Here is a 57,671-nt window from a genome sequence, read left to right on the forward strand (position 1 = left end):
TCTGTCAGTCACCTTCAATATTGACTGATCTGCCGCCATCGCGAGCAGGCTCGCTCCCACAGGGGTTTGTGGTGTTTGCTAAGTTTCTGCGCGGCTCCAACATCACCCTTATCAATCATCCTATCCAGCCTCTATTCCCCATCTTAGACTCGGCCCATCCCAATAAAAGGTAGGCCGCCATGTCCGAGACGTTGCTCAGTTCCCGCAATCTGGCTTTCGAGCTGTATGAAGTCCTCGATGCCGAGGGCCTGACCCAGCGTGAGCGTTTCGCCGAGCACAATCGCGAGACCTTCGATGCCGCCCTCGGCACCGCCCGCAGCATCGCCGAGAAGTTCTTCGCCCCGCACAATCGCAAGGGCGACGAGAACGAGCCGCGCTATGAGGACGGCCAGGCGATTCTGATTCCGGAAGTGAAGCCGGCGGTGGACGCCTTCCTTGAAGCCGGTTTCCTCAACGCCGCGCGCAGTTTCGACGCCGGTGGCATGCAACTGCCTACGCTGTTGTCCCAGGCTTGCTTCGCGCACTTCCAGTCGGCCAACGCGGCATCGACCTCGTACCCGTTTTTGACCATGGGCGCGGCCAACCTGATCGAAAGCTTCGGCACCGATGAGCAGAAGCAACGCTTCCTGCAACCGATGATCGACGGGCGTTTCTTCGGCACCATGGCCCTGACCGAACCCCACGCCGGTTCGTCGCTGTCGGATATTCGTACGCGCGCCGAGCCTGCGTCTGACGGCACCTATCGACTCAAGGGCAACAAGATCTTCATCTCCGGTGGCGATCACCCGCTGTCGGAAAACATCGTGCACATGGTGCTGGCCAAATTGCCGGACGCGCCGGCCGGGGTGAAGGGTATTTCGCTGTTCATCGTGCCCAAGTTTCTGGTCAATGATGATGGCAGTCTCGGCCAGCGCAACGACGTGCTGCTGGCCGGTCTGTTCCACAAGATGGGTTGGCGCGGCACCACGTCCACTGCGCTGAATTTCGGCGATAACGGTGAGTGCGTCGGCTACCTGGTTGGCAAGCCGCATCACGGTTTGAGCTATATGTTCCAGATGATGAACGAGGCGCGCATCGGCGTCGGCATGGGCGCGGTGATGCTCGGTTACGCCGGTTACCTGTATTCCCTGGAGTACGCCCGCGAACGTCCGCAGGGCCGCGTGCCAGACAGCAAAGACCCGAACACCGCACCCGTGGCGATCATTCAGCACGCCGACGTCAAACGCATGCTGCTGACCCAGAAGGCCTACGTCGAAGGCTCGTTCGACCTCGGGCTGTACGCCGCGCGGTTGTTCGATGACACCACCACGCTGGGAACCGAGGCCGAACGCAAGCAGGCCCATGAGTTGCTGGATTTGTTGACGCCCATCGTCAAATCCTGGCCGTCGGAGTTTTGCCTGAAGGCCAACGAACTGGCGATCCAGATTCTCGGCGGCCACGGCTACACCCGCGAGTATCCGGTGGAACAGTATTACCGTGACAACCGTCTGAACCCGATTCACGAAGGCACCCACGGCATTCAGTCGCTGGATTTGCTGGGGCGCAAACTGGCGCAGAACGGCGGCGCGGGATTGAAGCAGTTGATCCGCCTGATCGCCAACACCGCCGAGCGCGCCCATGCCTACGAGTCGTTGACCGCATTGCGTGAACCGCTGGAGAAACTGGTCGCGCGCTTGCAAACGGTGACCCTTGGTTTGCTGACCGATCTGGGGCAGGGCAAGGTCAATAGCAGCCTGGCCAACTCGGCGCTGTACCTGAAGGTGTTCGGGCACACGGTGATTGGCTGGCGCTGGCTGGAGCAGGCGATTCGGGCCGAAGAAGGGTTGGCCAAAGGCAATGCGGCGGATGTGAGCTTCTATAAAGGCAAGCTGCAGGCGGCGCGGTATTTCCTGACGTGGGAAGTACCGGGTTGCCACCATGAGCTGGCGATTCTTGAGGCTCGGGATGATGTGTGTTTGAACATGCAGGATGAGTGGTTCTGATCTCAGCCTTCCAGCGCGGCTGAAATCCAATCGCGAGCAGGCTCGCTCCCACATTTGATCTGGAGTGCACATAGTTTGTGGGCACAAGAAATCAAATTAGGGGGCCAGCCTAAGTCTTGTGGTGCTGCTGACATCCAATCGCGAGCAAGCTCGCTCCTACAGGGGGCCGCGTTTAACCAGACAACGCGCTCAAATGTGGGAACGAGCCTGCTCGCGATGGCGTCCGAACAGGCGCCCCATCAGCTCAGCTTGAAACCGCCCATCTGCCGCGCCAGGTCATCCGCCAACCGCTGCAACGTCTGACAGTCTTCGCGACAAGCCCTGACCTCTCCCGCCGTCGCCCGCGCGAGGTCGGAAATGCCCTGCACGTTGCGGTTGATCTCTTCCGTCACCGCCGATTGTTCTTCCGTCGCGGTCGCCACTTGGTGGTTCATGTCGCTGATGCGCTCGACCTGCCCGGTAATTGCCGTCAATGACGCGCCCGTGCGCTGGCTCGATTCAACGCCGGTACCCGTCGCCGCCTGCCCCGAATGCATGGATGACACCGCGTTCTCGGCGCCCTGTTTGAGGCTGCCGATGATCTGCTGAATTTCGTCGGTGGACGACTGGGTCCGCCGCGCCAGCGTCCGCACTTCATCGGCGACGACGGCAAACCCGCGCCCCATGTCGCCGGCGCGCGCCGCTTCGATGGCGGCGTTGAGCGCCAGCAAGTTGGTCTGCTCGGAGATCCCGCGAATCACCGCCAATACTTGATCGATGGACGCGACCTGATCGGCCAACTCACCCACCGCGCCGGCTGCCACGCCGATTTCGTCGGACATCCGCTCGATATGCCGGATCGACCCGCCGACCACTTCCCGCGCTTGCAGCGCTTCGTCGCGAGCGGTTTGCGAAGCAAGTGCTGCATTGCCGGCGTTACGCGCGATTTCCTGCACGGTCAGGCCCATTTCATGGACGGCGGTGGCGACCATGTCAGTCATTTCCTGCTGCTGCCCGGAGCGCCCGGCGGTGTTATCCACCACCTGCGCTACCTGGCTGACTGCCGTGCGCAAACGCTCACTGGTGGTCAGCACTTCGCCGATCATGTCGCGTTGGCTGTCGAGGAACCGATTGAACCCGCGAGCGAGGTCGCCCAACTCGTCGGCGCGGCTGGAATCTAACCTGTGAGTCAAATCTCCGCCGCCACTACCAATGGCGACCAGCGCCGCCGTTACCTGGCGAATCGGCCGCACCAGCCCACGGGCCAGCAATACCACCAGCAACAGGCACACCAGCGCCACCGCCAGGCCGATGCCAGTACTCATCCACATGGCACGACGGGCCTCGGCGAAAATCTGCGACTGGGGCACTTCGGCCACCAACGTCCAGCCCAAGTCCCTTAGCGGCAAGCTCAACGCGAGAAAATCCTCGCCATCGCGCACGAAACTGCTATTTGTGGCAGTTTTTTGACCCATGACGGCCTGCGCTGCCGAGGCACCAATCTGCTCGGACAAGGTACGTTTACCGCTGAACTGTGCCTCCGGGTGAACCTGGATCAAACCGTCGGAACGCACGAGATAGACCTTGCCACGCTCTCCAAAACTGAAGTTGTGGATCAGCTCCGACAGCTCTTTCATGCTCAGGCCAAGCCCGGCAACGCCCACCACTTTACCGGCACCGGCCTGTTCGACTTTGAAGTCGATGAAAAGCGCCAATTCTCCGGTGGACTTGTCGTTATCGATATTGAGGGTACGCGCCTGGTTGCCGTCGAGGAACGAGTAAAACCAGGCGTCATTTGGATTGGAACGGCTGAGGGTCCGGTCCAGGCCTTTTTCAGTGAAATAGTGGCTGGATGCGGTCCCGATGATCAGCGCAGTGAAGGCTTTATGTTCTGCGCGAATGCCTTCCAGATACTGCACGAACCCTGGAGCCTGGGCAGGCTCTTCGCCCCCGGCCAGCCAGTCGCGGACCATGCTGTTACTGGCGATGTCCTTGGCGGCCGTAAGCGGTTGAACGAGGATGCGCTCTATGTCGTTTCGCATCGCCTCAATGCTCGACGGCAGCGCTTGTTCGACCAGATAGCTCTGAGCGAGGCGGTTGACCACAAGGGTATAAATGCCAACCACGATGAGCACGCTGACCAGCAGGGCAGTGCCCATGCTCAAGATCAACTGCCATTGAATACTGCGACGCCAGAACTGCATGGAGCACCCCCAAAGAATAAGAGGCTGAAACACTGCAACAGCCGTGCCGATCGTATACAGCTACGCCGACAATTTATTCTTTGGTTGTGCGCAAAGCCGATCAGGCCTGATTGATCGTCTTGGAGATCACTTCAACCGTGGCGCTGACTTGCTCTTGGTAACGGTCGAGTTCGAGCTTGTGCTGCTTTTTCATTTCGATCTGCTGGGAACACAGATTCATCGCGGCCAGGACCAACAAGCGGTCACCGATCAGCGCCGGGTACTTCCTTTTGGTCTCGGCCAAAGCGGCTTTCAACATTAATGCGGCGTCCAGCAGGGTTTGTTCTTCCCCGGCCGGCGCCTTGATCGAATAGTCCTCCCCCAGGATCGAGACGACTTTTACCCCTGCGGCGCCGACGCTCATGCGCTGACCGGACCGGCGCTGACGCGTTCAACCAGGGCCTGGATGCGTGCCGCTGTGGCGCCCTGTTTTTCTTCCTGTTCCATCAGGCTCAGTTGCAGGCTTTCGTTTTCATCCTTGGCCTGGGCCAGTTCTGCACTCAGGGTCTGGTTGGTGCCGAGCAGGGTCTGGTTCTGTTGCACCAGGTCGCTGACCAGTTGTTCCAATTGGCTTAGGGATGCTTCCAACATTTTGATTTTCCGAGCATTTTCAAGGGGCGCGTACGATAAAGAAAAGTCACCATGGATGCCAGGGTTATTGGGGCGCAAAGCCTTGATTTTCCTGGCGGACGACCTTCCTCGCGAACTTTAAAGACTGTGATTGGCGGATCTGGTTCCTGCACTTCGTCGCCACGGGTCAAAACCAATGCCCTCGCACAACCCTTATCAGCAAAGCGTGACACTTTGTGGCGAGGGAGCTTGCTCCCGCTGGACTGCGCAGCAGTCCCATTTTTGGGGCCGCTACGCGACCCAGCGGGAGCAAGCTCCCTCGCCACAGGGTATGAGTCGCTGTGACAAATTCGCGCAGGCGCTCAAGACTTTAGTCGCATGACCGATAAGTCATCCATACGTCAGTCTCAGCGCCGTACCGGTGCATCTTTTCGGTAAACACCATGTCCCTTCGTAATATGAATATCGCACCGCGGGCGTTCCTCGGTTTTGCGCTGATTGGCGGTTTGATGCTGGTGTTGGGGGTGTTTGCCTTGAACCAGATGAGCAAGATTCGCGGCGCCGCCGAGGAGATCACCACTAACAGTGTGCCGAGCATCAAGGCGCTGGATGAATTCACCCAGCTGTCCCTGCGCCTGCGGGTGCTGTCCTATCGTCTATTGGTGAATCGCGAGCCAGATATCCAGCAAAAAACCATGGAGCTGCTTGAGAGTCGCAACCAGCAAATTCATGCGGCCCAGGCCGCTTACGAAAAACTGATCGCCGGCCCGCAGGAGCGCTCGGCCTACGATCAATATGTGCAACTGTTGTCGCAGTACCGCCAGATCGAAGACCGGATGAAAAGCCTGTCACGCAACAATCAGATCGACGAACTGCGCAACTTGCTCAACACCGAACTGCTGAACAATTCCGATGCGATGAACACCGCTCTCAACCGCTTGCTTGAGATCAATACCCAACAGACTCACGACACCAATCAGCAAGCCGCCGATCAATATTCCTCGGCCTTCAACCTGGTGATTACGCTGCTGGTACTGGCCACCGGCCTGACGCTGTTGTTCGCCTGGCTGTTGACCAACAGCATCACCAAGCCGATCGCCAACGCCCTGAACGCTGCCGAAGCCATCGCCGAGGGCAACCTCACGCGCCCGATCACCGTTGACGGTGAAGACGAAGCCGGCCGCTTGCTGCTGGCGATGTCGAAAATGCAGGACAAGCTGCGCGACACGCTGCAACGGATCTCCGGTTCCGCGACGCAACTGGCGTCGGCGGCTGAAGAACTCAACAGCGTTACCGATGAAAGCGCCCGTGGCCTGACTCAGCAGAACAACGAAATCGAACAGGCCGCCACCGCGGTCAACGAAATGACCAGCGCCGTGGAAGAAGTCGCGCGCAATGCGGTCAGCACGTCCGAAGCCTCGATGAATGCCACCACGTCGGCGGGCGATGGCCGTGATCTGGTGCAGGAAACCGTCACCGCCATCGAGCGAATGAGTGCTGATGTGCAGAGCACCGCGACCCTGATTGGCGACCTGGCCAACGAGTCCCGTGACATCGGCAAGGTGCTGGATGTGATCCGCGGCCTGGCGGACCAGACCAACCTGCTGGCCTTGAACGCGGCCATCGAGGCTGCCCGTGCCGGTGAAGCCGGTCGCGGCTTTGCGGTGGTGGCGGACGAAGTTCGGGCGCTGGCGCATCGCACCCAGCAATCGACCAGCGAGATCGAGCGGATGATCGGCAGCATCCAGAGCGGCACCGAGCACGCGGTGGATTCGATGCGCAACAGCACCGAACGCGCCGAATCGACGCTGAACATTGCACGCGGTGCGGGCCTGTCACTGGATACGATCAACAGCGCGATTGTCGAAATCAACGAGCGCAACCTGGTGATCGCCAGCGCGGCAGAAGAGCAGGCGCAGGTGGCGCGGGAAGTGGACCGCAACCTGGTGAACATCCGTGATTTGTCGGTGCAATCGGCGACCGGGGCCAGCCAGACGAGTGCGGCGAGTAACGAGCTGTCGCGCCTGGCGGTGGACCTGAACACGATGGTTGGGCGGTTTAGCCTGTAACGAACACCCGGCCCCCCTGTGGCGAGGGAGCTTGCTCCCGCTCGGCTGCGCAGCAGCCGCAAACCCTGCGCACGGGTTGCTTCTGGAACACCGTGGGACTTTTGGGGGCCGCTGCGCGACCCAGCGGGAGCAAGCTCCCTCGCCACAGGGCCGCGCCCTCCAGAAAGGACGCGATCAACCATCGTCAAAACCTTTTTGACAGCATCACATTTCAACAGGTTAGAATCGCTGGCACGCAGACTGCATGGTCAGTTTGTGCCCGCCTCTCAGTTTTCCTGGAGTACTGCCTTTGAATGCGACGACCATCAACAGCCTGTTCTTGATCGGCGCGTTGCTGGTAGGTGCGAGCATTCTGGTGAGCTCACTGTCGTCCCGCCTCGGCATCCCGATCCTGGTCATCATCCTGGCCGTGGGCATGGCGGCGGGTGTCGACGGCGGCGGCATTATCTTCGATAACTACCCGACGGCTTATCTGGTCGGCAACCTCGCACTCGCCGTCATCCTGCTCGACGGCGGTTTGCGGACCCGGGTCGCGAGTTTCCGAGTGGCATTATGGCCGGCACTGTCGCTGGCCACCGTCGGCGTGTTGATCACCACCGCACTGACCGGCATGGTCGCTGCGTGGCTGTTCAACCTGAACATCATCCAAGGCCTGCTGATCGGCGCCATCGTCGGCTCCACGGACGCCGCGGCCGTTTTCTCGCTGCTGGGCGGCAAAGGCCTGAACGAACGGGTGACGGCCAGCCTCGAAATCGAATCCGGCAGCAACGACCCGATGGCGGTGTTCCTCACCGTCACCCTGATCGACATGCTCGCCAGCGGCCAGACCGGCTTGCACTGGAGCCTGCTCGGGCACTTCGTGCGTGAGTTCGGGATCGGCGCCGTCGTCGGTCTCGGCGGCGGCTGGCTGATGTTGCAACTGGTCAACCGCATCAACCTGGCGAACGGCCTCTACCCGATCCTGGTGATCGCCGGCGGCCTGGCGGTGTTTGCCCTGACCAACGCCTTGCACGGCAGCGGTTTCCTCGCGGTCTATTTGTGCGGCCTGGTGATCGGCAACCGCCCGGTGCGCAGCCGCCACGGCATTTTGCACATGCTCGACGGCATGGCCTGGCTGGCGCAAATCGGCATGTTCCTTGTGCTGGGCCTGCTCGTCACGCCCCACGATTTGTTACCGATTGCTCTGCCTGCGCTGGGTCTGGCGCTGTGGATGATCCTGTTTGCGCGGCCGCTGTCGGTGCTGGTCGGCCTGCTGCCGTTCAAGGCGTTCCATGGCCGTGAAAAGGCGTTCATTTCCTGGGTCGGCCTGCGCGGCGCGGTCCCGATCATTCTTGCGGTGTTCCCGCTGATGGCCGGCCTGCCTAACGCTCAGCTGTATTTCAACCTCGCGTTCTTCATCGTGCTGGTGTCACTGCTGGTGCAGGGTACAAGCCTGCCGTGGGTGGCCAAACTCTTGAAAGTGACGGTACCGCCGGAGCCTGCGCCGATTTCCCGCTCAGCACTGGAAGTCCACGTCACCAGCGAGTGGGAGCTGTTTGTGTATCGCCTGGGCGCCGAAAAATGGTGCATCGGCTCGCCCCTTCGCGAGCTGAAAATGCCCGAAGGTACCCGGATCGCGGCGCTGTTTCGCGGCCAGCAACTGCTCCATCCGTCGGGTAGTACGGTGCTCGAAGTCGACGATTTGCTCTGTGTGATCGGCCATGAACACAACCTGGCGGCCCTCGGAAAACTCTTCAGCCAGGCGCCGCAACGGGGCCTCGATTTGCGCTTCTTCGGCGACTTCGTGCTCGAAGGAGACGCCCAGCTGGCCGCGGTTGCTGCCTTGTACGGACTGCAAGCCGAAGGCATCGATCCGGACATGTCCCTTGGCCGCTTCATCGCTCATAAAGTGGGCGGTGCGCCAGTGGTCGGTGACCAGGTGGAGTGGAACAACACCATCTGGACTGTTGCGGTCATGGAAGGGAACAAGATCGGCAAAGTGGGCGTCAGATTCCCCGAAGGAACTCGCCCCGGCCCGGGCTTGTTCCTCTAAACTCCTTACTTCGTCTCGCTTCAGATCGGTACCTATGTCAACCCTGCGCACCTTTTTCATGATGGCCCTGCTGGGCTTGAGTCTTACTGTCGGTACATTGCAAGCGGCCGAGCCGCCGTCCAGCGAAGCCGTGCAGGCAAGCCTGGACAAGATCGCCGACCGCAAGCTGCCGGAGGCCGATCAGAAAGCCCTGCAAACCCTCCTGCAAAACACGCTCACGCAACTCAACAACGAGCGTGATTACCAGCAGAAGCTGACCGATCTCAAGCAGCAGTTGGCCACAGCGCCCAAGCAGAACGTCGAGAACCAGCGCGAGCTGGCACGGCTCAAAGCCACGAAAACGGTGCCCTTGGCCCAGCGTTACGGCAACCTGTCGATCCAGCAACTGGAGCAAATGCTCACCGAGCGCTCCACCCAGCAAAGCGACCTGCAAAAGGCGCTGGGCGACGCCAACAGTCTGGTGATCACCGCCCAGACCCGTCCGGAGCGCGCCCAGGCCGAAATTTCCAGCAGCCAGACGCGCATCCAGCAGATCAACAACCTGCTCAAGGCCGGCAGAGATAACGGCAAGACTTTGAGCAGCGAGCAACGCGACCTGCTCAATGCCGAGCTCGCGGCGCTCAACGCGTTGATCCCGCTACGCCGCCAGGAGCTGGCCGGCAACAGCCAGTTGCAGGACCTGGGCAACAGCCAGCATGACCTGCTCTCGGAAAAATCCGATCGCCTGGACCAGGAAATCCAGGAGCTGCAAAACCTGATCAACCAGAAGCGCCTGGCGCAGTCCCAGGAAACCGTGACGCAGCAGTCCATCGAAGCACAGAAGGCCGGCGGCAGCAGTTTGCTGGCGACTGAAAGCGCGGCGAACCTGAAGTTGTCCGACTACCTGCTCAAAAGCACCGACCGCCTCAACATCGTTACCCAGCAAAACCTGCAGACCAAGCAGCAACTGGACAGCGTGACCCAGAGCGATTCGGCCCTGGACGAGCAGATCAACGTGCTCAAGGGCAGCCTGCTGCTGTCGAAGATTCTCTACAAACAGAAACAGGCTTTGCCGCGCCTCAGACTGGACCGCGACCTCGCCGACCAGATCGCCGACATTCGCCTCTATCAGTTTGAAGTCAGCCAGCAACGGGAATTGCTCAGCAACCCGACCACCTACGTCGACAACTTGCTGTCCACCCAGCCTCCGGAGCAAGTCACCCCGCAGCTGCGCAAAAGCCTGCTGGAGCTGGCCAACACCCGTGCCGATCTGCTGGAGCGACTGAACCGCGAACTGAGCGCGGTGCTCAACGAATCCATCACGCTGCAACTCAATCAGAAGCAATTGCTCAGCACCGCGCAAAGCCTGCGGGCGACGCTTGATGAGCAAATGTTCTGGATCCCCAGCAACAAGCCACTGGACCTGGAATGGATCCGTGCCGTCCCGGAACGTTTGCAGCGCCAGGTCACGACCCTGCCGTGGGCGTCCAGCCTCAGCGAATTGAGCGATGGCCTGATTCAGCGGCCCTTGCTGTTCCTGCCCTTGGTGCTGTTGATCGGCGCCCTGCTGTGGCGGCGTAAAAGCCTGTATGCCCGACTGAACAAGGTTCACCAGGACATCGGCCACTTCAAGCGTGACAGCCAGTGGCACACGCCGCAGGCGATCCTGATCAATATCCTGCTGGCGATGCCGGTCTCGCTGGGCCTGGCGTTATGTGGCCTGGCCCTGCAGATCGACGCCCGCGGACAGAACGCCAACATGGGTGCGGCACTCCTGCAAATGGCCCAGGCCTGGCTGGTGTTCTACACCGCGTACCGAATCCTCGCGCCGGGTGGCGTGGCCGAGTTGCACTTCCGTTGGGAAAAACCGCAGGTCGAGTTCCTGCAGGGCTGGGTCCGCCGGCTCGGACTGGTGGTCATGGCGCTGGTGGCCGTGGTGGCGGTGGCCGAGTTGCAGCCGGCAACGCTGGCCGACGATGTGCTGGGCATGCCGGTCGTATTGATCTGCTACGCCCTGATGGCGTGGTTGCTCAGCCGTTTGCTGATCAGCAGCCCGGCGCACGAGAACGCGTCCCTGTTCCGCAAGGTCGTGGGGATTCTGTTCACCGCCCTGCCCATCGCGTTGTTCGTGGCCGTGTGCTTCGGCTATTACTACACCGCGCTGAAACTCAGTGACCGGTTGATCAACACCCTGTACCTGCTGATGTTCTGGCTGGTGATAGAAGCCACCTTCGTGCGCGGCCTCAGCGTCGCGGCCCGGCGCCTGGCGTACCAGCGCGCACTGGCCAAGCGTCAGGCCGCGAAAGAGGCCGGCGATGGCGAAGCGGTGATTGAAGAGCCGACGCTGGACATTGAAAAGGTCAACGAACAGTCCCTGCGACTGATTCGCCTGGCCCTGCTCGGCGGCTTCATGGCCGCGCTGTACTGGGCCTGGTCCGACCTGATCTCGGTGTTCTCGTACCTGGACAACGTCACCCTCTACGAATACACCAGCGGCACCGGCGCCACCATGAGCATGGTGCCGATCAGCATCGGCGACATGCTCGGCGCGCTGATCATCATCGGCATCACCTTCGCCCTCGCGCGCAACTTGCCGGGCTTATTGGAAGTGTTGGTGTTGTCCAAGCTGAACCTGGCGCAAGGCAGTGCCTATGCGACGACCACGTTGCTGTCCTACGCGATTGCCGGCATCGGTTTTGTCTCGACCCTGTCGACCCTCGGCGTGAGCTGGGACAAGTTGCAATGGCTGGTGGCAGCGCTGTCGGTCGGTCTCGGTTTCGGGATGCAGGAGATCTTCGCCAACTTCATCTCCGGCATCATGATCCTGTTCGAACGCCCGGTACGGATCGGCGACACGATCACCATCGGCAACCTGTCGGGCACGGTGAGCAAGATCCGCATCCGCGCCACCACCATCACCGACTTCGACCGCAAGGACATCATTGTCCCGAACAAGACGTTCATCACCGGGCAATTGATCAACTGGTCCCTGACGGACACCATCACCCGGGTGACCCTCAAGCTCGGCGTCGATTACGGTTCGGACCTGGACCTGGTCAAAGAGCTGCTGCTCAAAGCCGCGCGTGATAACCCGCGAGTGCTGAAGGATCCGGAGCCGCACGTGTACTTCCTGAACTTCGGCGAAAGCACCCTCGATCACGAGCTGCGCATGCATGTGCGCGATCTCGGTGACCGTAACCCGGTCATCGATGAGGTCAACCGCTTCATCAACCGCGAGTTCAAGAAGCAGCACATCAACATCTCGTTCCGGCAGATGGAGGTTTACCTCAAGAACCTGCACGGCGAGGAGTACAAGATCGTGCCGATCGAGTCAGAGGCAAAAACCATCGTGCCGCTGGTCGATGGCAAACCCGCGCAAGAGCCGCCACCCGCCAAACTCGACTAACCGCCCTATCCCTAGCAGAATGCTCGGACATTCTGCTGGAGATGGCCGGTGAAAGCCCTCGACGAACTGACCTTCGATAATCGCTTCGATCGCTTGGGCGATACGTTTTCCGCCCACGTGCTGCCCGAGCCCATCGACAACCCGCGCCTCGTGGTCGCGAGCCCCGCCGCCATGGCGCTGCTCGACCTCGACCCGGCCGTGGCCGACACCACCGAATTCGCCGAGTTGTTCAGCGGCCACAAGCTCTGGGCCGACGCGGTGCCTCGGGCGATGGTCTATTCCGGTCATCAGTTCGGCTCTTACAACCCCCAACTGGGCGATGGTCGCGGCCTGCTGCTGGGTGAGGTCTATAACGAGGCCGGCGAGCATTGGGACCTGCACCTCAAGGGCGCCGGTCAGACGCCCTTTTCGCGCATGGGCGATGGCCGCGCGGTGCTGCGTTCGTCGATCCGCGAGTTCCTCGCCTCCGAAGCGCTGCATGCCTTGAACATCCCGACCACCCGCGCGCTGTGCGTGATCGGCTCCGACACACCGGTCTGGCGCGAAAAGCAGGAGCGTGCGGCCATGGTCCTGCGCCTGGCGCCCAGCCATGTGCGCTTCGGGCATTTCGAATATTTCTATTACACCAAGCGCCCCGAGAAGCAGAAAGAACTCGGCGAGCACGTGCTGGCCATGCATTTCCCGGAATGCCTCGAGCAGCCTGAACCGTACCTGGCGATGTTCCGCGAGATCGTCGAGCGCAATGCCGGGCTGATCGCCAAATGGCAGGCCTACGGTTTTTGCCATGGGGTGATGAACACCGACAACATGTCGATCCTGGGCATCACCTTCGACTTCGGCCCATTTGCCTTCCTCGACGACTTCGATGCCAACTTCATCTGCAACCACTCCGACGACCAGGGCCGCTACTCGTTCAGCAATCAGGTGCCGATTGGCCAGTGGAACCTCAGCGCCCTGGCCCAGGCCCTGACGCCGTTCATCAGCGTCGAAGCCCTGCGCGAGACCCTCGGTCTGTACCTGCCGCTGTACCAGGCGCATTACCTCGACCTGATGCGCCGCCGCCTCGGCCTCACGACCGCCGAGGACGACGACCAGACACTGCTGGAACAGCTGCTGCAATTGATGCAGAACAGCGGCGTCGATTACAGCCTGTTCTTCCGCCGCCTTGGGGAAGAATCACCCGAGCAGGCCGTCGCCCGCTTGCGCGACGACTTCGTCGACATCAAGGGCTTCGATGCCTGGGCCGAGCGGTACATCGCCCGGGTCACCCGCGAAGGTGAACTTGATCAGACCCAGCGCCGCCAACGGATGCATGCGGTCAACCCGCTGTACATCCTGCGTAACTACCTGGCGCAAAAAGCCATCGATGCGGCAGAAAGCGGCGACTATTCAGAGGTTCGTCGGTTGCATGCGGTGCTCAGCAAGCCATTTGAGGAACAGCCTGGAATGGAGCGTTACGCCGAGCGCCCGCCGGAGTGGGGCAAGCATTTGGAGATAAGTTGTTCGTCGTGATACCAGTCAGATAAAGGTCTCTACTGAGGTACCGAAGCGCTCGGCCAACCAACGGATCTGCCGCAGGTTGAGCTGACGCTTGCCGCTCAGGATCTCGGATACCACGGACTGGGTGCCGACGCCGGGCAGGTCACTCTGGGTCAGTCCATGTTCGCGCATCAGGTAGCTGAGGACGTCGACGCCGCTGGCTTCGGCCATGGGGTGATGTGTGTGATCCCATTCCTCAATCCAGTCGCCGATGATGTCGACAAGGCTCATCAGTGGGTGCGACTCGTCATCGCCGGTCATTTCAAGCAGCTCATCGAGCGCCAGCACCAGCCTGTCATAGTCGTCTTCGTTTTTCGGCTTGCGCAGCAATGGCGATACAAACTCCCAGTGCTCAACTGCCTGTTTGATCAGCACACTCATTCTCTTCCCTCCTTCCATTTTCCTCGGTCATATTCGCGATGATCCAGCACATGCTTGATGTAAAGCTTCTGATGCTGATACCTGACATAGGCAATCAAGCGCAGCTTGTTTCCACCGATATCGAAGACGTGTAACTCCCCAACCTTATCGGTCGCAGCAAACAGCGATTTCATTGCCGAAAAATCGCAAGGGCTGTTTCGCTTTACCAGTCGATACCAGTGATCAAGCGCCGTCGCCGCATGGGGCCATTTCTCTTTCGAATCCCGAATTCGTTTTTCTGAAAAAACGCGCATGCAATGTCCTTATCGCATTTTGCTATGGATGAGTTAACCATAGGGAGCCGATATCGCAAGTTGCGATATCACCAGGCCGACAAATGGCGCGTCGGCACTCTCCCAGCGTAGATTCGCTGCGCTTGATCGAACGATTGAAAATATGAGCAAACGTCTCCAAATAGAGGTGATTGGCTTCTCAACAGGACCGCATCCATGACCGACCCACTCCTCATCCCCTGCCCCCACTGCAATGGCCTGAACCGCATCCCCGCCGAGCGCCTTGCCGACCATCCGAAATGCGGTCGTTGCAAGGCTGAGGTCTTGCTGAGCAAGCCGTTCGAATTGAAACAAGGCGATTACGCCAGCCAGATCAAGGGCGATCTGCCACTGCTGGTGGACGTATGGGCGGACTGGTGCGGGCCGTGCAAGTCGTTTGCGCCGGTGTTTGAGCAGGCAGCCGGCCAGCTGGCGGGGAAATGCAGGCTGGCCAAGCTGGACAGCGAGGCGAACCAGCAGTTGTCGGCGCAGCTGGGGATTCGCTCGATTCCGAGCTTGATTCTGTTCAAGAACGGCCGGGAAGTGGCGCGCCAGAGCGGGGCTTTCCCGTTGCCGCAGTTGATGAGCTGGTTGCGTAGCCAGGGTATTTGAGCCACCACAAAAGCAATGTAGGAGCGAGCCTGCTCGCGATAGCGGTGTGTCAGTCACATCTACATTGACTGTCCCACTGCTATCGCGAGCAGGCTCGCTCCTACAATTGATTCGCGGTGACTCTGCTAGGCGTTTTCCAGCAGGTTATGCAGGTCGACGAATTGTTGGGTCAGTTTGTGCCGTGGATCGAGGTGGATCAGCGGCGTATTGGCCTGATGGGATTCGCGCATGCGCACCGAGCTGCCCAGGTACACCGGCAGGACCGGAAGCCCTTCTGCGATCAGTTCGTCGAGCATTTGCTGGGGCAGGCTGGCGCGGGCCTGGAACTGGTTGACCACAATGCCTTCGACTTCCAGCCCTTCGTTGTGGTCTTCCTTCAATTCTTCGATTTCTGCCAGCAGGCCATAGAGCGCCTGGCGGGAGAAGCTGTCGCAATCGAAGGGAATCAACACACGATCAGCGGCAATCAACGCCGATACCGCATAGAAGTTCAATGCTGGCGGCGTATCCAGATAGATCCGGTCGTAATCTTCCGCCAGTTCATCGAGCAATTTGCGCAGTTTGTTGATCTTGTGTTTCGCCTCGAGCTTGGGCTGCAGGTCGGCCAGCTCGGCGGTGGCGGTGATGACATGGAGGTTGTCGAACGGCGTTTCGTAGATATCGACCTGGTTTTTCTTGGAGAACGGCCCGGAAGACAGGGTCTGCTTGAAAAAATCGGCGATCCCCATCGGGATGTCGTCACCGGTGAGCCCCGTCAGGTATTGCGTGGAGTTGGCTTGAGCGTCCAGGTCCACCAATAAGGTGCGATAACCCTCGCTGGCGCTGACCGCTGCCAAATTGCAGGCAATACTGGACTTGCCTACACCACCTTTCTGATTGAAGACCACGCGCCGCATGTCAAACACTCCATGTATCAAAGAATGACCGAGTGTAGTGGTCTACCGCTCGGCTTCGCTAGCACTACCCTCACGTTTTCGATGCTGGCCATGCGACAGCTTCTCGCGAACCAGCCGGTACATTTATAGTGAGCAAAATGTAACCAGTATTTGCTACACGCCCAATGCAACGGGATAATGCGCGCCACTCGGCGTTAACCGCCACGTAAGGTCTGTCGCCGTTTACGACTCTTCGCGTCAAGGAAGCCCGCAGGGGCGGGATGAATGTCTGTGATCAACTTCAACATCGCCCAATGGCGCGCTTGGGCCCCTGGGCTCGAAAGCGTGGACGATTGGCAGGCCTGGAGCCGACAACCGGTCGTGCTTGCCAGCAGCGATGCCGCCCCCGACGTGTCGTTCCTGCCGGCCATGCAGCGCCGGCGCCTCAGCCGTCTGGCGCGAATGGCGTTCAGCGTTGGCTGGCCCTTGGCCGATGGTCGACAGGACCTACCGCTGGTCTTTATTTCGCGCCACGGGGAAACCCCGCGCACGTTCGACATTCTCAGCGATCTGGCCACCGATCAGCCGTTGTCGCCAACCCAGTTCAGCCTGTCGGTGCATAACGCGATTATCGGCCTGTGGTCGATCATGCGCGGTGAAACCAGCGAAATGACGGCCCTCGCCGCCGCCGGCGATGGCCTTGAACACGGCATGCTAGAGGCCGCGGCGCTGCTTGAGGAAGGCGCGCCCGCCGTGCTGCTGGTGGTCACCGAAGAGCACCCCCCCGAGGCCTACTCGACCTGGATTGACGATGTGCCGTTCCCCTACGCAGTTGGCCTGTTGCTGACCCCCGGCAACGACTGGCAGTTGTCCCTGAACAGTGCGTCGGATGAGTTGTCCAACAGCCACTGGCCCCACGCCCTGAACCTGGTGCGTGCTTTGCTCGGCCAGCAGACTACCTGCCAACATGCCTGGAAAAATCGTGTATGGACCTGGCAACGCAACCCGTAACTGCTAAACACCGCGACGCCTATTACTGGCGTCTGCTGGCGACTGCCGCAAGTTTCACCCTCTTCGGGCTGGGAGGGCTGTGCCTGCGATTGCTGGTGTTCCCGCTGCTCAGTTGCCTGCCGGGCGATGCCCAGACACATCGGCAGCGGGCACGGCATACGGTCGCTCGGCTGTTCTGGTTTTTTGTCCGGTTCATGGCCCGCACCGGGGTGCTGACCTACGACATTCAGGGCGCGGAGAAACTCGGTCGCCCGGGTCAGATGATCATCGCCAATCACCCGTCGCTGATTGATGTGGTGTTCCTGATCGGGCTGGTGCGCCACGCCAATTGCGTGGTCAAGCAAAGCCTTTGGCAAAACCCTTTTACCCGTGGCCCGCTGCGCCGCACCGACTACATCAGCAACGACGGCAGCATGGACATGCTCGACGCCGCAGCCGATGCGCTGAAAAGCGGCCAGACCCTGATCATTTTTCCCGAAGGCACGCGCACCCAGCCCGGCCAGCCGCCGGCCTTTCATCGGGGGGCTGCAGCGATTGCGCTGCGGGGTGCGAAAATCCTCACCCCGGTGATCATCAAGGTCAGCCCGACCACGCTCACCAAAGCCGAACCCTGGTATCGGATCCCGAATCGTCGCGTTCACTTCAGTTTCCGTGTCGGGGCCGATATAGACCCACAGACTTTCGCTGCGCAAGGCCCCGCACCTCAAGCCTCGCGCAAGCTCAATGATTACCTGCATCACTACTTTATTAAGGAGCTCGCCGAAGATGAGCGATCTGCACCGTGAGATAAAACTGCTGATCATCGACGCCCTCGGCCTTGAAGACATCAATGCCGAAGACATCGGCGATAACCAGACGCTGTTTGGCGAAGGCCTGGGCCTGGACTCGGTTGACGCACTGGAACTCGGCCTGGCGATCCAGAAAAAGTACGGCATCAAAATCGACGCCGACGCCAAGGACACCCGCAATCACTTCAGCAACGTGGCGAGCCTTGCGGCGTTCGTCACCGCAAAACAGGCAGCTTGAGACCGGACCATGCAAACTCGTGACGACATTTACAACACCCTGCGCGATGCTCTGGTCGAACTCTTCGAGCTGGAGCCCGAGCGCGTGAGCCTCGAATCCAACCTGTACCAGGACCTGGAAATCGACAGCATCGACGCGGTCGACCTGATCGATCACATCAAACGCCAGACTGGCAAGAAGATCGCCGCCGAAGAATTCAAATCGGTGCGCACTGTCAGCGACGTGGTCGAGGCGGTCTATCGACTGGTTCAACCGGCCGCATGAGCCGACTGATTGGCCTTGGCCTGCTGCTGGCAGGCCTGCTGTACCCCTTCGCGGTGTATTTCGGCATGGAACATTTCGCTCCGTGGCAGTTCGGTCTGTTGCTGGGCAGTCTGTGGCTGGCCCGCGCGCTCACGGGCGTGCGGCGACCGGGCAGCCGGTGGATGGCCACCGTCGCCATCATGTTTTGCCTGTTGCTTGCCGTGTTCGACAGCCCGGCCCTGCTGCGCTGGTACCCGGTATTGATCAGCGGATTCATGCTGGCGTTGTTCGGGCTGAGCTTGAGGTACGGTCCACCGATGGTCGAACGCCTGGCCCGCCTGCGCGAACCGCACTTGCCGGCCAAGGCCATTCGCTATACCCGCCGGGTCACCATGGCCTGGAGCGTGTTTTTTCTCTGCAACGGTTTGTGCGCGGCCGTCCTGACACTGTGGGCGCCGCTGAGTTGGTGGATGTTGTACACCGGCCTGATCTCCTATGGATTGATCGGCCTGATGTTTGCCATTGAATGGCTGATACGACAACGGGTACGAGGCCACCCATGAATTGGATAAAACTTGAGCAATTGTTGCTCAAGGCTCAACCGGAGCGCGCCGTGACGGCCGAACCAGCGCTGAATCACGCGCAACTGTGCGAACAGGCCTTGAGCCTGGCGGCCGGCCTGCAAGTCCAGGGCGTGCGGCGCATTGCCCTGCACCTGGAAGACGCTGCCGACCTGGCGATTGCGCTGCTCGGCGCCTGGCGTGCCGGGGTCAGCGTGCTGCTGCCTTCCGATCTGCAGGCCCAGACTCGCCAGCGCTGGGCCCGCGACGTCGACCTGTGGCTGACCGATCAGGCGGACGACGCGCACTTGAGCGATTTTCGGCACGCGCCTCTGAGCGCCGCCGCGCTGGACCTGGACCGCTGCCAGCTCAGCCTGTGCACGTCCGGCTCCAGTGGCGAACCCAAGCGGATTGACAAAACCCTGCGGCAATTGGCCAATGAAGTCGAAGCGCTGGAACAACTCTGGGGCGCGGACCTGGGCGAGGCCTGCCTGATCGGCAGCGTCGCCACTCAACACATTTATGGCCTGCTGTTTCGGGTGCTGTGGCCGTTGTGCGCCGGGCGCTCGTTCGTGCGCAAGCAACTGGCCTTCCCCGAAGACTTGCAGCGCGCCAGCCGCGAACACCCGGCATTTGCCTGGGTCGCCAGCCCGGCGCTGCTCAAACGCATGGGCGACAACCTCGACTGGCCGGCCCTGAGCGCGGTGCGGCGGGTGTTTTCCTCCGGCGGCGCCCTGCCAGCCGAGGCCGCAAAAAGCCTGCACGAGCGCCTGCAACAATGGCCGACGGAAATTCTCGGCAGCTCGGAAACCGGCGGCATTGCCTGGCGTCAGGGTCACGAACTCTGGCAGCCGTTTGCCGACGTCACGTTGAGTCAGGACAGCGACGGCGCACTGCTGATCGCCTCGCCGTACTTGCCGCCGGGCCACATCGAACACACCGCCGATGCAGCGCGAATCACCGCCGATGGCCGCTTCGAACTGCTTGGGCGGCTGGACCGGATCGTCAAACTGGAAGAGAAACGTATTTCACTGCCGATGCTGGAAAAGGCGTTGATGGACCACGACTGGGTCGCCGAAGCGCGCCTTGGGGTGGTCCAGGAAAACCGCGCGTCGCTGGGCGCCCTGCTGGTGTTGAGCGAGTCAGGCCTGCATGCCTTGCGCAATCAGGGCCGACGCTCCCTCACCGAGGCATTGCGTCAGCACCTGAGCCAGCATTGCGAGGCCCTGGCCCTGCCACGACGCTGGCGCCTGTTGCGGCAACTGCCGCTGAATGCCCAAGGCAAACTGCCCCAGGCTGAAGTCGAAGCGTTGTTGCTGGCGCCCCGCCCCAAAGCGCCGCAGGTGCTGGAACAGGTTGAAGTCGACGGCGAGTGGAGCCTGCAACTGGCGGTGCCGCCCGACCTTGCCTACTTCAGCGGCCATTTCCCACAGACCCCGGTATTACCCGGTGTGGTCCAGGTGGACTGGGCGCTGAACCTCGGTCAGCAATTGATGAACCTGCCGCCGACATTCGCCGGCATGGAAGTGCTGAAGTTCCAGCAACTGGTGCGTCCGGGCGATGAAATCCAGCTGCACCTGCGTTTCGATCCGGTGCGCAGCAAGTTGTACTTCGCCTATCGCAACGAGACCGCCACCTGCTCCAGCGGGCGGGTTTTGCTGGAGGCGACAGTCGATGCGTGACCTTTGGAGTGGAACCCTATTGTGGCGAGGGAGCTTGCTCCCGTTCGAGTGCGAAGCACTCGCCATGAAATCGGCGCCGAATGGTTTTGGGGCCGCTTCGCAACCCAGCGGGAGCAAGATCCCTCGCCACAAGGGCTTTGCTGAGGTTTCAGATCATGCATAACCCCTGCGCCATCGTCCCCGTCTATAACCACGAAACCGCGATCACCACCGTGGTCGATGCGCTGATCGCCTGCGGCCTGCCGTGCATTTTGGTGGACGACGCCAGCAGCCCCGCGTGCGCCAGGGTGCTCGACCAACTGGCCCGACGCGAAATGGTCAATCTGATCCGGCTGGACACCAATCAGGGCAAGGGCGGCGCGGTCATGACCGGTTTGCGCGAAGCCTACCGCCTGGGGTTCAGCCATGCCCTGCAGGTGGACGCCGACGGCCAGCACGACCTGCAAGACGTCGCGACTTTCATTGAGCAATCCCGCGCCCACCCACGAGCGGTGATTTGCGGCTATCCGCAATACGACGACAGTGTGCCGAAAGGTCGTTTGTACGCCCGCTATCTGACGCATGTCATGGTGTGGATCAACACCCTTTCGTTGCAGATTCGCGATTCCATGTGTGGCTTCCGCGTTTATCCATTACCCCCGACCCTGGCGCTGATCGACTCGGCCAAGGTGGGCAAACGCATGGATTTCGACTCGGACATTCTGGTGCGCCTGGCCTGGCGCAACATGCCGATGCAGTGGCTGCCCACCAAGGTTCATTACCCGCTGGATGGTGTCTCGCACTTCCGGATGTTCCACGACAACGTGCTGATTTCGAGCATGCACACCCGGCTGTTCTTCGGCATGTTGCTGCGGGCTCCGGTGATTCTCTGGCGACGGTGGCGGGCATGAGCATCAACGCAGACAAGGAACACTGGGCCGACCGCCAGGAGCGCGGCAGCTTCTGGCTGATGAAACTCACCGCGTTCGGCGCCAAGGTCCTCGGTCGCCGGCTGCTAAGCCCGATTCTGTACGGCATCGTTCTGTACTTTTTCCTGTTCGGTCGCCGCGCCCGCCTGAGCGCCTGGCAATATCAACAGCGCCTCGCCGACTGGAGTGGCCGCAGCGAATTGCGCCCGACCCAGTGGCGGGTGTTCGGTCAGTTCATGGCCTTCGCCGATTCCATGCTCGACAAGCTGGATGTGTGGAACGGCAAGCTGAGCATCGAGCAGATCGAAATCATCGACCCGGCGCTGCTACGCAATCAACTGCGCGGCACGCGCGGGCAAATGCTGGTGGGTGCGCACCTGGGCAACCTTGAAGTCTGCCGCGCGCTGGCGGAGATCGGTGAAAAGGTCACGATGAACGTGCTGGTGCACACCAAGCACGCCGAGCAGTTCAACCGCTTGCTCGGCGAAGCCGGCGCGACCAACCTGCGTCTGATTCAAGTCAGCGAGCTGGACCCGGTGATCATGCTGCAACTGCACGAACGCCTGGAGCGCGGCGAGTGGCTGGCGATTGCCGGCGACCGTGTGCCGCTGCATGGCGGGCGCAGCGTGACCGTGGATTTCCTCGGTCACCCGGCAAAATTCCCGCAAGGCCCGTGGCTGCTGGCCGGCCTGCTGAAATGCCCGATCAATCTGCTGCTGTGCCTGAAAAAGCCCGACGGTGACTATCGACTGACCATTGAACCGTTCGCCGACGCCATCACCTGGAAACGCAGCGACCGCGAGCAGGTCATTCATCAGTGGGCCTCCCGCTACGCTGAACGCTTGGGTCACTATTGCCTCGAAGCGCCTCAACAATGGTTCAACTTTTACCCTTTCTGGAAGACCGATGACGACGCCAACGCTTGAGCCGGTAACCTTCGGCGAACTCCCTTTGCGCATCGAAGACGTGCTGGCCCTGGCCAACCGTCAGGTGCCGACGCAATTGCAGAGCGACCCCGCTTACCGCGAGCGCATCGCCAAGGGCGCGCGTTTCCTCGACTCGCTGCTGGACAAGGAAGGCGTGATCTACGGCGTGACCACCGGTTATGGCGACTCGTGCGTGGTCGCGGTGCCGCTGCATCACGTCGAGGCGCTGCCCCGTCATCTATACACCTTTCACGGTTGCGGCCTGGGCAAACTGCTGGACGCCCAGGCCACCCGCGCCGTGTTGGCGGCGCGTTTGCAGTCGTTGTGCCACGGCGTGTCCGGGGTGCGCGTGGAACTGCTGGAACGCCTGCAAGCGTTCCTCGAACACGACATTCTGCCGTTGATTCCGGAAGAAGGTTCGGTGGGCGCCAGCGGCGATCTGACGCCGCTGTCTTACGTGGCGGCGACCTTGTCCGGCGAGCGCGAAGTGATGTTCCGTGGCGAACGCCGCCAGGCCGCCGATGTGCACCGCGAGCTCGGTTGGCAGCCGTTGGTGCTGCGTCCCAAGGAAGCCCTGGCACTGATGAACGGCACCGCCGTGATGACCGGCCTCGCCTGCCTGGCCTACGCCCGCGCCGATTACCTGCTGCAACTGGCCACCCGCATCACCGCGCTGAACGTGGTCGCGTTGCAGGGCAACCCGGAACACTTCGACGAGCGCCTGTTCGCCGCCAAACCGCACCCAGGGCAGATGCAAGTCGCCGCGTGGCTGCGCAAGGACCTGGCCATCGACGCCCCGACTGCTCCGCTGCATCGCCTGCAGGATCGCTATTCCCTGCGTTGCGCGCCGCACGTGCTCGGCGTGCTGGCCGACAGCCTGAACTGGCTGCGCTCGTTCATCGAGATCGAACTCAACAGCGCCAACGACAACCCGATCATCGACGCCGAAGCCGAGCGCGTGCTGCACGGCGGGCACTTCTACGGCGGCCACATTGCCTTCGCCATGGACAGCCTGAAAAACCTGGTGGCCAACGTGGCCGACCTGCTGGACCGGCAACTGGCATTGCTGGTGGACGAGCGTTACAACCACGGCTTGCCGAGCAATTTGTCTGGCGCCAGCGCTGATCGCTCGATGCTCAATCACGGCTTCAAGGCGGTGCAGATCGGCACCAGCGCCTGGACCGCCGAAGCGCTGAAAAACACCATGCCGGCCAGCGTGTTCTCGCGCTCCACCGAATGCCACAACCAGGACAAGGTGAGCATGGGCACCATCGCCGCCCGCGATGCGATCCGCGTGTTGGAGCTGACTGAGCAGGTCGCCGCCGCGACCTTGCTTGCCGCTAACCAGGGCGTCTGGCTGCGCAGCAAAGCCGAAGACGCGCGCCCGTTGCCGCCCGCCCTCGCCGCCATGCACATCGAGCTGGCCAAGGACTTCCCGCCGGTCATCGAAGACCGCGCGCTGGAAGGCGAATTGCGCCTGTGCCTGTCCCGTATCGCCGAGCAACACTGGAGGCTGCATGCGTAGCAAGGGAGTGCTTCACACCGATACGGAAATCCTCGTGCCGTTCTTTGACGTCGACACCATGAACGTCGTCTGGCACGGCCACTACATCAAATACCTGGAAGTGGCCCGCTGCGCGCTGCTGGACAAGATCGGCCACAACTACACGGCGATGGTCGAGTCGGGTTACGCCTGGCCGGTGATCGACTTGCAGCTGCGTTACGTGCGCGGCGCGGTGTTCGGGCAGAAGCTGAATGTGCGGGCCAATCTGGTGGAATGGGAGAATCGTCTGAAAATCAGTTACCTGATCAGCGATCTGGAAACCGGCGAACGGTTGACCCGCGCCTGCTCGGTTCAGGTCGCGGTCGACATGAGCAACCGCGAGATGCAGTTGGCCTCGCCGAAGGTCTTCACTGATGCGGTCGAGAGGGCCCTGCCATGATTTTCCGCCACCCCCGCTCCCCTGTAGGAGCGAGCTCGCTCGCGATGGTCGCAAACAATGACACTGGGCACCTGACACCCCGCGGCGTTCTCAGGTTTTTCGCGAGCAAGCTCGCTCCTACAGTGTTCTGTGTGTTGCTGGGGATTCCGGGGTTGGCGCAGGCATTCGATCTGCAACAGCTCAGCGATCAGTTGGCCAAACCCGATGTGATCCACGGCAATTTCATCCAGGAAAAACACCTGCGCGCCCTGCCCCAGCCGCTGACCAGCAAGGGCACGTTCGTGCTCGCCAAAAACCACGGCCTGCTGTGGTTGCTGAAAACCCCGCTGAAACAGGATTACCGCATCACGACCCAAGGCATTACCCGGCGTGATGCCAACGGCTGGCAGATGCTGCCTGGCAAAAGCGCCGGCGCTGAGCAGAACCGCTTGTTTCTGGCCGTGCTCCAGGGCGACAGCAGCGGGCTGCAACGGGACTTCGAACTGTCGCTGAGCGGCGATGCCCAGAACTGGAAGCTGACCCTGGTCCCGCGTTCGCTGCTGCTGAAGCAGGTGTTCAATCAAATCAACATCACCGGTGGCGAGTTGGTGCAAACCATCGAGCTGCTGGAAACCCAGGGTGACAGCACCTTGTTGCGAATGCAGGACAGCACCAGCGCACAACCGTTGAGCGACCCGGAGCAACATGACTTTGCCGAGTGAACGGAGTCTTCCACGGCTGTTCCTGATCCTGCTGCTGGCGGTGCTCGCGCTCGCCGGTTGGCAATGGCGTGATGGCGCGCCGCTGTCGGCCAACCTCATGGAACTGGTGCCCGGCACGGCGCCGGACGCGCTGGAACTGCGCGCTGAACAGCGCATGCAAGAACCGTTGAACCGCGAAATGCTGGTGTTGGTCGGCCACACCGATCGTCAGCAAGCCGTGACCATGGCGCAAAAACTGGGCGAGCAGTGGCAGGCCAGCGGCTTGTTCGAAAAGGTCCAGTGGACCTTGCAGGCCGACCTGCCAGCGCTGCGTACCCAATTACTCCAAGGCCGGCTGGCGATGCTGTCGGCGGCCGACCGGCAACAACTGATCGAACACCCCGACGCGTTTATCCAGCAACGGGTGCAAGCCCTGTTCGACCCCTTCACCGGTTTCAGCCTGGTGCCGAGCCAGGAGGACTGGCTCGGCCTGACCGGGCGAATCCAGAACAGCCAGCCACAACACGGTTCGGTACAACTGGACATCGGCAGCGGCGCATTGGTCGCCGATGCGGATGGCAAGAGCTGGGTGTTGTTGCGGGCCCGAACGACCGGCAACGCCTTCGACATGAACCTGCCGATGCAAGTGGCAGATTTGCTCCAGCACAGCCGCGAAGAGGCGGCCAGGGCAGACGTGCAACTGCTGGCCGCCAGCGGTTTGCTGTACGCGGCCAACGGGCAGAAACAAGCCACGCGGGAAATCATCTGGGTCGGTGGCGGTGCCACCCTCGGGATTCTGTTGCTGCTGTTGCTGGCCTTCCGCCGTTTGCGGGTATTGCTGGCGTTTGTCCCGGTGCTGGTGGGCATGCTGTTTGGCGCAGTGGCTTGCGTGGCGCTGTTCGGCCGTATGCATGTGATGACCCTGGTGCTCGGCTCCAGCCTGATCGGCGTCGCGGTCGATTACCCGCTGCATTATTTGTCCAAGAGCTGGAGCCTGAAACCCTGGCACAGTTGGCCGGCGCTGCGCCTGACATTGCCGGGCCTGACGCTGAGCCTGATCACCAGTTGCATCGGTTACCTGGCCCTGGCCTGGACGCCGTTCCCGGCGCTGACCCAGATTGCCGTGTTCTCTGCGGCCGGCCTGCTCGGCGCCTACCTGTCCGCCGTGTGCCTGCTGCCGGCGTTGCTCAAGGGCGCGGATTTGCGTCCTGCGCAGTGGCCGCTGCGCGTCTGCGAGTGCCTGGTGAATCTGCGTGAAACGCTGCTCAAATACGTGGGCACTCCGACGCTGTTGGCCCTGCTGATCGCCTTCTGTGCCGGCGGTCTGCTGCAGCTCGACAGCAAGAACGACATCCGCCAGTGGATCGGCACACCGCAACAGCTGACCGACGAAGCCCGGACCATCGCGCGCATCACCGGCTTTCAGCCCACCAGCCAGTTTTTCCTGGTACGGGCGAGCAACCAGCAGGAATTGCTGGAGCGCCAGAGTGCGTTGAGCGAACGCCTGGATCAGTTGGTCAGCCTGGACAAACTCCAGGGCTACCTGTCGCTGAATCAACTGCTCAGCCAACCCAGCGAACAACGCCAGGTGCGTGACGCGCTGAGCAAACTACCAGGCTTCTGGCAACCGCTGCTCGAGGTCGGCGTGCCGGTCGAGGCGCTGCAAACCGAACTGGCGAAGCTCCAGGCGCTGCCAGTCGAGGACATCGACGCGGCGCTGGCCGGCCCCTTGGCGGAACCCTATCGCCCGTTGTGGCTGGGCCCGACCGAGGACGGCGTGGCCGCGATGGTCAGCCTGCAAGGCCTGAACAATCCTGCGCTGCTGCAAGTTCAGGCACTGGATTTGCCGGGCGTGGAACTGGTCGATCGTCTGGGTGAATTGAACACGGTGTTTGCCGCGACCCAGATCAGCGCCGCTGAATTGAAACTCGCCTCCTGCGTGCTGATCGTGCTGGTGCTGATCCTGCCGTTCGGCCTCGGCGGCGCCTTGCGCATCGTTGCCCTGCCGTTGCTCGCCGCGCTGTGCAGCCTGGCAAGTCTCGGCTGGCTCGGCCAACCGCTGACCCTGTTCAGCCTGTTCGGCCTGCTGCTGGTGACGGCGATCAGCGTCGACTACGCGATCCTCATGCGCGAACAGTTGGGTGGCGCCGCCGTGAGCCTGCTGGGCACCTTGTTGGCGGCGCTGACCACCTGGCTGTCGTTCGGCTTGCTGGCGGTGTCGAGTACGCCGGCCGTGAGCAACTTCGGGTTGTCGGTGAGCCTGGGCCTGGCCTTCAGCTTCATGCTCGCGCCGTGGGCCGGACGACGCGTCCACCCGGTGCCTGTGGCGGAGCAGGCCGCATGATGATCCTGCTGTTTTGGGCCATGGCCCTGGCGTTGTTCGCCGTGGCCACTGGCGTGGGTCGTCATTTCGGTTTGATTCCGATTGTCAGCCAGTTGCTGCTGGCGACGGTCGGTTTGCCGTTGTTGATGTATTTCTGGATCGAGCCCGGTTGGCAATTGAGCGGTGTGACGCTGGTGTCGCCGATCTGGCTGAAAAACCTCTACAGCTTGAGTTTCGCCCTGCTGCTCGGCTACATCCTCAGCGATGTGATTGACCTGAAACTCGACCGCCAGAGCCTGAAAATCGCCCTGCCGAGTTTCTGCATTCCGTTCACCTGCGGCCTGGTCACGGCGATCTGGCTGTTGCCGCCACAGCCATGGCTCAGTTCGCTGGCCGTCGGTTTGCTGTTCGCCATCACGGCGATTCCGGTGTTGTACCTGTACTTGCGGCACATCAATTACCCGCACGCCGCCACCCGGCGACTGGTTCAGACTGCGATCCTCATCGATCTCACCTGCTGGACGCTGTTCGCCATCGCCCAAGGGACCTTGCACCTGAGCAGCCTGCTGCTGCCATTGGCGGGCGCCTGTCTGCCCGTGCTGCTGCGGTTGCTCGGCTTGCGGCAAACGTGGCTCTACAGCCTGTGTTTCTTCGCCCTGCTGGTCGTCGCCGAACACTACAAACTCAACGCGCTGATTTTCGGCATTGGTTATGTGCTGATCATGGCCGCGCTGAAAGCGCCGCTGGTGCTGCCGTTGCCGGCCATCTGGATGAGTCGTTTGCAGACTTACATAGCCATCCCGCTGATCCTCACGTTCGGGATCGTGCAGATCAACGTCCATAGCGCCATGGACAGCCTCAGCGGAGTGCAACTCGGCGCCCTGTTGCTGTTGCCGATTGCCAGCAAGCTGCTGGGCAACTGGCTGGGCCTGGGTTGGGCCGGTGCTTCGTTTGAAGGCGCCAGTCGCTGGCGCGAAAGTGTCTTGCTGAACATTCGCGGCTTGAGTGAGATCGTGTTTCTCAACCTGCTGCTGCAACAACAACTCATCAGCCCGGCGCTGTACTTTGCGCTGATGCTGATGGGCCTGATCGCGACACTGCTGCCGGCACTGGCCGGCATGCACCGCATCCCCCTGAAAGCTGCCGTCCCGGCAAGGAGCCCCCATGCCAACCGTTGAAATGGAACGTCGCCAGGTCGTCATCATCGGCGCGGGGCCCTCGGGCGCCATCGCCGCCGCGCTGCTCAAGCGCAAGGGTCACGACGTGCTGATGATCGAGCGCCAGCATTTCCCACGGTTTTCCATCGGTGAAAGCCTGTTGGCGCACTGCCTGGATTTCGTCGAAGAAGCCGGCATGCTGGAAGCGGTGAATGCCGCCGGTTTCCAGCTGAAAACCGGCGCCGCATTCGCGTGGGGCGAGCACTACAGCGCGTTCGATTTCGGCGATACGTTCAGCCAGGGCAAGCCGACCACGTTCCAGGTCCAGCGTGCCGATTTCGACAAGCTGCTGGCGGATCAGGCCGCCCTGCAAGGTGTGGACGTCCGCTACGGCGAAACCATCGTCAGCGTCGATGTCGACCTGGCGAAGCCGCAACTCGGCGTGCTCCGCGAGGACGGCAGCGAATACCGCATCGAAGCGGATTTCATGCTCGATGCCAGCGGTTATGGCCGGGTTCTGCCGCGCTTGCTGGACCTTGAAGCGCCGTCGAATTTTCCGCTGCGTCAGGCGGTGTTCACGCACGTCGAAGACCACATCGACAACCCGAGTTTCGACCGCACGAAGATCCTCGTCACCACCCATCCGACCCAGCGCGATATCTGGTTCTGGACCATCCCGTTCAGCAATGGCCGCTGTTCGGTGGGAGTGGTCGCAGCCGCCGAACACTTCGAAGGGCGCAGCGACAATCTCGACGACTGCCTGCGCGGTTTCATCGCGGACACTCCAAGCCTGTCCGGCGTACTGAACAACGCTGTGTGGGACACGCCAGCGCGAACCATCGGCGGCTATTCGGCAAACGTCAAAACCCTGCACGGACCGGGTTTTGCGTTGCTGGGTAACGCGGCGGAATTTCTCGACCCGGTGTTCTCTTCCGGCGTGACCATCGCCATGCGTTCCGCGAGCATGGCCGCCGCCGTGCTGCACCGCCAGTTGCAAGGCGAACGCGTCGACTGGCAAACCGAGTTCGCCGAGCCGCTCAAGCGTGGCGTCGACACCTTCCGTTGCTACGTCGAAGGCTGGTACGCCGGGACGTTTCAGGACGTGATTTACCACCCGGACAGCTCACCGGACATCCGTCGCATGATCAGTTCGATCCTCGCCGGTTATGCCTGGGACGAACGCAATCCGTTCGTCGCCGAACCCAAACGCCGGCTGCGGATGCTGTCGGAACTCTGTGCAAGGACGGCCCTATGAGCTACCTGAGCGACAACTACGTCGAAGAAACCCGTTTCGGCTTGTGGTTCCTGCGCAGCCGCACCTGGCAGCACCACGTGCTTCGCGTGGCGATTGATGACCTGCGAGGCCTGTTCAGCGAGCCGTTGCCCAGCCATCCGGTGTTGCTGGATGCGGGGTGTGGCCAGGGCAAATCGTTCCAGTACCTGCGCCAGACCTTCGCGCCGCAGCGCTTGATCGGGGTCGACGCCGACCCGCACAGCCTGGACATGAGCGCTGAAGAATCCGCGCGCCAAGGCATGGACGTGGAGTTGATCGGTAGCGACTGCGCCACCCTGGCCGTGCCGGATGCCAGTGTCGATTTGTTGTTCTGTCACCAGACCTTCCATCATCTGGTAGAGCAGGAAAAGGCCTTGGCCGAGTTCTTCCGCGTGCTCAAGCCGGGCGGTTATCTGCTGTTCGCCGAATCCACCGAGGCTTACATTGATACGTGGGTGATTCGCTGGTTGTTCCGCCACCCGATGCACGTGCAAAAGAGTGCCGCCGGGTACCTGGAGATGATTCGTCGGCAGGGTTTTGAATTCGGGCCGCAGAATGTGTCTTATCCCTACCTGTGGTGGAGCCGCGCCAAGGATTTCGGCCTGCTCGAACGCATGGGCCTGCGCCAGCCAAAACCCTTTGGCCAGCGGGAAGAAACCCTGGTCAACGTGGTGGCGCGCAAACCGTTTGAAGGTGCCGCGTAATGCAAAGTGCAATTCGAACCTGTGGAAGCGAGCCTGCTCGCGATGGCGGTGTGTCAGTCAGCAAAAGTGCAGGAGGTGACGACGCCATCGCGAGCAGGCTCGCTCCCACAAGGACTGCAAACATTTTGCGATTGTTGCTGCTGGGCTGCGCCCTGCTGCTGAGCGCCTGCGCCAGCCAGGCGCCGCTGCCGGCGCAAACCCCGACGCTGGCACTGCCGCTGCAATTGCACATTCAGCGCCTGCAAGCGGATCAGCGCCTGGACTGGGTGCTGGTGATCCAGCGTGAAGGCCCGGCCATTCGCTGGTCGATGATGGATCTGCTGGGCATTCCTCAGGCTCGCCAGAAACTCATCGATGGCCACTGGCAGGCCGACGGCTTGCTGCCACCGAATCCCGAGGCCCGGGAGCTGTTCGCGGCGCTGCTGTTTGCAATGACGCCGAAGGACGAGTTGCCGGGCAACTATCCCGAGGCCTGGCAACATGGCGCGCAGCGCTCCTTGCCAACGCACTGGGATGTCCGTTATTCACAACCGTTGAGCTTTGAATTGAATCTGCCCAAAGGTCCGAAATACCAGGTCACGCCACTGAGCGGGGACGCACCATGACGGCCTACCTCAATGCCCTCGGGGTGATCTGCGCCCTGGGCCGTGACAAGCACGAAGTCGCACGCAACCTGTTTGCCGGCGATTGCTCCGGCCTGCGCAGCGAAGCGGGCTGGGTGGCTGAACGGTCGCTGCCGGTGGCCGCAGTCCAGGGTGAGTTGGCGCCGATTCCAGCAGAACTGAAAGAACAAGGCAGTCGCAATAATCAATTGTTGCTGGAAGCCGCGCTGCAGATTCGCAACGACATCGATCAGGCCATTGCGACTTACGGCCGCGACCGCATCGGCGTGGTATTGGGCACGAGCACGTCGGGCATCGATGAAGCCAGTCGCGGGCTGGCTCATTACATCCGCGAAGGTGAGTTCCCTGCCGAGTACAACTACGAGCAGCAAGAACTCGGCGCACCGGCGAACTTTCTCGCCGACTGGCTGCAATTGAGCGGCCCGGCCTACGTGATTTCCACCGCGTGCACCTCCAGCGCCCGGGCGTTGATGAGTGCCCAGCGCCTGCTGAACCTGGGTGTGTGCGATGCCGTGCTGTGCGGTGGGGTCGACAGCCTGTGCAAACTGACCCTCAACGGCTTCTCGGCGCTGGAAGCCGTCTCGCAAGACCGCTGCAACCCGTTCTCGTTGAACCGCAACGGCATCAACATCGGCGAAGCGGCGGCGCTGTTCCTGATGAGCAAAAAAGCCAATGACGGCCAGTCCATTGCCCTGCTGGGCAGCGGCGCCAGCTCGGATGCGCACCATATTTCCGCGCCGGAACCGACCGGCCGAGGAGCCTTGCAAGCGATGCGCAAGGCGTTGAGCCGCGCGCAGCTGCAACCCGGGCAGATCAGCTACCTGAATTTGCACGGCACGGCCACGCAACACAACGACGCCATGGAAAGCCTGGCCGTCGACACGCTGTTTACCCAAGGCGTGCCGTGCTCGTCGACCAAGCCGATGACCGGCCACACCCTCGGCGCCGCCGGCGCGCTCGAAGCGGCGTTCTGCTGGTTGAGCCTGAGCGCCGACAATCAAGACCATGCGTTACCGCCCCACGTCTGGGACGGGCAACCAGATCCCGAGTTGCCCGCCTTGAAATGGGTGACCCCGGCCGATCGTCTGGCGTCCATTGCACCTCGCTACCTGATGAGCAATTCCTTTGCCTTCGGTGGCAACAACGTCAGCCTGATTATCGGAGACGCACCATGATTGACTGGCCGCTCGCCGAGTTGCTGCCCCACGCTGGCGACATGATCCTCATCGAACAGATCCTGTCGTTCGATGAAGAGCAAATTCACACCCGCCTCACCGTCAGGCCCGATGGCCTGTTCAGCCGCCCCGACGGCAGCCTGCCGGCCTGGGTCGGTATCGAACTGATGGCCCAGAGTGTCGCTGCATTCGCCGGCTGCCATGCGCGCCAACGGGGCGATGCCGTGGAGCTGGGCTTCCTGCTCGGCAGCCGCAAATTCGAATGCAACGTCGAGCATTTCCCCGCCGGCACCGAGCTGACCATCCACGGCACGCGCTCGCTGGAAGACGACAACGGCATGGGCGTGTTCGAATGCCACATCAACGCCCCCGGCATTCACGCGACCGCTCGTCTGAACGTGTTCCGTCCGCCTCAGGCTGCTCAATATCTTCATGAACCCGAAGGAGTCCAGTCATGACTGAATCCGTACTGGTCACCGGTTCCAGCCGCGGCATCGGTCGCGCCATCGCGTTGCGCCTGGCCCAGGCCGGGCATGACATCGTGCTGCATTGCCGCAGCGGTCTGGCGGAGGCCGTCGCGGTGAAGGCCGAGGTCGAAGCCTTGGGCCGCAACGCGCGCGTCCTGCAATTCGACGTTTCCGACCGCGCCAGCTGCAAAGCCATTCTCGAAGCCGACGTGGAAGCACACGGCGCCTATTACGGCGTGGTGTTGAACGCCGGCCTGACGCGTGACGGTGCTTTTCCGGCCCTGAGCGAGGATGATTGGGATGTCGTGATGCGCACCAACCTCGACGGTTTCTACAACGTGCTGCATCCGGTGATGATGCCGATGATTCGTCGGCGCGCAGCGGGGCGAATTGTGTGCATCACTTCGGTTTCCGGTTTGATCGGGAACCGTGGCCAGGTTAATTACAGCGCTTCCAAGGCCGGTTTGATTGGCGCCGCGAAGGCGCTGGCCATCGAGTTGGGCAAGCGCAAAATTACCGTCAACTGTGTCGCACCCGGCCTGATCGACACAGCCATGCTCGACGAAAACGTGCCGGTGGAAGAACTGATGAAAATGATCCCCGCACAACGCATGGGCACCCCGGAAGAGGTGGCTGGCGCGGTGAATTTCCTGATGTCGGCGGAAGCGTCGTACATCACCCGGCAGGTTCTGGCCGTCAACGGAGGCCTGTGCTGATGAAGCGCGTCGTCGTCACCGGCATGGCCGGCATCACTTCACTTGGCAGCGATTGGGCAACCATCGCCGGCAACTTCGCAGCCAACCGCAGCGGCATCCGCCGGATGGACGAGTGGGATCGTTTTACCGAACTCAACACGCGCCTGGCCGGGCCCATCGATGATTTCAAAGTGCCGAGCCACTGGACCCGCAAGCAACTGCGCAGCATGGGGCGGGTTTCGCGCCTGGCCGTTGGTGCGGCGGAGCAGGCTTTGGCCGACGCTGGTTTGTTGGGTGATCCGTCGATCAAGGACGGGCGCATGGGTGTTGCGTGCGGCTCATCGACCGGCAGCACCGACGAGATCAAGGCATTCGGCAACATGCTGCTCAACTCGGTCGCCGAAGGCCTGAACGCCAACTCCTACGTGCGCATGATGCCCCACACCACGGCGGCGAATATCAGCATTTTCTTCGGCCTGACGGGCCGGCTGATCCCGACTTCCAGCGCCTGCACCAGCGGCAGCCAGGGCATTGGCTATGCCTACGAAGCCATCAAGTTCGGCCGCTTGCCCTTGATGCTCGCTGGCGGTGCCGAAGAACTGTGCCCGACCGAGGCCATGGTCTTCGACGCGCTCTACGCCACCAGCCTGAAAAACGACGCACCGCAAACCACCCCGCGCCCGTATGACAAGGGCCGCGATGGCCTGGTGATCGGCGAAGGCGGCGGCATGCTGGTCCTCGAAGAACTCGAGCACGCCCTGGCGCGCGGCGCTCGCATCCATGCCGAACTCGTCGGTTTCGGCAGCAACGCCGACGGCCAGCACACCACCCGTCCCGAGCAGGTCACCATGCGCCGGGCGATGGAACTGGCGCTGGAAGACGCCGGCTTGCAGCCGTCAGACATCGGTTACGTCAACGGCCACGGCACCGCGACCGAACAAGGCGACGTTGCCGAAACACTGGCGACCAGCAGCCTGTTCGGCGAGCACATGCCGATCAGTTCGCAGAAAAGCTTCCTCGGCCACACCCTCGGCGCCTGCGGCGCGCTGGAGTCCTGGTTCAGCATCGAAATGATGAACCGCGACCTCTACGCCCACACCTTCAACCTCGACGAAGTCGACCCGCATTGCGGCAAGCTCGACTACCTGCGCGGCGAGTTTCGGCAGATGAGCAATCAGTACGTGATGAACAACAACTTCGCGTTTGGCGGGGTGAATACATCGCTGATCTTTAAGCGCTGGTCGTAATCGTAATGTAGGAGCGAGCTAGCTCCGGGCGGCGTTCCGACGATGGACGTCAACGGTAACGCGGGTTGCCTGCATGAACGCGTTGCCCGGACGTTTTTCGCGAGCAAGCTCGCTCCTACAAGGACTTACGGTGGATCTAGATTATCCAGCACCCGATTCACCGCCAGCTCTCCGAGCATGATCGACTGCTGAATCCCCAACAATGCATGCCCCTGCGGCCCGTTCAAATCTCTGGCGAAATCACTCGCCATGACCTTCGCCGAAGCCAGGGATACGCAGGCGTATTCCAGCAGGGTGTGGTTGTCGATGTCGGGGGCGATGAGGAAGATCGGGCTGGTGTGGCAGGGCGCATCTGGGTTTGGCGTATGGGTCATGATTCAGCTTCCTGAAAGAAGGGTGGCAGCCGTACGCAGGTTAGTAGACCGGACGAAGCGCAAACCGGCGCACCCGAAGGTGCCCTGCGCACAGCTACCGTCAAGGGCAGGTATGGACACATACCTGCCTATCAGGAGCGCAAATGCGCTTTACTTCGATACGGGCTACTAAACCCGATCACTGACAATCAGTGACCCGATTCAAGTTAGCGATGCCCCTCCAAGCGCACAAGCCGGCGGATTCTGGGTTAGTTGTAGGCAATGCCGCAAGGAGCTGTAGCCTGCCGGAAGCACTTCAGAAAAGTCCCACAAACAGTGGCGAAGCTTCTGATCTTGTAGGCGCGGGCTGCCTGAAAAACCGCGGCGTTCTTTAGCCCATCGCGAGCAGGCTCGCTCCTACAGTGGATCGGTGGTGGAACAACAATCTTGTTCAAACCGCAAACCCCTGTGGGAGTGAGCCTGCTCGCGATTGACTGCGCAGCAGTCACGCTTTCAGCGGCTCAACCTTGCGCGTCAACAACTCCACAAACGCCTTGGCCATCGGCGATTTCTGATCCTTGCGCTGCACCAGCCACACGGCCGAAACCGCCGCAGGATCGAGCAGCGGCCGGTAGACCACGCCATCAATGCGCATCCGCTGGTAAGACGCCGGCAACACCGACACGCCCAACCCCGCCGCCACCAACCCGATGATGGTCATCGCCTCGCCCGCTTCCTGAGCGAAGTGCGGGCTGAAGCCTGCGTCCCGGGCCAGGCTGAGCAACTGCGCATACAAACCGCTGCCGTAACTGCGAGGAAAAAATACGAATGGTTCCAGGGCCAGGGCTGACAGGAATAATCCCGCCTCACTGTTCTTCACCAACGGGTGCTTGGAACTAAGCACCGCGACCAGCGGCTCGCGCATCAGCTCCACCACGCTGAGGGAATCCGGCAATCCGAGCGGGCGCATGATCCCGACTTCGATCGACTCGTCCACCAGTGCATCCGCCACCTGGGTACTGCTCATCTCCCGCAGATTCAAATGCACCGCCGGGAAGCGCTGGCGAAACGAGAAAATCGCCTGGGGAATGGTCGAGTTGAACGGCGCCGACGATGTGAAGCCGATTTTCAGTTCGCCCAGTTCGCCGAGTTGCGCCCGCCGTGCGACATCCGCCGCTTTGTCGACCTGCGCCAGCGCCAATCGCGCCTCTTGCAGAAACAGGCGACCGGCTTCGCTGAGCTCGACCCGACGATTGGTACGCTCGAACAATCGTGCGCCGACTTCCTGTTCCAGCGCCTGAATCTGCTGGCTCAGCGGTGGTTGAGAGATGCCCAGTACCTGTGCGGCGCGGCCGAAGTGCAGTTCTTCGGCGACGGCGATGAAGTAACGCAGATGACGCAATTCCATGAAAACTCCATTAGGTCGCAAAACCTATCAAACAGGTCGAACAATATATTGGATTGAATCATTAGCCAGCTATATGCTTTTTTCATTGCCTGACCGGCTGCGCTCCTCCGAGGTCCACCGTGAAAACTGCTGTCGCTCCACTCAACCATGAAGTTTCTCCCGCCGCACTGGAAGATGCCGTCGTTGAGCTGAAAGAGATCTACATCGAAAAAGGCACTCCAGCCTTCATGCGCACGGTGCTGGCGCTGTTCTGCGGCGGCTTCGCGACGTTCGCCCTGCTCTATTGCGTGCAGCCGATGATGCCGCTGCTGTCCCACGAATATTCCATCAACGCGGCCCAGAGCAGCCTGATCCTCTCGGTGGCCACTGGCATGCTCGCCATTGGCCTGCTGATCACCGGCCCGATCTCTGATCGCATCGGACGCAAACCAGTGATGGTGGCGGCACTGTTTGCCGCAGCCCTGTGCACCATGGCCAGTGCGATGATGCCGAGCTGGCACGGCGTGCTGGTCATGCGTGCGTTGATCGGGTTGTCATTGAGCGGTTTGGCGGCGGTCGCCATGACATATCTGAGCGAAGAGATTCACCCGCAACACATCGGCCTGGCGATGGGCCTGTACATCGGTGGCAACGCGATCGGCGGGATGAGCGGACGCTTGATTACGGGCGTCCTGATCGACTTCGTCAGTTGGCACACTGCAATGCTCGTGATTGGCGGCCTGGCCATGATCGCGGCGGCGGTGTTCTGGAAAATCCTTCCCGAATCGCGCAACTTCCGCGCCCGCTCGCTGCATCCGCGCAGCTTGCTCGATGGCTTCACCATGCACTTTCGCGACGCCGGATTACCGCTGCTGTTCCTTGAAGCATTCGTGCTGATGGGCGCGTTCGTCACCCTGTTCAACTACATCGGCTATCGCCTGCTGGCCGCGCCGTATCACATGGATCAGGTGTTCGTCGGGTTGCTGTCGGTGGTGTATCTGTCGGGGATCTACAGCTCGGCGAAGATTGGCTCTTTGGCCGACAAGCTCGGTCGTCGCAAAGTGCTCTGGAGCACCATCGCGCTGATGCTTGCCGGCCTTGCCCTGACGATGTTCACGCCACTGCCGCTGGTGATCTTCGGCATGCTGGTGTTCACCTTTGGTTTCTTTGGTGCGCATTCGGTGGCCAGCAGCTGGATCGGCCGTCGGGCGATCAAGGCCAAGGGGCAGGCGTCTTCGTTGTACCTGTTCTGTTATTACGCCGGTGGCAGCATCGCCGGTACCGCAGGCGGTTATTTCTGGCACCTGGGCGGCTGGAACGGGATCGGGTTGTTCATTGGCGCGTTACTGGTGATCGCGCTGTTGGTGGCGTTGAAGCTGGCGAAGTTGCCGCCGCTGGGTGGCCACACCTTGTAGGCGCAAGCGTGCTCGCGATGAGCGTCAGAGCGCCTTGGTTCGTCAGGCAACCCGCTTTATCGTTAACGTTTTTCGCGAGCAAGCTCGCTCCTACAGGGATCTTCGACATACAAAAACGCCCGGCATTTGCCGGGCGTTTTTTATGGGGGGCTGATCACTCGTGATACTGCGCCGACAGCTCATGCACCGCGCGCAGGAATGCACCCGCGTGTTCCGGATCGACTTCTGGCGTGATGCCATGGCCGAGGTTGAACACGTGGCCACTGCCTTTGCCGTAGCTGGCCAGGATGCGACCGACTTCGGTACGAATGGCTTCCGGCTTGGCGTAAAGCACGGTCGGGTCCATGTTGCCTTGCAGCGCGACTTTGTCGCCCACGCGAGCGCGGGCATTGCCGATGTCGCACGTCCAGTCCAGGCCCAGCGCATCAGCGCCGGCATCGGCGATGCTTTCCAGCCACAGGCCGCCGTTCTTGGTAAACAGGATGACCGGAACCTTGCGGCCTTCGTGCTCGCGGATCAGGCCGCTGACGATTTTGCGCATGTAGGCCAGGGAGAACTCCTGATACGCCGCCGCCGAGAGGTTGCCGCCCCAGGTGTCGAAAATCTGTACCGCTTGCGCGCCGGCCATGATCTGACCATTGAGGTAGGACGTCACCGACTGCGCGAGCTTGTCCAGCAACAGGTGCATGGCTTGCGGGTTGTCGTAGAGCATGGCCTTGGTCTTGCGGAAGTCTTTCGACGAGCCGCCTTCGACCATGTAAGTGGCCAAGGTCCATGGGCTGCCGGAGAAGCCGATCAGCGGCACGCGACCGTTGAGCTCACGGCGGATGGTGCTGACCGCGTCCATGACGTAGCCGAGGTCTTTGTGCGGATCAGGAATCGGCAGGGCTTCGATATCCGCCATCGTGCTGACGACTTTCTTGAAGCGCGGGCCTTCACCGGTTTCGAAGTACAGGCCTTGGCCCATGGCATCGGGAATGGTGAGGATGTCTGAGAAGAGGATCGCCGCGTCCAGTTGCGGGTAGCGATCGAGCGGCTGCATCGTGACTTCGCACGCGAACGCCGGGTTCATGCACAGGCTCATGAAGTCGCCTGCCTTGGCGCGGCTGGCGCGGTATTCAGGCAGGTAGCGACCGGCCTGACGCATCATCCACACGGGGGTGACGTCTACGGGTTGCTTGAGCAGGGCGCGAAGGAAACGGTCGTTCTTCAGGGCAGTCATGTCGGCATCCGGAAAAAAAGTGCGGGCATTTTCTCAGAGCGCGACGCAAAAGGCACGGCAAGCGCCGCACCTTTTGTCTATCGGGTCAATTTGTCGCGGTTTGCAGCAGCACAAAACACTGTGGAAGCTGGCCTGCCGGCGATGCAGGCACCTCGGTTGGTCAGGTAGACCGAGGTGATGCTATCGCCGGCAGGCCAGCTCCCACAGGTATTGCAGTGCAGTGTCGAACCGGGTTTAGACGCCCAGGTAATCCAGGATCCCTTCGGCGGCATTGCGGCCTTCGAAGATCGCCGTCACCACCAGGTCAGAACCGCGAACCATGTCGCCACCGGCGAAGATTTTCGGGTTGCTGGTCTGGTGCTTGTATTGACCTTGTTCCGGGGCCACAACGCGGCCTTGGCTGTCGGTCTGGATCTCGAACTGTTCGAACCACGACGCCGGGCTCGGACGGAAACCGAAGGCGATGACCACGGCATCCGCAGGGATGATCTCTTCGGAGCCCGGGATCGGCTCAGGGCTGCGACGGCCACGGGCGTCCGGTTCGCCGAGACGGGTCTCGACCACCTTCACGCCTTCGACACGGTCTTCACCCACAATCGCAATCGGCTGGCGGTTGTAGAGGAATTTCACGCCTTCTTCCTTGGCGTTCTTCACCTCTTTACGCGAGCCCGGCATGTTCGCTTCGTCGCGACGGTACGCACAGGTCACCGACTTGGCGCCCTGGCGAATCGACGTACGGTTGCAGTCCATCGCCGTGTCGCCACCACCCAGCACCACAACCTTCTTGCCTTTCATGTCGACGAAATCTTCCGGCGACTTTTCAAAGCCCAGGTTGCGGTTGACGTTGGCGATCAGGAAGTCCAGCGCGTCATGCACGCCCGGCAGGTCCTCACCGGCAAAGCCGCCCTTCATGTAGGTGTAGGTGCCCATGCCCATGAACACGGCATCGTATTCTTCGAGCAGCTGCTCGATGGTCACGTCCTTGCCCACTTCGGTGTTCAGGCGGAACTCGATGCCCATGCCGGTGAAGACTTCGCGGCGATTGCTCAGCACGGTCTTTTCCAGCTTGAACTCCGGGATACCAAAGGTCAGAAGACCGCCGATTTCCGGGTTCTTGTCGAACACCACCGGGGTCACGCCGCCACGCACCAGCACGTCGGCGCAGCCCAGGCCAGCAGGACCCGCGCCGATTACCGCGACACGCTTGCCGGTCGGCTTGACCTTGGACATGTCCGGGCGCCAGCCCATGGCGAACGCGGTGTCGGTGATGTATTTCTCGACCGAACCGATGGTCACCGCGCCGAAGCCGTCGTTGAGGGTGCACGCACCCTCGCACAGACGGTCTTGCGGGCACACGCGGCCGCAGACTTCCGGCAGGGTGTTGGTCTGGTGCGACAGCTCGGCGGCCTGGAGGATGTTGCCCTCGGCCACCAGCTTCAGCCAGTTCGGAATGAAGTTGTGCACCGGGCACTTCCATTCGCAGTACGGGTTACCGCAACCCAGGCAGCGGTGGGCCTGATCGGCCGAATGCTGGGGTTTGAAGGGTTCGTAGATCTCCACGAACTCTTTCTTGCGTTGACGCAACAGTTTCTTCTTCGGATCTTTGCGCCCGACATCGATGAACTGGAAGTCGTTATTCAGACGTTCAGCCATTGTTAAAACCTCATCAAACTCTTCAGGCGCATATCACTGCGGGTTGGCACGGGTGCTGGAAAGCAGCGATTTCAGGTTGGCAGCCTTGGGCTTGACCAGCCAGAAACGACGCAAGTAGTCATCGAGGTTCTCGGCGAGTTCACGACCCCACTCGCTGTCGGTTTCCTCGACGTACTCGTTCAGCACGTTCTGCAGGTGGCTGCGATAGGCTTCCATCGCTTCGCCGCTGATCCGCTGGATTTCCACCAGTTCGTGGTTGACCCGGTCAACGAAGGTGTTGTCCTGGTCGAGCACGTAGGCGAAACCGCCGGTCATGCCTGAGCCGAAGTTGTAACCGGTCTTGCCCAGGACGCAGACGAAACCACCGGTCATGTACTCGCAGCAGTGATCGCCAGTGCCTTCCACCACGGTGTGGGCACCGGAGTTACGCACGGCAAAACGCTCGCCCGCGGTGCCGGCGGCGAACAGCTTGCCGCCCGTGGCGCCGTAGAGGCAGGTGTTGCCGATGATGGCACTGTCTTGCGTCTTGTAGACGCTGCCCTTTGGCGGAACGATGACCAGTTTGCCACCGGTCATGCCCTTGCCGACGTAGTCGTTGGCGTCGCCTTCGAGGTACATGTTCAGGCCGCCGGCGTTCCACACACCGAAGCTCTGACCGGCCGTCCCTTTGAAGCGGAAGGTGATCGGCGCTTTCGCCATGCCCTGGTTACCGTGCTTGCGCGCGATTTCACCGGAGATCCGCGCACCGATCGAACGGTCGCAGTTGCAGATATCCAGCGCGAACTCGGCACCGCTCAAGTCGTTGATGGCCGAGGTGGCCATGTCGACCATTTTCTCGGCCAGCAGGCCTTTGTCGAACGGCGGGTTGCGGTCTACCTGGCAGAATTGAGGCTTGTCTGCCGGGATGTGATCGCTACCGAGCAACGGCGTCAGGTCCAGGTGTTGCTGCTTGGCGGTCTGCCCTTCGAGAACGTCCAGCAGATCGGTACGACCGATCAGCTCTTCGAGGGAGCGCACGCCCAGTTTGGCGAGCCACTCACGGGTTTCTTCGGCGACGTAGGTGAAGAAGTTCACCACCATGTCGACGGTCCCGATGTAGTGATCCTTGCGCAGCTTCTCGTTCTGAGTCGCGACGCCGGTGGCGCAGTTGTTCAGGTGGCAGATACGCAGGTATTTGCAGCCCAGCGCGATCATTGGCGCGGTACCGAAGCCAAAGCTTTCGGCGCCGAGGATGGCAGCCTTGATCACGTCGAGGCCGGTTTTCAGGCCACCGTCGGTCTGCACCCGGACTTTGCCGCGCAGGTCGTTGCCGCGCAGGGTCTGGTGGGTTTCGGCCAGGCCGAGTTCCCACGGAGCGCCCGCGTATTTGATCGAGGTCAGCGGCGATGCACCGGTGCCACCGTCGTAGCCGGAGATGGTGATCAAGTCCGCGTAGGCCTTGGCCACACCGGCAGCAATGGTGCCGACGCCCGCTTCCGCCACCAGCTTCACCGAGACCAGCGCCTTCGGGTTGACTTGTTTCAAGTCAAAGATCAGCTGCGACAAGTCTTCAATCGAATAGATGTCGTGGTGCGGCGGTGGCGAAATCAGGGTCACGCCCGGCACTGCGTAACGCAGCTTGGCGATCAGACCGTTGACCTTGCCGCCTGGCAGTTGACCACCTTCGCCGGGCTTGGCGCCCTGGGCAACCTTGATCTGCAGCACTTCGGCGTTGACCAGGTATTCCGGGGTCACACCGAAACGGCCAGTGGCGACCTGCTTGATTTTCGAGCTCTTGATAGTGCCGTAGCGCGCCGGGTCTTCGCCGCCTTCGCCGGAGTTGGAACGCGCACCGAGGCGGTTCATGGCTTCAGCCAGGGCTTCGTGAGCTTCCGGCGACAAGGCACCGAGGGAGATGCCCGCGGAGTCGAAGCGCTTGAGCACCGATTCCAGCGGTTCGATCTCGCTGATGTCCAGCGGCGTATCGAGGGTTTTGACTTTAAGCAGGTCGCGGATCATCGACACTGGGCGGTTGTCCACCAGCGACGTGTATTCCTTGAACTTGCTGTAGTCACCCTGCTGCACGGCAGCTTGCAACGTGTTGACCACGTCCGGGTTGTACGCGTGATATTCGCCACCGTGGACGAATTTCAGCAGACCGCCCTGCTGGATCGGCTTGCGCGGGCTCCAGGCTTCGGCGGCGAGTGCTTTCTGCTCGGCTTCGATGTCGACGAAACGCGCGCCCTTGATGCGGCTTGGCACGCCCTTGAAGCTCAGGTTGCAGACTTCCTCGGACAGGCCGATGGCTTCGAACAACTGCGCACCGCGGTACGAAGTAATGGTCGAGATGCCCATCTTCGACAGGATCTTGAGCAGGCCCTTGGTGATGCCTTTGCGGTAGTTCTTGAACACCTCATAGAGGTCGCCCAGCACTTCACCGGTACGGATCAGGTCGCCCAGCACTTCGTAGGCCAGGAACGGATAGACCGCCGAAGCTCCGAAACCGATCAACACCGCAAAGTGATGCGGGTCGCGAGCGGTGGCGGTTTCCACGAGGATGTTGGAGTCGCAACGCAGGCCTTTCTCGGTCAGGCGGTGGTGCACCGCGCCGGTGGCCAGCGAAGCGTGGATCGGCAATTTGCCCGGGCCGATATGACGGTCGCTCAGCACAACCTGGGTACGACCGGCGCGCACGGCTTCTTCAGCCTGATCGGCGACGTTGCGGATGGCCGCTTCGAGGCCGACGCTTTCGTCGTAGTTCAGGTCGATGATCGCGCGCTCGAAGCCAGGGCGATCGAGGTTCATCAGTGAACGCCACTTGGCCGGGGAAATGACCGGCGAGCTGAGGATCACGCGCGAGGCGTGTTCCGGCGACTCCTGGAAGATGTTGCGCTCGGCACCGAGGCAGATCTCCAGCGACATGACGATGGCTTCACGCAGCGGGTCGATCGGCGGGTTGGTGACCTGCGCGAACTGCTGGCGGAAATAGTCGTACGGGGTGCGCACGCGTTGGGACAGCACGGCCATCGGCGTATCGTCGCCCATCGAGCCCACGGCTTCGTAGCCTTGCTCGCCGAGCGGACGCAGCACCTGGTCGCGCTCTTCGAACGTGACCTGATACATCTTCATGTACTGCTTGAGCTGATCGACGTCGTAGAACGCCGAACCGTGGTCATTGTCTTCCATGGTCGCCTGAATGCGCAGGGCATTCTTGCGCAGCCATTGCTTATACGGATGACGGGACTTCAAGCGGTTGTCGATGGCGTCGGTGTCGAGGATCTGACCGGTTTCGGTGTCCACGGCAAAGATCTGGCCCGGGCCGACACGGCCCTTGGCGATCACATCTTCAGGCTGGTAGTTCCAGACACCGATTTCCGAAGCCAGGGTGATGAAGCCGTTCTTGGTGGTGACCCAACGCGCCGGGCGCAGACCGTTACGGTCGAGCAGGCACACCGCGTAACGACCGTCGGTCATTACCACGCCGGCCGGGCCGTCCCACGGCTCCATGTGCATCGAGTTGTATTCGTAGAACGCCCGCAGGTCCGGGTCCATGGTCTCGACGTTCTGCCACGCAGGCGGAATGATCATTCGCACGCCACGGAACAGGTCGATGCCACCGGTGACCATCAGCTCGAGCATGTTGTCCATGCTGGAGGAGTCGGAGCCGACACGGTTGACCAGCGGGCCGAGTTCTTCCAGGTCCATCAAGTCGTTGGTGAACTTGGTGCGACGGGCCACAGCCCAGTTGCGGTTGCCGGTGATGGTGTTGATTTCGCCGTTGTGCGCCAGGAAGCGGAACGGTTGGGCCAGCGGCCATTTCGGCAGGGTGTTGGTCGAGAAGCGCTGGTGGAACACGCAAATCGAGGTTTGCAGGCGCTCATCGCTCAGGTCTGGATAGAAGGCGGTCAAATCCGCCGGCATCATCAGGCCTTTATAAATGATGGTCTTGTGCGAAAAGCTGCAGATGTAGTGATCGGTGTCGGCGGCGTTGGCCACGGACGAACGACGACGGGAGGTGAACAGCTTGATCGCCATGTCCTGATCGCTCAGGCCTTCACCGCCGATGTACACCTGTTCGATCTGCGGCAGGCGCTCGAGCGCCAGGCGGCCGAGGACGCTGGTGTCGATCGGCACTTTGCGCCAGCCGATCAGTTGCAGGCCAGCGGCCAGGATCTCGCGGTTCATGTTCTCGCGAGCGGCTTCGGCTTTCACCGGGTCCTGGTTGAAGAAGACCATGCCCACGGCATATTGCTTGGGCATTTCGACGCCAAAGGTTTCCTGGGCGATGGCTCGCAGGAACACGTCCGGCTTTTGAATCAGCAGACCGCAACCGTCACCGGTCTTGCCGTCGGCATTAATCCCACCGCGGTGGGTCATGCAGGTCAGGGCCTCGATGGCCGTTTGCAAAAGGGTATGACTGGGCTCGCCCTGCATATGGGCTATCAGGCCGAAACCGCAGTTATCCTTGAATTCATCTGGTTGGTACAGACCTGCTTTCATAGACACTTTCTCACCAGGCTGCCTCTTGTCGAGGCAAATTTCTTTTCAATTCAACCACTTACCATCCGCGCCGGACGTTCGCCAGCTTTGCGGGGGCAAAAGGGAGGTCATTGTACACACCGACACTTAGCCTCACAAATTTGACGACGAACTGTCGCAAATCTATGTCGCATTTGTGAAAGGTTTAAAGCGATCTGCTGTGCTAGTCAAAACTTTTTTTAATTCTGACCGCAACGACTCAAAGACTACTGTGACGCAGACACCACAAGGCACGCGATCTAAAGAGACGGCGCGCGCTTGCAGAAATTTTGAGGTGCTTGGAGAGGCGGCCTGGGTAAGGCCGCCGAATCTTCAGCGAGCTGTTGCCAGTTCTTGTTGGACACTGGCGACAGAGCGAGGCCAAGGTTTACCAGCCTGAACCTTCGCTGGCAAGGCCTTGATGGCGGTTACGGCCGCATCGCGGTTGGCGAAGCTGCCGTAAGTGATGACGTAAAGCGGTTTGCCGTTAAGCACTTTCTTGAAATAACGGTACTCGCCGCCCTGCTCCTTGACGAAGTTTTGTGCGGTCGCTTCGGAGCTGGTGCCGAGGATCTGCACCACGTAATTGCCCGGAGCCTGCCCGGCGTACCAGGTGCCGCCGGCGGCTTTGGCCACGGCGACAGGCTTCTCGGCAGGTTTGGCGGCAGCGGCAGCCACAGCAGCAGGCTTGGCCGGCACTGGAGCAGGCTTCACGGCAGGCGCAGTCGGCACTGGCTTGGCTGTCGCGACCTGAGTTGGCGCGGGAACCGGTTTGGCGGCAGGTGTCGGCGCCGGGCCTGGCTGCACGCCTGCAGGCGGTGCAGTCGTGGTCACGGTTGGCGGTGTGGCGCTGGAACCTTCGACCGGCACGCCGTCGTCGCCTTCAGTGATACCGCCAGCCGCTTCGGCCAACGGACCGCGCATGACCGGCTGCGAGTTGCCGACCAACGGCAACGGCATCGGCTGGGAGTTACCGGCGAATTCGACGGAAGGTGCACCGCCGCTGTTCGGTGTTGGCGTGCCCTGGCCGAGCGGCAGTTGTGCCTGTTCGTTGGCAGGAGCGCCAGTGGTCGGTGCTTTGCTGCGACCCGGCATCAACCAGGCGGCGGCTACCGCGACCACGACGACGGCGGAAATCGCCAATACGTGTTTCTTCGGCATATTGAACCCCATACTTGGACGCTTGACCGCTGAGCGGCTGGCTATCATGGCTTCGATCATCGCATCGCGAGCGACCTGGTTGATGGTGCCAGGCCAACCCTCGGAGCTTTCGTGAATATCAGAGATCTGATCTGCGGTGAAAAGTTCGATACCCCGACCGGCACCCTCGAGCCGCTGCTCAAGGTATTCGCGGGTTTCTTCTTCGGCGTAGGGCTGCAGTTCGATGACGTGAAAACGCTCTTCCTCGAGATGCAAGGCCTCAAGCTGAGCGATCAGCGACGACTCGCCGAACAGGAAGACGTGCGGGCGACCTTCAGGTGCGCCAGCAGCGAGGGTCATCAAGGCTTCAAGCGCGGATTCGTCGAGATGCTCGGCGTCGTCCACCAGCAGATAGACTTCCTGGCCGGTCAGCGCGAGTTGCACCACCTGAGCCAGAATCGCGCCGGTCTCGGGCTGGGCGACGTTCAGCGTCTGGGCAATTTGGCGCAACAGGCCGGCCGCATCGCCGGCACCGCGCGCGGAAACCACGACGCTCTGAACGGATTGCTTGTTGGTGCTGGCCACCAGGGCCTGACGCAACAGGGTCTTGCCACTGCCCTCGGGGCCAGTGACCACCAACAGCAACTGGCTGTAGCGGGCCAGGTGATGCAACTGCCCCAGCACCGGTTTGCGCTGGGCCGGGAAAAACTTGAAGCCTGGGACCCGTGGAGCGAAAGGGTCGTGGCTCAACTGGTAGTGGCCGAGGAAAGCCTCGTCGGCATGCAAACTAGTCATCGGGATCTTATTAACCTTTAAGCTGAGCCAGGGCGCGGTAGTCCGCTCCCAGCGTGGCCTGTAGAACCTCTTTCGGATAATCGTCGGTCACCACCGCTTCGCCCATGTGGCGCAGCAGCACCAGGCGCAAACGACCGTCGATCACTTTCTTGTCAATTGCCATATGTTCGAGGAAATCGGCTTCGGTCATCTCTTCAGGCGGGATGACCGGCAGGCCGGCACGCTGGAACAGACGAATGCCGCGATCGCGCTCTTGCTCGCTGATCCAGCCCAAGCGCGCGGACATTTCCAGCGCCATTACAGTGCCAGCAGCCACGGCTTCCCCGTGAAGCCAGACACCATAGCCCATGTGGGTTTCGATGGCGTGGCCAAAGGTGTGCCCCAGATTGAGCGTGGCGCGTACGCCGGTTTCCTTTTCGTCAGCGCCGACGACCGCAGCTTTGGCCGCGCAGGAGCGCTCGATCGCATAGGTCAAGGCAACCTGGTCGAGCGCCCGCAGGCGATCGACGTTTTCTTCAAGCCAGGTCAGGAACGGCTCGTCGCAAATCAACCCGTACTTGATCACTTCGGCAAGCCCGGCGGACAGCTCGCGAGCCGGCAAAGTATTGAGGGAGGCGGTATCGATCAGCACCACGTTCGGCTGATAGAAGGCACCGACCATGTTCTTGCCCAGCGGATGGTTGATCCCGGTCTTGCCGCCCACCGAAGAGTCGACTTGCGACAGCAGCGTGGTCGGCACCTGAATGAAATCGACCCCGCGCTGGTAACAGGCGGCAGCAAAGCCGGCCATGTCACCAATGACACCACCACCAAGGGCAATCACCGTGGTGCGCCGGTCGTGCCGTGCGGTCAGCAGGCCGTCGAAAATCAGTTGCAGGGTTTCCCAGGTCTTGAAGGCTTCGCCGTCTGGCAGCACCACGGAAATGACCGAGTACTGTTCAAGACTGCGGGTCAGACGTTCGAGATAGAGCGGCGCAACGGTTTCGTTGGAAATGATCGCCACTTGCCGTCCGCGTATATGCGGGGCCAGCAGCTCGGGCTGATCCAACAAACCTTCGCCAATATGAATCGGGTAGCTGCGCTCGCCTAGATCGACCTTGAGTGTCTGCATGTGTCCCCACAGTAAAGATGGAATCAGGCGTCCTGCCTTGAATTAACGAATGTCCCCGGCGTCTGTTGGTGTGACGCCGTTCGATAGTCATCCGCCACAACCTTGAGCGGCCATGACAGGACGCCGAGGATAGCGCATTTCGCGCCGGGCTTTAACGAGGCGGTAGCTGCTGCAAGCGCTCTAGAATATCGAGTACCACCATTCGTGGCGGCCGCTCATCGGTTTCCACCACCAGGTCGGCGATTTCCCGATAAAGCGGATCGCGGATCGCCAACAGATCCCGAAGGGTCTTGGCCGGATCGGCTGTACGCAACAAGGGGCGATTGCGGTCGCGGGCCGTGCGGCCGACCTGCTGCTCGACAGAGGCATGCAAGTAGACCACCCGACCACCGGCGTGCAACGCCTTGCGATTGGCTTCGCGCATGACCGCTCCGCCGCCGGTCGCCAATACCACGCCGTCGCATTCGCAGAGCTCGGCAATCATTGCCTGTTCGCGATCACGAAAGCCCGGTTCGCCTTCCTTATCGAAGATCCATGGGATATTGGCGCCGGTGCGCAATTCAATTTCCTTATCGGAATCTTTGAACGGCAGGCGCAGCTCTTTGGCCAGCAACCGGCCGATGGTGCTTTTTCCAGCCCCCATCGGTCCTACAAGAATCAAATTTCGCACAGAATCAACGACTCACAGCAATCGCCTGGTTATTCATGATACGCGGAGTGAGAAACACCAACAGCTCGGATTTTTTCTCCGAAACCACGTCACGCCGGAAAAGGCGGCCAAGATACGGCACATCGCCAAGAAATGGCACCTTATCTACAACCTTGCTTTGAGTATTTGAGAAAACACCGCCAATTACGATGGTCTCGCCGTCGTTGACCAGCACCTTGGCATTGACCTCGTTTTTCTTGATCGGCGGCACATCCTGCACTTTGTTCAGGTAGTCCGGTTCGTCCTTGGTGACCTTGACCTCCATGATGATCCGGTTGTCCGGGGTGATTTGCGGCGTCACTTCCAGCGACAGGGAAGCCTCCTTGAACGACACCGACGTCGCGCCGCTGGAACTGGCTTCCTGATAGGGAATTTCGGTGCCCTTGAGGATTTTCGCGGTTTCCTTGTCGGACGTGACCACTTTGGGCTGTGAGACGATTTCGCCGTTGCCGGTCTTCTCCATCGCCGTCAGCTCCAGGTCGAGCAGCACATTGTCGGTGATGAAGGCGATCCCAAGCCCCGAGGTATTGTTGACGGTACCCATGTCGACGAACGGCGAGTTGGTGCTGGTACTGCCCGGCGTGCCGATGGTCGACGAAGCGTTGGCCCCGTTGCTGACACCCGAACTGTTCCAGTTGCCTTTGTTCTGGATCGAGCCACCCCAGCGCACGCCGAGGCTTTTGTCGTAGTCGACGTTGGCTTCGACGATGCGCGCCTCGATCATCACCTGACGTACCGGGATATCCAGTTGCGCCACGATACGGCGAAGTTCATCGAGGCGGTCCTGGGTCTGGTAGGCAATGATGTTGTTGGTCCGCTCATCGACGGTGATCGAGCCGCGCTCGTCGATCTTGGCCTCGGCGCTGGTCACGGAGGTGAAGAGCTTGGCGATGTCCGCAGCCTTGGCGTAGTTGACCTGCAATAGTTCGCGCCGCAACGGCGCAAGTTCAGCAATCTGTTTCTGCGACTCCAGTTCCTGACGCTCGCGAGCGGCAATTTCATCGGCCGGCGCCACGAGCAACACGTTGCCGATCTTGCGTTTGTCCAGCCCCTTGGTTTTCAGCACCAGGTCCAGCGCCTGGTCCCACGGTACGTTTTGCAAGCGCAGGGTGATCCCGCCCTGCACCGTATCGCTGGCCACCAGATTGAGGTTGGTGAAATCGGCGATCAGTTGCAGCACCGAGCGCACATCAATGTCCTGGAAATTCAGCGAAAGCTTTTCTCCGCTGTAGGCGAACCGCTCGGCATTGCGTTTTTGCAGGTCATCGACAGTCATCGGGCGGATGCTGACAGTCAGTTTGTTGTCGGTCTGATAGGTCGAATAATCGAAGGCGCCGCTGGGCTCGATGCTGATCGTGGCCCGGTCTCCCGTTGCGCTGGCGTTGACGAATTGCACCGGTGTCGCGAAATCCTTGACGTCCAGGCGCACGCGCAACGGTTCGGGCAATTGGGTCTTGGCGAAACCGAGGATTATTTTGCCATCGTGCTCCTGAATGTCCGGGGCGATGGATGGGTCTGACAGGTCGATCACCACATTGCCTTCACCCTGCGTCCCGCGCTGAAAATCCACGCCGCGAATCGCCTTGCTCACCGGCGCATAGGCTTTCGCCGGAGCGGGCGAAGCAGTGGCTGGACGGGGTGCGCTGGCGGCCGGCCTGGCTGCTTTGCTCGCGCCTTGCCCGACAACCACAAACAGATTGCTGCCTTCGACCCGTGTTGTGCACGGGGCCAGCTGGGACAGGTTGATGATCAGTCGCGTGCGGTCCTTGGCTTCCACCACCGTGGCGCTGCGCGCATTGCCGCCACCCAGGTCACGGTTTTTGCTCGCCAGTTGACTGACCACGCCGGGTAGATCCAGGGCGATGCGTGCCGGTTGCTCCGTCGTGTATCCGTGGGGAGCGGGTGGTGGCGTATCGAACGTCAACTTCAACTCGACGCGGTCACCAGGTAGCGCAGCGACATCCAGCGCTTTGAGGGTAGCCGCTTGTACCATCGGCGAAACCAACGCTATCCATAGCGAAACGCCGACGGTTGAGAAAATCCTGTTCATTATTCGAGTCCCACTATGAGTGCTCTTTCAAAGGGATGGTCCGCGGCCGTTCCAGCCAGGCGCCTTGGCCATCGGGAACGATTTCGACCACATCGACTTGCGAGCCGCTGATGGCGACGATCCGCCCATCATTGCGCCCCAGGTAGTCGCCGACTTTCAGCCGATGCACACCGCCAGCGCCACGCAGCAACGCAAACGATCCAGAGGCATTGGAAATCGTGCCGACCATTTCAAACTGCTCGATGTTGAAGCCTTCGAGGTACTGCTTGACCCGGTTGGTATCCGGCTTGACGTTGCGCGAGCCGCGTTTCTGCCCGGCCAGATCAACCCTGAGTTGCGGGGAAAACGGGCTTCGCAGGTTGGCAGCGTTGTAGGTGAATGTTGGGTAAGACCGGAATATCGGCGTGGGTTCAATCTTGCCCGGTGCCCGCAAACGCATTTCGTTCATGTACGCGTCCAGATCACTGAAATCCTTGTCACCGCCGCAACCTGCCAGGCAGGCAAACATCACGACCATCGCAAAACAACGGACCGGGCTCATTTCTGCAGCCCTTTGTCGTTGTAACGGTAGGTCTTGGCCAGGATGCTCATGCGCAACTTCGGCCCGCCCTCGGGGTTGGCCGGCGCCAGGTCGAAGTCATGCAGGGTGACGATTCGCGGCAACCCGGCCACGCCGCTGACGAACGTCGCCAGGTCGTGATAGGCCCCGGTGACGGTGATCTGAATCGGCAGTTCGATGTAGAACGGCTGGGTGACCTCCGGCAGCAGTTTGATCTCTTCGAATTCGAGGCCACTGCCCAGGCCCGTGCGGGTTATGTCTTCCAGCAGCCCAGGCACTTCGGTGTCACTCGGCAATTGCCGCAGCAGCACGCCGAAGGAGTTCTCCATCTCCTTCATCTGCTGGGTATACAGCTCCAGATTCGCCGCCATGTGCGCCTTGTTGGCAAATTGCTCTTTGAGTGCTGACTCTTCCTCGCGTTTTTGATCCAGCTGACTTTCCAGATCGCTCGTGGAAAAGCTGTAGCCCAGGGCCAACACCAGAATCATCAGCAGGACAACCGCCAACGCCTTGATCGCCGGGGGCCAGGAGCCGATGTTGTTGGTGTCGAGGTCGTTGATATCAATCTTGCGCAGCGTTTCCAGCCAATTGGACACACTCATTGGCCGCCCTCCACAGCGGCAGGCTGAGTCTGACGAACGGTCAACTGAAATACGTTGGCCTGATCCAGCTGACCTGCCGTGGTCGCTTTGACTTCCGTGAGGCTGGGTGCATCGAACCAGTCGGAGGCATCCAGATTGCGCATCAAGTCTGAAACACGATTGTTGGATTCTGCGGCGCCAGTAATGGACAGCGTCTTGCCGGCCATTTTCACCTCGGTGAAATACACGCCGTCAGGCAACGTGCGCGCCAACTGATCAAAAATCCGCCCGCTAATTGGCCGGTTGCCTTGCAAGTCCTGGATGATGCGCATGCGCTCGACCAATTGCTGGCGTCGCGCCTTCAAATCGCCGATCTGCTTGATCCGCTCGTCGACCACGGAAATCTGCTGGCCGATGTAATTGTTGCGGGCGACTTGCCGGTCAATCGCAGCGCCAATAACCTGGTTCGCCATCAGGACCGCCGCGACCGATCCCGCGAGTCCACCGACCAATACCAGTAAAAAACGTTTTCGGCGCTGCTCACGCAGCTCTTCGCGCCAGGGGAGCAGGTTGATCCGCGCCATCAGTCAAAACTCCTCAGCGCCAGGCCGCAGGCGATCATCAGTGCCGGCGCATCGCTCGCCAGAGCGCCGGCATTGACCTTGCTGCTCAGGGCCATGTCGGAGAAGGGATTGGCTACTTGAGTTGGCGTAGCCAATCGCTGCTCGATCAGGCGGTCCAGCCCCGGGACCGAAGCGGTGCCGCCAGCGAGAAGGATGTGATCAACCGCGTTGTACTGGCCGGAGGCAAAGAAGAACTGCAACGATCGCGACACTTGCTGCACCAGCGCGTCGCGAAACGGCTGTAAAACCTCGCTGATGTAATCGTCCGGCAAGCCGCCCTGCTTCTTCGCGAGCCCCGCCTGCTCGAGGGTCAGGCCATAACGACGCTGGATCTCCTCCGTCAACTGACGACCGCCGAACAATTGCTCGCGGGTGTAGATGATCTTGCCGTTGTGCAGCACGCTCAGGGTGGTCATGGTGGCGCCGATGTCGACGACCGCCACCGTCAAACGTTCCTGAGACGCCGCCAACTGGGTCGCCAGCAAACCGAACGAACGCTCCAGCGCGTAGGCCTCGACGTCGACCACGCGCGCCGTCAGGCCGGCGAGCGCCAGGGCGGCTTCTCGGACTTCGACGTTTTCCTTGCGACAGGCTGCCAGCAGCACATTGACCCGCTCGGGGTTGCGCGCCGATGCGCCCTGGACCTCGAAATCGATGGCGACTTCGTCCAATGGATAGGGGATGTATTGATCGGCCTCGATCTTCAGCTGGTTTTCCATCTCTTCGTCGGAAAGACCGGCATCCATTTCGATGGTCTTGGTGATCACCGCCGAGCCGGCAACGGCCACGGCGACGCTCCTGAGACTGGTTCGGGCCTTGAGCAACACGCGCGCGAGTGCTTGCCCCACCCCCTCGAGCTCGGCAATGTTTTTCTCGATGACAGCGCTGGCGGGCAGAGGCTCTACCGCGTAGGCCTCGACCCGGTACCGGCCGCCCTGGCGGCTTAACTCCAGAAGTTTCACCGAGGTGGAACTGATGTCGATCCCAAGAAGCGTGTTGGCCTTTTTATTGAAGAGTCCTAGCACTACCAATTCCCTATGACTATCCGTGAGTTACGGACTCTGTAATGTCCATTGCGTTCAATCCATCCGTCTTGACAGCAGCGCAAATGACGCTCTCGACCGAAAAATGCTTATAATGCCCAGCGTTTTTTTCCGGTTTTTACTCCAAGCGCGGGTTGTTCTCCTTTAAGCCTGAACCCTGATGCCCAATTCATTCTTTGCCCTGGATATCCAAAAGCCTTGATTCGTCTGCTGAAATTTTTCGGTTGGTCCATCGTCGCCGTTTTCTGCGGACTGCTCCTCGGTCTGAGCGGCGCGTTTCTTTACCTTAGTCCTGGATTGCCGTCTGTGGAGGCACTGAGAAGCATTCAGTTGCAGATTCCCCTCCGGGTCTACAGCAGCGATAACAAGTTGATCGCAGAATTCGGCGAAATGCGCCGCACGCCGATCCGTTTCGGCGACATTCCCCCCAACTTCATTAATGCGTTACTAAGTGCTGAAGACGACAACTTTGCCAATCACTACGGCGTCGACCCCAGCAGCCTGATGCGCGCCGCGACCCAACTGGTCAAAAGCGGGCACATCCAGTCCGGCGGCAGCACCATCACCATGCAGGTGGCGAAGAACTTTTTCCTGACCAGCGAACGCAGTTTCTCGCGCAAAACCACGGAAATTCTCCTGGCCTTGCAGATCGAACGGCAGCTGACCAAGGACGAGATCCTTGAGCTGTACGTCAACAAGATCTATCTGGGAAACCGTGCCTACGGTATCGAGGCGGCGGCCCAGGTTTATTACGGCAAGTCGATTCGTGATGTCAGCCTGGCGCAGATGGCGATGATCGCCGGTCTTCCTAAAGCTCCGTCCCGCTTCAACCCGCTGGCCAACCCGGCCCGCAGCAAAGAGCGTCGCGACTGGATCCTTGGCCGCATGTACAAGCTCGGCAAGATCACGGAATCCGACTACACCACGGCCATCAACGAGCCGCTGAACGCCAGCTATCACGTACCAACCCCTGAAGTGAATGCGCCCTACATCGCCGAAATGGCCCGCGCCGAAATGGTCGGTCGTTATGGCAGCGATGCGTACACCGAAGGCTTCCGTGTCACCACCACCGTGCCGAGCAATCTGCAGGAAATGGCGAACTCGGCGGTCCACGAAGGCTTGATGACCTACGATCAGCGCCATGGCTACCGCGGCCCCGAGTCGCGCCTGCCGGGCAAGACCCGCGAAGCCTGGACCACCGAGCTGACCAAGCAACGCACGATCAGCAGCCTTGAGCCCGCCATCGTCACCCAGGTCGAGAAGAACGGCCTGCAAGTGATGACCCGCACCGGCGAAGAACACGTTGGCTGGGACAGCATGAAATGGGCGCGGCCGTTCCTGAACACCAACAGCATGGGCGCCAATCCGAAGCAGCCGTCGGATGTGGCCCAGGTCGGCGACCTGATTCGCGTACAGCGCCAGCCGGATAACTCGCTGAAATTCAGCCAGATCCCGCAGGCCCAAGGCGCACTGGTCTCCCTTGACCCGCAGAACGGCGCAATTCGCTCGCTGGTGGGTGGTTTTGCTTTCGAACAGAGCAACTACAACCGCGCCATGCAGGCCAAGCGTCAGCCGGGCTCCAGCTTCAAGCCGTTCGTCTACAGTGCCGCACTGGATAACGGCTATACCGCCGCCAGCCTGGTGAACGATGCACCGATCGTGTTCGTCGACGAATACCTAGACAAGGTCTGGCGCCCGAAGAATGACACCAACACCTTCCTCGGCCCGATCCGCCTGCGTGAAGGCTTGTACAAGTCGCGCAACCTGGTCTCGATCCGGTTGGTGCAGGCGCTGGGCGTTGATCGCACCATCGACTACATCAGCAAGTTCGGCTTCAACAAGCAGGACCTGCCGCGCAACCTGTCGCTGGCCCTGGGCACCGCGACCCTGACCCCCATGGAAATCGCCACTGGCTGGAGCACCTTCGCCAACGGCGGCTACAAGATCAGCCCGTACATCATCGACAAGATTGAAAGCCGCAACGGTGACACGCTGTTCGTCGCCAACCCGCCGAGCGTGCCTAAAGGCGACGTTGCCAGCGATGGCATAGCGGCTCCGACTGCTGGCGCCTTCACGGTCAACGCCACGCCAGGCGAAGCGATGAGTGCACAACCGGCGCCGCAAGCCCCGGCAGTGGCTGAACGTATCATCGATGGCCGCACCACGTTCATTCTCAACAGCATGCTTGAGGACGTGATCAAGCTCGGCACCGGCCGTCGTGCACTGGCCATGGGTCGTCCGGACATTGCCGGCAAAACCGGTACGACCAACGAATCGAAGGATGCCTGGTTCTCCGGGTACAACGCCGATTACGTGACCACCGTCTGGACCGGTTTCGACCAGCCGGAAAGCCTGGGCAAACGCGAGTTTGGCGGCACCGTCGCCCTGCCTATCTGGATGAACTACATGAGCGCCGCGCTCAAAGGCTTGCCGCCGCATACGCAGCCTGAGCCGGAAGGCATCCTCAGCCTGCGCGTCGATCCGGTCAGCGGCCGTGCCGCCAGTCCGGGCACGCCAGGGGCGTACTTCGAACTGTTCAAGGCCGAAGACACGCCGCCGTCGGTCAACGAGCTGGGTAACGGCAATGCGCCGGGCAGCCCGCTGCCAGCGGACGAAGCGGCGCCGATCGATTTGTTCTGATCGCGTAGCGCTTAGCCAAAAGCCCCGCCTTCGTGAGAAGCGCGGGGCTTTTTGTTGCCCGCAGGTTTTGGTGAACCTGTGCCGGCCTCTTCGCGGGCAAGCCTCGCTCCTACAGGGCTTATGGCGCACCCAAGAAATATGCATCACCGCCTATCTTGTAGGAGCGAGGCCTGCCCACGAAGGGGCCGCACAACCACCACAAAACCACAGGCGAAAAAAAGCCCCGACTCATAAGAACCGGGGCCTTCTGTTGAAGCGCTACAACGGCTTAGCCGTTGAACACGTCATCCACGCTTTTCAGCGGGTAGTTCTTCGGATACGGCAGGGTCGCCACGCCAGTCTCGATGGCCGCTTTCGCCACGGCATCGGAGATCACGGTGATCAGACGGGCATCCATTGGCTTCGGAATGATGTACTCACGACCGAATTCCAGCTTGATGCCGCCGTAGGCGTCGCACACTTCCTGAGGTACTGGCAGCTTGGCCAGTTCTCGCAGGGCGTTGGCAGCAGCCACTTTCATTTCTTCGTTGATGCGCTTGGCGCGAACGTCCAGGGCACCACGGAAGATGAACGGGAAGCCCAGTACGTTGTTGACCTGGTTCGGGTAATCCGAACGGCCGGTCGCCATGATCACGTCGTCACGAGTGGCGTGCGCCAGTTCCGGGGAGATTTCCGGATCCGGGTTCGAGCATGCGAACACGATCGGGTTCGCCGCCATGGACTTCAGGCCTTCAGGGCTCAGCAGGTTCGGGCCGGACAGGCCAACGAACACGTCAGCACCAGCCAGGGCGTCAGCCAGGGTGCGCTTGTCGGTCGCGTGAGCGAAGACAGCCTTGTACTGGTTCAGGTCGTCACGGCCGGAGTGGATCACACCGGTACGGTCAACCATGAAGATGTTTTCGATGTTGGCACCCATGCTCACCAGCAATTTCATGCAGGAGATGGCGGCCGCACCGGCGCCCAGGCAAACGATCTTGGCGTCGGCCAGGGTTTTGCCAGCGATTTCCAGGGCGTTGATCATGCCGGCCGCAGTAACGATTGCGGTGCCGTGCTGGTCATCGTGGAAAACCGGGATGTCGCACTGTTCAATCAGCGCGCGCTCGATCTCAAAGCACTCTGGGGCCTTGATGTCTTCCAGGTTGATGCCACCGAAGGTGATGGAGATGCGTTTTACGGTGTCGATGAAGGCTTGCGGGCTTTCGGAGTCGACTTCGATGTCGAAAACGTCGATGCCGGCGAAGCGCTTGAACAGCACGCCCTTACCTTCCATCA

The 57,671-nt window shown here is 61.1% G+C and carries 47 protein-coding genes and 3 pseudogenes (1 of these 50 running past the window's edge); 29 read left to right on the forward strand and 21 right to left on the reverse strand.

All coding sequences use genetic code 11. The features are described from left to right. Window positions 1-179 precede the first annotated feature (179 nt). Window positions 180-1,982, forward strand: coding sequence for an acyl-CoA dehydrogenase (locus tag EJA72_RS08080; RefSeq protein WP_157710971.1), 1,803 nt, complete (start codon window positions 180-182; stop codon window positions 1,980-1,982). 239 nt (window positions 1,983-2,221) lie between these two features. Here EJA72_RS08080 and EJA72_RS29600 read toward each other — a convergent pair whose 3' ends face one another. From EJA72_RS29600 to EJA72_RS08095, 4 genes and pseudogenes are all read right to left on the reverse strand, one after another. After that, window positions 2,222-3,067 carry a methyl-accepting chemotaxis protein gene (locus tag EJA72_RS29600; RefSeq protein WP_372240689.1) on the reverse strand — a complete coding sequence of 282 codons (846 nt, stop codon included), beginning with the start codon at window positions 3,065-3,067 and terminating at the stop codon, window positions 2,222-2,224. Window positions 3,068-3,085: 18 nt separating this feature from the next. After that, window positions 3,086-4,165 (reverse strand): annotated as a pseudogene (locus EJA72_RS29605) (cache domain-containing protein); the annotation flags it as partial. Window positions 4,166-4,265: 100 nt separating this feature from the next. After that, on the reverse strand, window positions 4,266-4,568 hold the full coding sequence (locus EJA72_RS08090; RefSeq protein ID WP_157710973.1) for a cell division protein ZapA: 303 nt from the start codon (window positions 4,566-4,568) through the stop codon (window positions 4,266-4,268). Then, the gene (locus tag EJA72_RS08095; RefSeq protein WP_008149645.1) at window positions 4,565-4,795 is read right to left on the reverse strand and encodes a hypothetical protein; all 231 of its coding nucleotides are present in this window, start codon (window positions 4,793-4,795) and stop codon (window positions 4,565-4,567) included. The genes EJA72_RS08090 and EJA72_RS08095 overlap by 4 nt, the downstream gene beginning before the upstream one ends. 488 nt (window positions 4,796-5,283) lie before the next feature. Between EJA72_RS08095 and EJA72_RS29610 the strand changes: the two are divergent. The 5 genes and pseudogenes from EJA72_RS29610 to selO all read left to right on the forward strand — a co-directional run. Further along, window positions 5,284-5,940: pseudogene (locus EJA72_RS29610) on the forward strand (MCP four helix bundle domain-containing protein); the annotation flags it as partial. Between the two features lie 306 nt (window positions 5,941-6,246). Then, window positions 6,247-6,843: pseudogene (locus tag EJA72_RS29615) on the forward strand (methyl-accepting chemotaxis protein); the annotation flags it as partial. A gap of 289 nt (window positions 6,844-7,132) precedes the next feature. Further along, window positions 7,133-8,875, forward strand: a complete 1,743-nt coding sequence (locus tag EJA72_RS08105; protein WP_157710975.1) for a potassium/proton antiporter — start codon at window positions 7,133-7,135, stop codon at window positions 8,873-8,875. 34 nt (window positions 8,876-8,909) lie between these two features. Further along, on the forward strand, window positions 8,910-12,260 hold the full coding sequence (gene mscK, locus EJA72_RS08110; protein WP_157710976.1) for a mechanosensitive channel MscK: 3,351 nt from the start codon (window positions 8,910-8,912) through the stop codon (window positions 12,258-12,260). A gap of 48 nt (window positions 12,261-12,308) precedes the next feature. Further along, on the forward strand, window positions 12,309-13,772 hold the full coding sequence (selO, locus tag EJA72_RS08115; RefSeq protein WP_178129176.1) for a protein adenylyltransferase SelO: 1,464 nt from the start codon (window positions 12,309-12,311) through the stop codon (window positions 13,770-13,772). Window positions 13,773-13,778: 6 nt separating this feature from the next. On the opposite strand, the gene EJA72_RS08120 is transcribed toward selO, so the two are convergent. Together EJA72_RS08120 and EJA72_RS08125 are read right to left on the reverse strand one after the other, a co-directional pair. Further along, on the reverse strand, window positions 13,779-14,180 hold the full coding sequence (locus tag EJA72_RS08120; protein ID WP_157710977.1) for a type II toxin-antitoxin system HigA family antitoxin: 402 nt from the start codon (window positions 14,178-14,180) through the stop codon (window positions 13,779-13,781). Then, the gene (locus tag EJA72_RS08125; RefSeq protein WP_157710978.1) at window positions 14,177-14,473 is read right to left on the reverse strand and encodes a type II toxin-antitoxin system HigB family toxin; all 297 of its coding nucleotides are present in this window, start codon (window positions 14,471-14,473) and stop codon (window positions 14,177-14,179) included. Before EJA72_RS08125 ends, EJA72_RS08120 begins: the two co-directional genes overlap by 4 nt. Before the next feature lie 195 nt (window positions 14,474-14,668). On the opposite strand from EJA72_RS08125, the gene trxC reads away from it, so the two are divergent. After that, window positions 14,669-15,103: a thioredoxin TrxC gene (gene trxC / locus EJA72_RS08130; RefSeq protein ID WP_157710979.1), complete on the forward strand. Its 435-nt coding sequence runs from the start codon at window positions 14,669-14,671 to the stop codon at window positions 15,101-15,103. A gap of 125 nt (window positions 15,104-15,228) precedes the next feature. Here the strand turns inward: trxC and EJA72_RS08135 are convergent, their stop codons facing one another. Continuing rightward, complete coding sequence (locus EJA72_RS08135; protein WP_157710980.1) at window positions 15,229-15,999, reverse strand: ParA family protein; 771 nt, start codon at window positions 15,997-15,999, stop codon at window positions 15,229-15,231. Between the two features lie 264 nt (window positions 16,000-16,263). On the opposite strand from EJA72_RS08135, the gene EJA72_RS08140 reads away from it, so the two are divergent. The 20 genes from EJA72_RS08140 to EJA72_RS08235 all read left to right on the forward strand — a co-directional run bounded on the left by EJA72_RS08140 (window position 16,264) and on the right by EJA72_RS08235 (window position 34,621). Then, window positions 16,264-16,989 carry a beta-ketoacyl synthase chain length factor gene (locus EJA72_RS08140; protein ID WP_157710981.1) on the forward strand — a complete coding sequence of 242 codons (726 nt, stop codon included), beginning with the start codon at window positions 16,264-16,266 and terminating at the stop codon, window positions 16,987-16,989. Continuing rightward, window positions 16,965-17,774 carry a 1-acyl-sn-glycerol-3-phosphate acyltransferase gene (locus EJA72_RS08145; RefSeq protein WP_157710982.1) on the forward strand — a complete coding sequence of 270 codons (810 nt, stop codon included), beginning with the start codon at window positions 16,965-16,967 and terminating at the stop codon, window positions 17,772-17,774. The genes EJA72_RS08140 and EJA72_RS08145 overlap by 25 nt, the downstream gene beginning before the upstream one ends. Then, window positions 17,755-18,015: a phosphopantetheine-binding protein gene (locus EJA72_RS08150; RefSeq protein WP_157710983.1), complete on the forward strand. Its 261-nt coding sequence runs from the start codon at window positions 17,755-17,757 to the stop codon at window positions 18,013-18,015. Before EJA72_RS08145 ends, EJA72_RS08150 begins: the two co-directional genes overlap by 20 nt. Window positions 18,016-18,024: 9 nt before the next feature. Next, window positions 18,025-18,279 carry an acyl carrier protein gene (locus EJA72_RS08155; protein ID WP_157710984.1) on the forward strand — a complete coding sequence of 85 codons (255 nt, stop codon included), beginning with the start codon at window positions 18,025-18,027 and terminating at the stop codon, window positions 18,277-18,279. Next, window positions 18,276-18,821 carry a hypothetical protein gene (locus EJA72_RS08160; protein ID WP_157710985.1) on the forward strand — a complete coding sequence of 182 codons (546 nt, stop codon included), beginning with the start codon at window positions 18,276-18,278 and terminating at the stop codon, window positions 18,819-18,821. Before EJA72_RS08155 ends, EJA72_RS08160 begins: the two co-directional genes overlap by 4 nt. Further along, complete coding sequence (locus EJA72_RS08165; RefSeq protein WP_157710986.1) at window positions 18,818-20,500, forward strand: acyl-CoA synthetase family protein; 1,683 nt, start codon at window positions 18,818-18,820, stop codon at window positions 20,498-20,500. The genes EJA72_RS08160 and EJA72_RS08165 overlap by 4 nt, the downstream gene beginning before the upstream one ends. A gap of 155 nt (window positions 20,501-20,655) precedes the next feature. Next, on the forward strand, window positions 20,656-21,390 hold the full coding sequence (locus tag EJA72_RS08170) for a glycosyltransferase family 2 protein (protein WP_157710987.1): 735 nt from the start codon (window positions 20,656-20,658) through the stop codon (window positions 21,388-21,390). Then, on the forward strand, window positions 21,387-22,334 hold the full coding sequence (locus EJA72_RS08175) for a glycosyl transferase (protein WP_157710988.1): 948 nt from the start codon (window positions 21,387-21,389) through the stop codon (window positions 22,332-22,334). The genes EJA72_RS08170 and EJA72_RS08175 overlap by 4 nt, the downstream gene beginning before the upstream one ends. Beyond that, window positions 22,315-23,859 (forward strand): histidine ammonia-lyase, encoded by a 1,545-nt coding sequence (hutH, locus tag EJA72_RS08180; RefSeq protein WP_157710989.1) that lies wholly within the window; start codon window positions 22,315-22,317, stop codon window positions 23,857-23,859. Before EJA72_RS08175 ends, hutH begins: the two co-directional genes overlap by 20 nt. Further along, complete coding sequence (locus tag EJA72_RS08185) at window positions 23,852-24,277, forward strand: thioesterase family protein (RefSeq protein WP_157710990.1); 426 nt, start codon at window positions 23,852-23,854, stop codon at window positions 24,275-24,277. The genes hutH and EJA72_RS08185 overlap by 8 nt, the downstream gene beginning before the upstream one ends. Then, complete coding sequence (locus EJA72_RS08190; protein ID WP_157710991.1) at window positions 24,274-24,978, forward strand: outer membrane lipoprotein carrier protein LolA; 705 nt, start codon at window positions 24,274-24,276, stop codon at window positions 24,976-24,978. The genes EJA72_RS08185 and EJA72_RS08190 overlap by 4 nt, the downstream gene beginning before the upstream one ends. Further along, window positions 24,962-27,301: an MMPL family transporter gene (locus EJA72_RS08195; RefSeq protein ID WP_157710992.1), complete on the forward strand. Its 2,340-nt coding sequence runs from the start codon at window positions 24,962-24,964 to the stop codon at window positions 27,299-27,301. Before EJA72_RS08190 ends, EJA72_RS08195 begins: the two co-directional genes overlap by 17 nt. After that, on the forward strand, window positions 27,298-28,458 hold the full coding sequence (locus EJA72_RS08200; RefSeq protein ID WP_157710993.1) for a sodium:proton antiporter: 1,161 nt from the start codon (window positions 27,298-27,300) through the stop codon (window positions 28,456-28,458). Before EJA72_RS08195 ends, EJA72_RS08200 begins: the two co-directional genes overlap by 4 nt. After that, the gene (locus tag EJA72_RS08205; protein WP_157710994.1) at window positions 28,445-29,692 is read left to right on the forward strand and encodes an NAD(P)/FAD-dependent oxidoreductase; all 1,248 of its coding nucleotides are present in this window, start codon (window positions 28,445-28,447) and stop codon (window positions 29,690-29,692) included. The genes EJA72_RS08200 and EJA72_RS08205 overlap by 14 nt, the downstream gene beginning before the upstream one ends. Beyond that, on the forward strand, window positions 29,689-30,414 hold the full coding sequence (locus tag EJA72_RS08210) for a class I SAM-dependent methyltransferase (protein WP_157710995.1): 726 nt from the start codon (window positions 29,689-29,691) through the stop codon (window positions 30,412-30,414). The genes EJA72_RS08205 and EJA72_RS08210 overlap by 4 nt, the downstream gene beginning before the upstream one ends. Beyond that, a complete protein-coding gene (locus EJA72_RS08215) occupies window positions 30,414-31,019 on the forward strand; it encodes a hypothetical protein (RefSeq protein WP_157710996.1) in 606 nt (201 codons plus the stop codon). The genes EJA72_RS08210 and EJA72_RS08215 overlap by 1 nt, the downstream gene beginning before the upstream one ends. Next, complete coding sequence (locus EJA72_RS08220; protein WP_157710997.1) at window positions 31,016-32,212, forward strand: beta-ketoacyl-[acyl-carrier-protein] synthase family protein; 1,197 nt, start codon at window positions 31,016-31,018, stop codon at window positions 32,210-32,212. Before EJA72_RS08215 ends, EJA72_RS08220 begins: the two co-directional genes overlap by 4 nt. Beyond that, the gene (locus EJA72_RS08225; RefSeq protein WP_157710998.1) at window positions 32,209-32,670 is read left to right on the forward strand and encodes a hotdog family protein; all 462 of its coding nucleotides are present in this window, start codon (window positions 32,209-32,211) and stop codon (window positions 32,668-32,670) included. Before EJA72_RS08220 ends, EJA72_RS08225 begins: the two co-directional genes overlap by 4 nt. Further along, complete coding sequence (fabG, locus tag EJA72_RS08230; RefSeq protein WP_157710999.1) at window positions 32,667-33,395, forward strand: 3-oxoacyl-ACP reductase FabG; 729 nt, start codon at window positions 32,667-32,669, stop codon at window positions 33,393-33,395. The genes EJA72_RS08225 and fabG overlap by 4 nt, the downstream gene beginning before the upstream one ends. Next, on the forward strand, window positions 33,395-34,621 hold the full coding sequence (locus tag EJA72_RS08235; RefSeq protein WP_157711000.1) for a beta-ketoacyl-ACP synthase: 1,227 nt from the start codon (window positions 33,395-33,397) through the stop codon (window positions 34,619-34,621). The genes fabG and EJA72_RS08235 overlap by 1 nt, the downstream gene beginning before the upstream one ends. Window positions 34,622-34,746: 125 nt before the next feature. Here the strand turns inward: EJA72_RS08235 and EJA72_RS08240 are convergent, their stop codons facing one another. Both EJA72_RS08240 and EJA72_RS08245 read right to left on the reverse strand, forming a co-directional pair. Then, window positions 34,747-34,995 (reverse strand): DUF6124 family protein, encoded by a 249-nt coding sequence (locus tag EJA72_RS08240; RefSeq protein ID WP_157711001.1) that lies wholly within the window; start codon window positions 34,993-34,995, stop codon window positions 34,747-34,749. A gap of 484 nt (window positions 34,996-35,479) precedes the next feature. After that, window positions 35,480-36,382: a LysR family transcriptional regulator gene (locus EJA72_RS08245; protein ID WP_157711002.1), complete on the reverse strand. Its 903-nt coding sequence runs from the start codon at window positions 36,380-36,382 to the stop codon at window positions 35,480-35,482. Between the two features lie 167 nt (window positions 36,383-36,549). On the opposite strand from EJA72_RS08245, the gene EJA72_RS08250 reads away from it, so the two are divergent. Further along, window positions 36,550-37,776, forward strand: a complete 1,227-nt coding sequence (locus EJA72_RS08250; protein WP_372240690.1) for an MFS transporter — start codon at window positions 36,550-36,552, stop codon at window positions 37,774-37,776. 154 nt (window positions 37,777-37,930) lie between these two features. Here EJA72_RS08250 and hemE read toward each other — a convergent pair whose 3' ends face one another. The 11 genes from hemE to EJA72_RS08305 form a co-directional block, all read right to left on the reverse strand. Next, a complete protein-coding gene (hemE, locus tag EJA72_RS08255; protein WP_008025187.1) occupies window positions 37,931-38,998 on the reverse strand; it encodes a uroporphyrinogen decarboxylase in 1,068 nt (355 codons plus the stop codon). Between the two features lie 234 nt (window positions 38,999-39,232). After that, complete coding sequence (locus EJA72_RS08260) at window positions 39,233-40,651, reverse strand: FAD-dependent oxidoreductase (RefSeq protein WP_157711003.1); 1,419 nt, start codon at window positions 40,649-40,651, stop codon at window positions 39,233-39,235. A gap of 33 nt (window positions 40,652-40,684) precedes the next feature. Then, a complete protein-coding gene (gltB, locus tag EJA72_RS08265) occupies window positions 40,685-45,130 on the reverse strand; it encodes a glutamate synthase large subunit (RefSeq protein WP_157711004.1) in 4,446 nt (1,481 codons plus the stop codon). A 351-nt stretch (window positions 45,131-45,481) separates the two neighbouring features. After that, a complete protein-coding gene (locus tag EJA72_RS08270; protein WP_157711005.1) occupies window positions 45,482-47,083 on the reverse strand; it encodes an AAA family ATPase in 1,602 nt (533 codons plus the stop codon). A 10-nt stretch (window positions 47,084-47,093) separates the two neighbouring features. Next, window positions 47,094-48,194, reverse strand: a complete 1,101-nt coding sequence (aroB, locus tag EJA72_RS08275) for a 3-dehydroquinate synthase (protein ID WP_157711006.1) — start codon at window positions 48,192-48,194, stop codon at window positions 47,094-47,096. A 151-nt stretch (window positions 48,195-48,345) separates the two neighbouring features. Next, window positions 48,346-48,864 carry a shikimate kinase AroK gene (gene aroK, locus EJA72_RS08280; RefSeq protein WP_178129182.1) on the reverse strand — a complete coding sequence of 173 codons (519 nt, stop codon included), beginning with the start codon at window positions 48,862-48,864 and terminating at the stop codon, window positions 48,346-48,348. Between the two features lie 4 nt (window positions 48,865-48,868). Beyond that, entirely contained in the window at window positions 48,869-50,953 is a 2,085-nt protein-coding gene (gene pilQ, locus EJA72_RS08285) for a type IV pilus secretin PilQ family protein (protein WP_157711008.1), read from the reverse strand. Between the two features lie 13 nt (window positions 50,954-50,966). After that, complete coding sequence (locus EJA72_RS08290; protein WP_157711009.1) at window positions 50,967-51,494, reverse strand: pilus assembly protein PilP; 528 nt, start codon at window positions 51,492-51,494, stop codon at window positions 50,967-50,969. Continuing rightward, window positions 51,491-52,114, reverse strand: a complete 624-nt coding sequence (gene pilO / locus EJA72_RS08295; protein ID WP_157711010.1) for a type 4a pilus biogenesis protein PilO — start codon at window positions 52,112-52,114, stop codon at window positions 51,491-51,493. The genes EJA72_RS08290 and pilO overlap by 4 nt, the downstream gene beginning before the upstream one ends. Then, a complete protein-coding gene (locus EJA72_RS08300; RefSeq protein WP_157711011.1) occupies window positions 52,111-52,677 on the reverse strand; it encodes a PilN domain-containing protein in 567 nt (188 codons plus the stop codon). The genes pilO and EJA72_RS08300 overlap by 4 nt, the downstream gene beginning before the upstream one ends. Further along, window positions 52,677-53,741 (reverse strand): pilus assembly protein PilM, encoded by a 1,065-nt coding sequence (locus EJA72_RS08305; RefSeq protein ID WP_178129184.1) that lies wholly within the window; start codon window positions 53,739-53,741, stop codon window positions 52,677-52,679. The genes EJA72_RS08300 and EJA72_RS08305 overlap by 1 nt, the downstream gene beginning before the upstream one ends. Before the next feature lie 219 nt (window positions 53,742-53,960). On the opposite strand from EJA72_RS08305, the gene EJA72_RS08310 reads away from it, so the two are divergent. Beyond that, the gene (locus EJA72_RS08310; protein WP_372240691.1) at window positions 53,961-56,399 is read left to right on the forward strand and encodes a penicillin-binding protein 1A; all 2,439 of its coding nucleotides are present in this window, start codon (window positions 53,961-53,963) and stop codon (window positions 56,397-56,399) included. A 268-nt stretch (window positions 56,400-56,667) separates the two neighbouring features. Here the strand turns inward: EJA72_RS08310 and EJA72_RS08315 are convergent, their stop codons facing one another. Beyond that, a protein-coding gene (locus tag EJA72_RS08315; RefSeq protein ID WP_157711014.1) for a malic enzyme-like NAD(P)-binding protein crosses the window boundary here: on the reverse strand, window positions 56,668-57,671 show its 3' portion. The gene runs 265 nt beyond the window's last position; only the last 1,004 of its 1,269 coding nucleotides appear in the window; its start codon lies beyond the right edge, outside the window; it ends in the stop codon at window positions 56,668-56,670.

Origin of the sequence: Pseudomonas sp. PB120, from assembly GCF_009761815.1 — a bacterium.
Lineage (GTDB): Bacteria > Pseudomonadota > Gammaproteobacteria > Pseudomonadales > Pseudomonadaceae > Aquipseudomonas.

What these genes read in the sequence shown, in the direction of transcription:
- EJA72_RS08095 (WP_008149645.1), bottom strand. Translation starts at nt 4,795, where the DNA reads ATGTTGGAAGCATCCCTAAGCCAATTGGAACAACTGGTCAGCGACCTG.
- hutH (WP_157710989.1), top strand. Translation starts at nt 22,315, where the DNA reads ATGACGACGCCAACGCTTGAGCCGGTAACCTTCGGCGAACTCCCTTTG.
- EJA72_RS08215 (WP_157710996.1), top strand. Translation starts at nt 30,414, where the DNA reads ATGCAAAGTGCAATTCGAACCTGTGGAAGCGAGCCTGCTCGCGATGGC.
- EJA72_RS08120 (WP_157710977.1), bottom strand. Translation starts at nt 14,180, where the DNA reads ATGAGTGTGCTGATCAAACAGGCAGTTGAGCACTGGGAGTTTGTATCG.
- EJA72_RS08125 (WP_157710978.1), bottom strand. Translation starts at nt 14,473, where the DNA reads ATGCGCGTTTTTTCAGAAAAACGAATTCGGGATTCGAAAGAGAAATGG.
- EJA72_RS08220 (WP_157710997.1), top strand. Translation starts at nt 31,016, where the DNA reads ATGACGGCCTACCTCAATGCCCTCGGGGTGATCTGCGCCCTGGGCCGT.
- EJA72_RS08300 (WP_157711011.1), bottom strand. Translation starts at nt 52,677, where the DNA reads ATGGCGCGGATCAACCTGCTCCCCTGGCGCGAAGAGCTGCGTGAGCAG.
- trxC (WP_157710979.1), top strand. Translation starts at nt 14,669, where the DNA reads ATGACCGACCCACTCCTCATCCCCTGCCCCCACTGCAATGGCCTGAAC.
- EJA72_RS08165 (WP_157710986.1), top strand. Translation starts at nt 18,818, where the DNA reads ATGAATTGGATAAAACTTGAGCAATTGTTGCTCAAGGCTCAACCGGAG.
- hemE (WP_008025187.1), bottom strand. Translation starts at nt 38,998, where the DNA reads ATGACTGCCCTGAAGAACGACCGTTTCCTTCGCGCCCTGCTCAAGCAA.
- pilQ (WP_157711008.1), bottom strand. Translation starts at nt 50,953, where the DNA reads ATGAACAGGATTTTCTCAACCGTCGGCGTTTCGCTATGGATAGCGTTG.
- EJA72_RS08150 (WP_157710983.1), top strand. Translation starts at nt 17,755, where the DNA reads ATGAGCGATCTGCACCGTGAGATAAAACTGCTGATCATCGACGCCCTC.
- EJA72_RS08170 (WP_157710987.1), top strand. Translation starts at nt 20,656, where the DNA reads ATGCATAACCCCTGCGCCATCGTCCCCGTCTATAACCACGAAACCGCG.
- EJA72_RS08260 (WP_157711003.1), bottom strand. Translation starts at nt 40,651, where the DNA reads ATGGCTGAACGTCTGAATAACGACTTCCAGTTCATCGATGTCGGGCGC.
- EJA72_RS08235 (WP_157711000.1), top strand. Translation starts at nt 33,395, where the DNA reads ATGAAGCGCGTCGTCGTCACCGGCATGGCCGGCATCACTTCACTTGGC.
- EJA72_RS08175 (WP_157710988.1), top strand. Translation starts at nt 21,387, where the DNA reads ATGAGCATCAACGCAGACAAGGAACACTGGGCCGACCGCCAGGAGCGC.
- EJA72_RS08225 (WP_157710998.1), top strand. Translation starts at nt 32,209, where the DNA reads ATGATTGACTGGCCGCTCGCCGAGTTGCTGCCCCACGCTGGCGACATG.
- EJA72_RS08195 (WP_157710992.1), top strand. Translation starts at nt 24,962, where the DNA reads ATGACTTTGCCGAGTGAACGGAGTCTTCCACGGCTGTTCCTGATCCTG.
- EJA72_RS08190 (WP_157710991.1), top strand. Translation starts at nt 24,274, where the DNA reads ATGATTTTCCGCCACCCCCGCTCCCCTGTAGGAGCGAGCTCGCTCGCG.
- EJA72_RS08145 (WP_157710982.1), top strand. Translation starts at nt 16,965, where the DNA reads ATGGACCTGGCAACGCAACCCGTAACTGCTAAACACCGCGACGCCTAT.
- EJA72_RS08185 (WP_157710990.1), top strand. Translation starts at nt 23,852, where the DNA reads ATGCGTAGCAAGGGAGTGCTTCACACCGATACGGAAATCCTCGTGCCG.
- EJA72_RS08090 (WP_157710973.1), bottom strand. Translation starts at nt 4,568, where the DNA reads ATGAGCGTCGGCGCCGCAGGGGTAAAAGTCGTCTCGATCCTGGGGGAG.
- EJA72_RS08245 (WP_157711002.1), bottom strand. Translation starts at nt 36,382, where the DNA reads ATGGAATTGCGTCATCTGCGTTACTTCATCGCCGTCGCCGAAGAACTG.
- gltB (WP_157711004.1), bottom strand. Translation starts at nt 45,130, where the DNA reads ATGAAAGCAGGTCTGTACCAACCAGATGAATTCAAGGATAACTGCGGT.
- EJA72_RS08155 (WP_157710984.1), top strand. Translation starts at nt 18,025, where the DNA reads ATGCAAACTCGTGACGACATTTACAACACCCTGCGCGATGCTCTGGTC.
- EJA72_RS08140 (WP_157710981.1), top strand. Translation starts at nt 16,264, where the DNA reads ATGTCTGTGATCAACTTCAACATCGCCCAATGGCGCGCTTGGGCCCCT.
- EJA72_RS08135 (WP_157710980.1), bottom strand. Translation starts at nt 15,999, where the DNA reads ATGCGGCGCGTGGTCTTCAATCAGAAAGGTGGTGTAGGCAAGTCCAGT.
- EJA72_RS08200 (WP_157710993.1), top strand. Translation starts at nt 27,298, where the DNA reads ATGATGATCCTGCTGTTTTGGGCCATGGCCCTGGCGTTGTTCGCCGTG.
- mscK (WP_157710976.1), top strand. Translation starts at nt 8,910, where the DNA reads ATGTCAACCCTGCGCACCTTTTTCATGATGGCCCTGCTGGGCTTGAGT.
- EJA72_RS08160 (WP_157710985.1), top strand. Translation starts at nt 18,276, where the DNA reads ATGAGCCGACTGATTGGCCTTGGCCTGCTGCTGGCAGGCCTGCTGTAC.
- EJA72_RS08205 (WP_157710994.1), top strand. Translation starts at nt 28,445, where the DNA reads ATGCCAACCGTTGAAATGGAACGTCGCCAGGTCGTCATCATCGGCGCG.
- fabG (WP_157710999.1), top strand. Translation starts at nt 32,667, where the DNA reads ATGACTGAATCCGTACTGGTCACCGGTTCCAGCCGCGGCATCGGTCGC.
- aroB (WP_157711006.1), bottom strand. Translation starts at nt 48,194, where the DNA reads ATGCAGACACTCAAGGTCGATCTAGGCGAGCGCAGCTACCCGATTCAT.
- EJA72_RS08240 (WP_157711001.1), bottom strand. Translation starts at nt 34,995, where the DNA reads ATGACCCATACGCCAAACCCAGATGCGCCCTGCCACACCAGCCCGATC.
- pilO (WP_157711010.1), bottom strand. Translation starts at nt 52,114, where the DNA reads ATGAGTGTGTCCAATTGGCTGGAAACGCTGCGCAAGATTGATATCAAC.
- EJA72_RS08080 (WP_157710971.1), top strand. Translation starts at nt 180, where the DNA reads ATGTCCGAGACGTTGCTCAGTTCCCGCAATCTGGCTTTCGAGCTGTAT.
- EJA72_RS08290 (WP_157711009.1), bottom strand. Translation starts at nt 51,494, where the DNA reads ATGAGCCCGGTCCGTTGTTTTGCGATGGTCGTGATGTTTGCCTGCCTG.
- EJA72_RS08270 (WP_157711005.1), bottom strand. Translation starts at nt 47,083, where the DNA reads ATGACTAGTTTGCATGCCGACGAGGCTTTCCTCGGCCACTACCAGTTG.
- EJA72_RS29600 (WP_372240689.1), bottom strand. Translation starts at nt 3,067, where the DNA reads ATGATCGGCGAAGTGCTGACCACCAGTGAGCGTTTGCGCACGGCAGTC.
- EJA72_RS08210 (WP_157710995.1), top strand. Translation starts at nt 29,689, where the DNA reads ATGAGCTACCTGAGCGACAACTACGTCGAAGAAACCCGTTTCGGCTTG.